Raw genomic sequence first — 44938 nt, 5'->3', positions numbered from 1 at the left:
TAATACATCAGCCGCCAGGCCATCAGCGGGTCAGGAGTGGACTGATGTTCAATCAGACAATAGATATAGCCCTGTCCCCTAGCTGTTTCAACCGAATACAGCACATCACTGTGCAGTTGACGTAAATCCCGATCCACAAAACTGCCGGATTCCAGTTTCAATGTGGCTAAATCACACAACGACTGGATCTCTTCGGGCAGATAAAGGGATAAAAATTCCCTGGCCGTTTCGGGCTGCGTTAAAAAATGCTTGAATAACGCGTCATGGTGAGGTCGTTGTTTTTCTTTCTTTACCACAATCTGTTTCTCTGTCTTATTAGTTAGTCATTACCACTCATTGCCAAGGTATAGTATTTCTACCAAGTCATAAAAAACATTGTCTCAGATTTCCTCAGGCAAATCTTTACCGAATGCATTAATAGAAGAGCCTAAAGAATCAAATATCAGAAAAGGAAAAATGAGAAAATATTATATTTACAATAATTACTTTATGAAAGCCATTAATTTAAATGAGTTTTTAATTTTCATTCGCATAATAATAATCCCTTTATCAAAACATTGATTATTTATATTTTCGTTAATCTTAAATATTCAGATCGAAAAAATTGGACTGAGTTCCATCCAGATGATCTATTGGGTATAAATGTTATTTATATCAAAGTATCAATCTATTAGGGTTGTATCCTTCGTGTCAATAAAAATTAAGTTTTATTTTCCCATCACGATTAAATAATTTAACTTAATAAACAATGTAAATAAATCAGTAAATGCTATTTTTTACAGTTCAAGATAAAAATATCGAAAATTAAGTAAAGGAATTTTTAGTGATATATTCATTGTCAGAAGCAAGAAACAAATCCTCTGCCTTTCTTCAACAGCCATTAATATTCATAATTAATCCAAATCAAGCGTTAATCATTTTTTTAGGATTACAAAAAAATTGAGCATTTCGCTGATTTTAATAACCTATTCTGAAATAACCCATAAAGTTATGAAACAGAATAATTAAGCCAGGGTAATTTCAGTATCATACTCATTGTTAAAAATAAACCACAAACATTAAGGATAAATTATGGCAGATATACTTAAATATGGCGATACAGTAAGAATATTAAATGGTTACAATAACTGGCAAGGAGGATATCTCAGTACACACGGAAGTAACGACATCCCGGGAGCAAAACATAACGTATTAACTGTAGCTCCTTCCTTTTCTGATCTAGGGGTAATATGGCGAATACAATCAGGAACGGGAAAAGCTATCGGCAGCGAAATAATTAATGATGATATTATTTTGCTTCATAATCTGGCTTTCTGCGATGGTGGTTATTTGGGATATTATGATGGCCCAAATCAACCGGTACCAAGTGGAGAAATACATCCGATAGTCACATCTGATATAAATACATATTCTCCAAAAACATTAGAGTGGATTATTTATTGCGAGACACCTTATTCTATAAAGGGAAATATCATAGAAGGAGCAATTATCAGCCTACATAATCGATGGGGAAATAAAGGTTTCCTTAATAGTTATGGTAATGCCAACAAACCAAACACGTTATATGGTGTATCTCTTTCTGGTAATAGCGCTCGTAAAGTACATAAGGTAGACCAGTGGAAAATGGAAAAAATCAATGACCCTTGTCCGCCTACCAAACCCTCAAATTGTGGTGGAGAATGCGGCACCAATGACACCGGTAAACACTGTTTCCAATTACCTAAAAATATTCAATTTGGCCTGACAGCCTACAATAATACGAACATTCAGCAAACGGTAAAAGTGTATATTAACGACCTTCTGGTAGATACATTAACCGGTAAAGGCACAAATAATCCGATGGCGACCAAAACCTACACATCAGGTACAGGAAAAGTTTGTATTGAAATTGAAGGAAATGGCAAACCTAGCAAACTACGTTATTTCGATAACACCCTCGATGGAAAACCGGGAACAGTCATTATCGGTGCTGAAAATGGTACCAATAATAATTACAATGACTGTGTAGTAATATTAAATTGGCCGCTGGTGTAAATTAAAAATACTTTGGTAAACTTCACCACAAGAAAAAACATTTACTAATCAATTAAAGCGGTATTATACCGCTTTTCTTGTACGCCATATTTAACAACGATAATAAGATTATAATTAAAATCACTTTTCTATATTACAACAATTATGGGGCCAGGAAGAAAGCCCCTTGGTATATATCACACAAGATGGTTAAATAATCAGACTCAGTATTCCATATTAGAAATCTTGAAAAAATATCGCTCGATCAAACGGTGTTCGGTAAAGAGAATTTTGTTGATCTACTGTGGTAGCCTGAGAAGACATACCAAGAATAATCCCTATCTGACCAGACGCAAGATTTCCCGTCATCAGCGTATTCATATTATATTGGCAAAGCTCTACCTTCCATTTATCTGCCACAACATTATACCACTCGACAATTAACGTACCGTTATTTGCCGCAAGCAATCCAATTCGCCAACGTGACCAAATATTTTTTGGCCATTCATAACTCAGTGGAACACCATTAACACCACCTAGCGTCGGTTGTCCTTTATAAATACCGCCCGTTTGTTTGCCAACAAAGTTTACTGCCTGAACCAAATTAGCAGCCTGTAGATTCCAAACCATAATATAAGGCGTTGCAGTGTCAATCGAAGTACCCAACGAAATATTCGATGGCATCCATTGGTTCTTACCTTTATACCCCCCAGTTAAGTGAATCGCCATATAGCCGTAACCAATATTTCGATATGTCCCGCTTGCACTCGTTTTCCTGGATAACACACTCACTGAAATGTCAGGATATGGATTACAAAACAGGTCAAGTTCACAATAACAATGTCTGGCATCAACCGGTGTGTCTGTTGCAATCCCGAGACAGTGACTGCCAATATTGCCGAATTTAGACAACGTTTGTGCCTTGAAAGCTTTTCTTCCCCCAACACTGATGATATCCCAAGCGCTAGTCCCATAGCTTGAGTCCTTAAACAACACGCCAGCTCGCTGTGTTGTCGCATCTACCCATCGACCTTCAGGATATAAATTTGGTTCCCATACCGTTATTGGAACCGCAGTGGAATTAGAGAAACTTTCAATTGAGATTGAACTTTCATGTTGTTCTAATTTCATGACTAAAATATCTCCTATAAAAAATAAAATCACATATTAATCTTGTATTTTATACCTCAGATAAGTTCATCTTTAATTCTTAAATAAAGTAATCCACATAAAATCCAACAATATTAAATCCATTAATGAGTTGTTAATATATAGCCTTGCTTATAAGCTATCATCAGGATTAATTTAAATAATATAAATTTCCCTATTCACCAGACAGATGATCAATATGGCAGAGTTAAATCGGAGTATCTTAATGTTATTTTCATCTATTTCTGTTGTAAAAAATAAATTTAAACAACATATTAAATCCCAACCACCAACAAGGATATATCAATGAATACATCAAGTTACCTTTTCCTTGGCTCAGAAAATATTCAACACCATCAGAAATCGTATGAGGCAGACATCGGTTATCCCCGGCCTATAAACAATGATTGGCCTGATCTTCCTATAGAATTTCAAAGACATATTGATGATGTGATTAATTTAAATGGTTTTTTGTATTTTTTTAAAGGCTCACAATATCTTAAATTTGATATTGCCAAAGCACAAGTGATTGACGGACCGAAACCTATTATAGAAGGATGGCCGGGATTAGCCGGAACGGAATTTGAAAACGGAATAGACGCCGCCACAGAATGGCCCTATGTAGAAAAAACGGGTATGACAGATGTCGTCTGTTTCTTTAAAGGCAGTGATTGTATTGATTATATGGTGAGTACACATACTATTAGTAAAAAAACTATCGCAGACCGATGGGGGATAACAGAACAATACTCAGAATTTAGTGAAAATTTGGATGCAGCTATTTTATGGATAAATATTGGCAGCCCTTTTCTTTTCCTGTTCAAAGATAATTCTAACATCAGGATTAATCTGAAATCGAATACCATCGATGGTCAAGCTCCCATTGGCGCTAATTGGCGTGGTGTGACCTTCAAAAGAGTTCAAGCTGCGGTGCCAATTGATATGGATTTATTAGGCAGCGAAATAGGTAATGACAGTAATACCAATACCTATTTCTTCCTTAACGCAGAAAATATTAAATATAATGATCCATTAAATAACATCGATACCGGTTATCCTCAACCCATTCGTAATAATTGGCCTAATCTGCCTATTGAGTTTCAAAGGCATATTGATGATGTGATTAATTTGAATGGTTGTTTGTATTTCTTTAAAGGCTCGCAATATCTTAAATTTGATATTGCAAGAGCACAAGTGATTGACGGGCCAAAACCCATTATAGAGGGATGGCCGGGATTAGCAGGAACGGAATTTGAAAACGGGATCGATGCCGCCACAGAGTGGATAGATGCAAAAGAAGATATCGTTTGTTTCTTTAAAGGCAAAGAGTGTATTAATTACACCGTGAGTTCACACACCATTGATAAGAAAAATATCGCAGAAAGATGGAGAATTACCGGGGAATACGCGAAATTTAGTACAAATTTAGACGCCGCTATTCTATGGCGTAACTCCGGTTATTTTATCTATCTTTTCAAAGGCAATGAATATCTCCGCTTACATCTGATGTTGAATAGTCTGTATGGTAAACCCGAACTTATTCAAATTAAATGGAAAGGCGTTACTTTCAATAAAATTCAAGCGGCCGTATCAGTTGATCCAGATGTATTAGGCAGTGATATCAATATAAAATGCGGCGGAACATGTGGGATTAATAATACCGGTAAACACTGTTTCCAATTACCTCAAAGTATTCGATTTGGCCTGACAGCCTACGTAAATAGTGACGCTCATCAACAAACAATCAATGTCTATATCGACGACCGATTAGTCGATACTTTAACTGGTAAAGGGATAAGTCACATAACGGATGTTAGGACCTACACATCAGGTACCGGCAAAGTCTGCGTCGAGATTATAGCAGATGGTAAACCTAGCAAACTCCGTTATGCCTATAACACTCTCGAAGCAAAACCGGGATCAGCCATTATCGGCGCTAACAATGGTTCCAATGACAATTATGATGATAGTGTGGTAGTGTTGAATTGGCCATTATCATGAGACAAAAATATATCGCTGTGATATCTGAAAATAGAAAATCGAGTAAACACATCAGAATAACATTCAGATTAACCATTATTAAGGATGTAAAAAATGAATTCAAAAACCTATTTCTTTCTTAACTCAGAAAACATTAGATATAACGACTCAGAAGATAAAGCAGATACCGATTACCCCCAATTCATCAGCCATGATTGGCCTGGTCTCCCTATCGAGTTTCAAAAAGATATTGACGATGTGATTAATTTAAGCGGCTCATTATATTTTTTTAAAGGATCACAATACCTTAAATTCGATATCGCCAAAGCCCTGGTGATTGACGGGCCAAAACCCATTATTGAGGGATGGCCGGGGTTGAAAGGTACTGGATTGGAAAATGGTATAGACGCCGCCACAGAATGGGTGGATACAAAACAAGATGTTGTCTGTTTCTTCAAAGGCAGAGATTGCATCGATTACACCGTCAGTTCACACACAATTAGTAAGAAAACCATCTCGGACCGATGGGGCGCCACCGGGAAATATGCAGGATTCAGTGAAGACCTCGATGCTGTTATTTTATGGAAGAATACCGCCGGCTCTATTATTTACTTTTTCAAAGATAGTTATTACATCCAATACAATACAAAATCTCATGTTATTGATGGCGAACCCTCCTTTATTCAAGCTTACTGGAAAGGAGTCACCTTCAAAAAAGTTCAAGCCTCCGTATCGGTTGATATCGATTCGTTAGGTAGTGAGTATAGAAACTGTGGCGGAATCTGTGGCAGCACGAACACCGGTAAACACTGTTTCCAGTTACCTCATAATATCAAGCTTAGCCTGTCAGCCTATGGTAATACTACCCACCAGCAAACGATAAAAGTGTATATTGACGATCAGTTAGTCGATACATTAATCAGCCAAGGAGTCAATAGTGTGTTGGGCTTTAAAAATTACTCATCAAGCACCGGCAAAGTCTGCATTGAAATTATAGGCGACGGCAAACCCTGCAAACTCCGTTACGCCTATAATACCCTTGACGAAAAACCGGGAACAGCCATTATTGGCGCCAGCAATGGGGGCAATAATAATTACGATGACAGCATAGTCGTGTTAATTTGGTCACAGACCTGAATCAAAAAACCACAAATACACTACGCTGGCAACATCAGTAGAGATGACATTTATCCATAAATTAAAGCGGTATTATGCCGCTTTTACTGATATGACACACGGTTACAAATAGAAAAAACATGACTTACCCTTTCAAGTAACATGATAACAGGCCAAACTCGGTTATCCGCCAAATAGCCTCCTATCCGATAAAAATTAATTTTTTGATCTTTTCTTTTCCTATCTCCCGTTGCTATGAATATTCAACAGTGCAGGAATTCGATCCTATTTCACGTCCACAGGGGAGCAGATAAAAGGCGAGATAACCTGTTCATGACAATAACCTAGCCCTGAAATGACACCGGAAGTTATGCAGTAATAGCATCATCGGAAGTAAAAGCATTTCAGGGTAAGCATCAGTTGTTTGAAGAGCAATAGCATATTTTCCGAGGAAATGATGGGTAATATACTTAAATATGGCGATACCGTGACAATATTAAACAGCTACAAGAACTGGAGCGGAGGGTATCTCAGTGTATTTGGCAACGGCAATAAACCCGGAACCAAATATGGCGTAGTAACCGTAGATGCTTCCTTAGCTATTTATGGCGGCGCCTGGAGAATTGAGTCAGCAATAGGAAAACCTGTCGGTAGTGAAATAATCAATAATGATATTATTTTACTTCACAACCTATATTACTGTGATGGCGGCTATTTACAATATTATGATGTAGTGGATCAAAATGAACAATTAACCGAAATACATCAAGTCTATACCTCAGATACCCGCAAAAGAGCGACATTAGAATGGATTATTTATTGTGAAACCACTCCACCAAATGAAAACATCAGAGCAGGCGATAGTATTTCTCTCTATAATCGATGGGGAAATAAAGGTTTTCTTGATACCCATAATCATGCTGGCGATACAGGCTCGTTATATCAAGTCTTCATGTCCAATAATGCTGCCCGCAAGAGCCAGACCGGTTTATGGAAAATGGCAAAGGTGAATGATCCTTGCCCTCCCCCTGATGTGTTGACCAATATCATGCCATTGTGGCGTAAGATGCGGTAACAACAGCTCGCTTTATCGCTCAAACGAAGCTGGCAAGAACAAACGAAATAAGTTTTTGTGCGTTTTAGCCAGCAAAAGACCAAAAATGCCCGATAAATGTAAGTTTTATTATTTTCAGATTGAAACTATTTACGTAGTTTATTTGCCGCTATGATTAAATTAATTTTTTATTCCTACATTAATAAAAATTGAGCTTAACATAATAAGCTTCCACGCTATAAAGTCATGCCTCCATCAATTAACAACTCTTACCAAATAGTGAAAATGATTATAAATACCTAAGATAAATCATGAACTAGCTCATTATCATAAATTATTTTTCATTTTTATTACACTTTTGCTATCAGCACCTTGGATGAAGTTTCTCATACTGGTCGTTTTATTTATCCCTGTATCACCTTAATTGAACCAGCAATAAGCAAACAAAAATAAAAGGAATGTTTATGACTTGCTACACCAAGAAAGCTAGCTCGATTTTCGAAACTAACCTTCCAAGATGTTCTAATTCTAAACCATGTAATGGTGACTGTTATGCAAAATAAAATTTCATTTTTATCAGACACATCCGAACAGTCCCTACTTGACGCTGGTTATCAAAACGTATTTGATATCGCATCAATCAGCCGTGCTGCGTTCGTTCAGTCCGTTCCCACCCTGCCCGCTAAAGAGGCTCATACCGTCTATCGTCAGGCGCGGCAACGGGCAGAAAATCTGAAATCCCTCTACCGAGCCTGGCAATTACGTCAGGAGCCGGTTATTAAAGGGATGACTAAACTTAATGCGCAATCCGACGTTTCTGTGCTTAAAGATGCTTTGGTCGAGAATATTGGCGGCGACGGGGATTTCAGCGATTTAATGAACCGTGCCAGTCAATATGCTGACGCTGCCTCTATCCAATCCCTATTTTCACCGGGCCGTTATGCTTCCGCACTCTACCGGGTTGCTAAAGATCTGCATAAATCAGATTCCAGTTTGCATATCGATAATCGCCGCGCTGATCTGAAAGATCTGATATTAAGCGAAACGACGATGAATAAAGAGGTCACTTCCCTTGATATCTTGTTGGATGTGCTACAAAAAGGCAGTAAAGATATTGCTGAACTGTCCAGCGCATTCTTCCCAATGACGTTACCTTATGACGATCATCTGTCGCAAATCGATTCCGCTTTATCGGCACAAGCCAGAACGCTGAACGGTGTGTGGAATACTTTGACAGATACCACGGCACAAGCGGTTTCAGAACAGGCCGATAATACGAATACACGCAAACTGTTCACCGCCCAAGATGCTAATAAAGATACGTTTTTTGCCGGAAACACTTTTTATTTCAAAGCAGTAGGCTTCGACGGGCAACCTATGGTTTACCTGTCGCAATACACCAGCGGAAGCGGCATTATCGGCGCACAATTGATTGCCGGTAATCCAGATCAAGCCGCTGCCGCTATTGTCGCACCGTTGAAACTCATCTGGTCAATGGCAAAACAGTGTTACTACCTGGGAGCTCCCGATGATACAAAGATGGGAGACGGTAATGTTCTGACCGGCTGTTTCTTAAGAGGCAACAGCCCGACCAACCCGGATAAAGACGGCATTTTTGCTCAAATAGCCAATAAATCAGGCAGTACTCAGCCTTTACCAGGCTTCCATCTGCCAGTCACACTGGAACGCAGCAAGAATAAGGATAAGTACTATCTGAAAACAGAGCAGGGTTATATCGCGGTAGATAGTTCCGGTCAGTCAAACTGGAAAAATGCGCTGATCATCAATGGGGCAAAAGACAAAGGGCTGTTATTAACATTTTGCAGCGATAGCTCAGGTACCCCGACAAACTCTGATGATGTGATTCCTCCCGCTATCAATGATATTCCATCGCCACCAGCCCGCGAAACGCTGTCACTGACGCCGGTCAGTTATCAATTGATGACCAATCCGGCACCGACAGAAGATGATATTACCAACCATTATGGTTTTAACGGCGCTAGCTTACGGGCTTCTCCATTGTCAACCAGCGAGTTGACCAGCAAACTGAATTCTATCGATACTTTCTGTGAGAAGACCCGGTTAAGCTTCAATCAGTTAATGGATTTGACCGCTCAGCAATCTTACAGTCAAAGCAGCATTGATGCGAAAGCAGCCAGCCGCTATGTTCGTTTTGGGGAAACCACCCCAACCCACGTCAATGTCTACGGTGCCGCTTATCTGAACAGCACACTGGCAGACGCGGCTGATGGTCAATATCTGTGGATTCAGACTGATGGCAAGAGCCTAAATTTCACTGACGATACGGTAGTCGCCTTAGCCGGTCGCGCTGAAAAGCTGGTGCGTTTATCATCCCAGACCGGGCTATCATTTGAAGAATTGGACTGGCTGATTGCCAATGCCAGCCGTAGTGTGCCGGACCACCACGACAAAATTGTGCTGGATAAGCCGGTCCTTGAAGCACTGGCAGAGTATGTCAGCCTAAAACAGCGCTATGGGCTTGATGCCAATACCTTTGCGACCTTCATTAGTGCAGTAAATCCTTATACGCCAGATCAGACACCCAGTTTCTATGAAACCGCTTTCCGCTCTGCCGACGGTAATCATGTCATTGCGCTAGGTACAGAGGTGAAATATGCAGAAAATGAGCAGGATGAGTTAGCCGCCATATGCTGCAAAGCATTGGGTGTCACCAGTGATGAACTGTTCCGTATTGGTCGCTATTGCTTCGGTAATGCAGGCAGTTTTACCTTGGATGAATATACCGCCAGTCAGTTGTATCGCTTCGGCGCCATTCCCCGTTTGTTTGGGCTGACATTTGCCCAAGCCGAAATTTTATGGCGTCTGATGGAAGGCGGAAAAGATATCTTATTGCAACAGTTAGGTCAGGCAAAATCCCTGCAACCACTGGCTATTTTACGCCGTACCGAGCAGGTGCTGGATTGGATGTCGTCCGTAAATCTAAGTCTGACTTATCTGCAAGGGATGGTAAGTACGCAATGGAGCGGTACCGCCACCGCTGAGATGTTCAATTTCTTGGAAAACGTTTGTGACAGCGTGAATAGTCAAGCTGCCACTAAAGAAACAATGGATTCGGCGTTACAGCAGAAAGTGCTGCGGGCGCTAAGTGCCGGTTTCGGCATTAAGAGCAATGTGATGGGTATCGTAACCTTCTGGCTGGAGAAAATCACAATCGGTAGTGATAATCCTTTTACACTGGCGAACTACTGGCATGATATTCAAACCCTGTTTAGCCATGACAATGCCACGTTAGAGTCCTTACAAACCGACACTTCTCTGGTAATTGCTACTCAGCAACTTAGCCAGCTAGTGTTAATTGTGAAATGGCTGAGCCTGACCGAGCAGGATCTGCAATTACTGACAACCTATCCCGAACGTTTAATCAACGGCATCACGAATGTTCCTATACCCAATCCGGAGCTATTACTCACGCTATCACGTTTTAAACAGTGGCAAACTCAGGTCACCGTTTCCCGTGATGAAGCGATGCGCTGTTTCGATCAATTAAATGCCAACGATATGACGACTGAAAATGCAGCTTCACTGATCGCCACATTGCATGAGATGGATAAAGGTACGGTAGCGCAAGTTAATACCTTGCTATTAGGTGAAAATAACTGGCCGAAAAGTTTTACCTCTCTCTGGCAACTTCTGACCTGGTTACGCGTCGGGCAAAGCCTGAATGTCGGTAGTACCACTCTGGGCAATCTGTTGGCCATGATGCAAGCAGACCCTGCCGCCGAGAGTAGCGCCTTACTGGCATCGGTAGCCCAAAACTTAAGTGCCGCAATCAGCAATCGTCAGTAACCGGATAAGAAGGAATTGATTATGTCTGAATCTTTATTTACACAAACGTTGAAAGAAGCGCGCCGTGATGCATTGGTTGCTCATTATATTGCTACTCAGGTGCCCGCAGATTTAAAAGAGAGTATCCAGACCGCCGACGATCTGTACGAATATCTGTTGCTGGATACCAAAATTAGCGATCTGGTTACCACTTCACCGCTATCCGAGGCGATTGGTAGTCTGCAATTGTTTATTCATCGTGCGATAGAGGGCTATGACGGCACGCTGGCAGACTCAGCAAAACCCTATTTTGCCGATGAACAGTTTTTATATAACTGGGATAGTTTTAACCACCGTTATAGCACTTGGGCTGGCAAGGAGCGGTTGAAATTCTATGCCGGAGATTATATTGATCCAACATTGCGATTGAATAAGACCGAGATATTTACCGCATTTGAACAAGGTATTTCTCAAGGGAAATTAAAAAGTGAATTAGTTGAATCTAAGTTACGTGATTATCTAATTAGTTATGACACTTTAGCTACCCTTGATTATATTACTGCCTGCCAAGGTAAGGATAATAAAACCATCTTCTTTATTGGCCGTACACAGAATGCACCCTATGCATTTTATTGGCGAAAATTAACTTTAGTCACTGATGGCGGTAAGTTGAAACCAGATCAATGGTCAGAGTGGCGAACAATTAATGCCGGGATTAGTGAGGCATATTCAGGGCATGTCGAGCCTTTCTGGGAAAATAACAAGCTGCACATCCGTTGGTTTACTATCTCGAAAGAAGATAAAATAGATTTTGTTTATAAAAACATCTGGGTGATGAGTAGCGATTATAGCTGGGCATCAAAGAAAAAAATCTTGGAACTTTCTTTTACTGACTACAATAGAGTTGGAGCAACAGGATCATCAAGCCCGACTGAAGTAGCTTCACAATATGGTTCTGATGCTCAGATGAATATTTCTGATGATGGGACTGTACTTATTTTTCAGAATGCCGGCGGAGCTACTCCCAGTACTGGAGTGACGTTATGTTATGACTCTGGCAACGTGATTAAGAACCTATCTAGTACAGGAAGTGCAAATTTATCGTCAAAGGATTATGCCACAACTAAATTACGCATGTGTCATGGACAAAGTTACAATGATAATAACTACTGCAATTTTACACTCTCTATTAATACAATAGAATTCACCTCCTACGGCACATTCTCATCAGATGGAAAACAATTTACACCACCTTCTGGTTCTGCCATTGATTTACACCTCCCTAATTATGTAGATCTCAACGCGCTATTAGATATTAGCCTCGATTCACTACTTAATTATGACGTTCAGGGGCAGTTTGGCGGATCTAATCCGGTTGATAATTTCAGTGGTCCCTATGGTATTTATCTATGGGAAATCTTCTTCCATATTCCGTTCCTGGTTGCGGTCCGTATGCAAACCGAACAACGTTACGAAGACGCGGACACTTGGTACAAATATATTTTCCGCAGCGCCGGTTATCGCGATGCTAATGGCCAGCTCATTATGGATGGCAGTAAACCACGTTATTGGAATGTGATGCCATTGCAACTGGATACCGCATGGGATACCACACAGCCCGCCACCACTGATCCAGATGTGATCGCTATGGCGGACCCGATGCATTACAAGCTGGCGATATTCCTGCATACCCTTGATCTATTGATTGCCCGAGGCGACAGCGCTTACCGTCAACTTGAACGCGACACTCTAGTCGAAGCCAAAATGTACTACATTCAGGCACAACAGCTACTGGGACCGCGCCCTGATATCCATACCACCAATACTTGGCCAAATCCCACCTTGAGTAAAGAAGCTGGCGCTATTGCCACACCGACATTCCTCAGTTCACCGGAGGTGATGACGTTCGCTGCCTGGCTAAGCGCAGGCGATACCGCAAATATTGGCGACGGTGATTTCTTGCCACCGTACAACGATGTACTACTCGGTTACTGGGATAAACTTGAGTTACGCCTATACAACCTGCGCCACAATCTGAGTCTGGATGGTCAACCGCTAAATCTGCCACTGTATGCCACGCCGGTAGACCCGAAAACCCTGCAACGTCAGCAAGCTGGAGGGGACAGTACAGGCAGTAGTCCGGCTGGTGGTCAAGGCAGTGTTCAGGGCTGGCGCTATCCGTTATTGGTAGAACGCGCCCGCTCTGCCGTGAGTTTGTTGACTCAGTTCGGCAACAGCTTACAAACAACGTTAGAACATCAGGATAATGAAAAAATGACGCTACTGTTGCAGACTCAACAGCAAGCCATTCTGAAACAACAACACGATATACAACAAAATAATCTAAAAGGATTACAACACAGCCTGACCGCATTACAGGCTAGCCGTGATGGCGCCACATTGCGGCAAAAACATTACAGCGACCTGATTAACGGCGGTCTATCTGCGGCAGAAATCGCCGGTCTGACACTACGCAGCACCGCCATGATTACCAATGGCGTTGCAACGGGATTGCTGATTGCCGGCGGAATCGCCAACGCGGTACCTAACGTCTTCGGGCTGGCTAACGGCGGATCAGAATGGGGAGCGCCATTAATTGGCTCCGGGCAAGCAACCCAAGTTGGCGCCGGCATCCAGGATCAGAGCGCGGGCATTTCAGAAGTGACAGCAGGCTATCAGCGTCGTCAGGAAGAATGGGCATTGCAACGGGATATTGCTGATAACGAAATAACCCAACTGGATGCCCAGATACAAAGCCTGCAAGAGCAGATCACAATGGCACAAAAGCAGATCACGCTCTCTGAAACCGAACAAGCGAATGCCCAGGCGATTTATGACCTGCAAACCACCCGTTTTACCGGGCAGGCACTGTATAACTGGATGGCCGGCCGTCTCTCCGCGCTCTATTACCAGATGTATGATTCCACTCTGCCAATCTGTCTCCAGGCAAAAGCCGCATTAGTACAGGAATTAGGCGAGAAAGAGAGCGACAGTCTTTTCCAGGTTCCGGTGTGGAATGATCTGTGGCAAGGGCTGTTAGCAGGAGAAGGTTTAAGTTCAGAGCTACAGAAACTGGATGCCATCTGGCTTGCACGTGGTGGTATCGGGCTAGAAGCCATCCGCACCGTGTCGCTGGATACCCTGTTTGGCACAGGGACGTTAAGTGAAAATATCAATAAGGTGCTTAACGGCGAGAAAGTACCTGCGTCCGGCGGCGTTACTCTGGCGCTGACAGGGGATATCTTCCAAGCAACACTGGATTTGAGTCAGCTAGGTTTGGATAACTCTTACAACTTGGGTAACGAGAAGAAACGTCGTATTAAACGTATCGCCGTCACCCTGCCAACACTTCTGGGGCCATATCAAGATCTTGAAGCCACACTGGTAATGGGTGCGGAAATCGCCGCCTTATCACACGGTGTGAATGACGGAGGCCGGTTTGTTACCGACTTTAACGACAGCCGTTTTCTGCCTTTTGAAGGTCGAGATGCAACAACCGGCACACTGGAGCTCAATATTTTCCATGCGGGTAAAGAGGGAACGCAACACGAGTTGGTCGCGAATCTGAGTGACATCATTGTGCATCTGAATTACATCATTCGAGACGCGTAAATTTCTTTTCTTTGTCGATTACAGGTCCCTATCCGGGGCCTGTTATTAAGGAGTACTTTATGCAGGATTCACCAGAAGTATCGATTACAACGCTGTCACTTCCCAAAGGTGGCGGTGCTATCAATGGCATGGGAGAAGCACTGAATACTGCCGGCCCTGATGGAATGGCCTCCCTATCTCTGCCATTACCCCTTTCGACCGGCAGAGGGACGGCTCCTGGATTATCGCTGATTTACAGCAACAGCGCGGGTAATGGGCCTTTCGGCATCGGCTGGCAATGCGGTGTTATGTCCATTAGCCGACGCACCCAACATGGCATTCCACAATACGGCAATGACGACACGTTCCTATCCCCACAAGGCGAGGTCATGAATATCGCCCTGAATGACCAAGGGCAACCTGATATCCGCCAGGACGTTAAGACGCTGCAAGACGTTACCTTGCCAATTTCCTATACCGTGACCCGCTATCAAGCCCGCCAGATCCTAGATTTCAGTAAAATCGAATACTGGCAACCTGCCTCCGGTCAAGAAGGACGCGCTTTCTGGCTGATATCGTCACCGGACGGCCAACTACACATCTTAGGGAAAACCGCGCAGGCTTGTCTGGCAAATCCGCAAAATGACCAACAAATCGCCCAGTGGTTGCTGGAAGAAACTGTGACGCCAGCCGGTGAACATGTCAGCTATCAATATCGAGCCGAAGATGAAGCCCATTGTGACGACAATGAAAAAACCGCTCATCCCAATGTTACCGCACAGCGCTATCTGGTACAGGTGAACTACGGCAACATCAAACCACAAGCCAGCCTGTTCGTACTGGATAACGCACCTCCCGCACCGGAAGAGTGGCTGTTTCATCTGGTCTTTGACCACGGTGAGCGCGATACCTCACTTCATACCGTGCCAACATGGGATGCAGGTACAGCGCAATGGTCTGTACGCCCGGATATCTTCTCTCGCTACGAATATGGCTTTGAAGTGCGTACTCGCCGCTTATGTCAACAAGTGCTGATGTTTCACCGTACCGCCCTCATGGCCGGAGAAGCCAGTACCAATGACACGCCGGAACTGGTTGGACGCTTGATACTGGAATATGACAAAAACGCCAGCGTCACCACGTTGATTACCATCCGTCAATTAAGCCATGAACCGGATGGCAGCCCAGTCACTCTGCCACCACTAGAGTTAGCCTGGCAGCGGTTTGATCTGGAGAAAAAGTCGACATGGCAACGTTTTGATGCACTAGATAATTTTAACTCGCAGCAACGTTATCAATTGGTCGATCTACGGGGAGAAGGGTTGCCGGGTATGCTGTACCAAGACCGCGGCGCTTGGTGGTATAAAGCGCCGCAACGTCAGGAAGACGGAGACAGCAATGCCGTCACTTACGGTAAAATCGCCCCACTGCCTACCCTACCCAGTTTGCAGGATAACGCCTCATTGATGGATATCAACGGAGACGGCCAGCTGGATTGGGTTGTTACCGCCTCCGGTATTCGCGGATACCATAGCCAACAACCCGATGGAAAATGGACGCACTTTACGCCAATCAATGCTTTGCCCGTGGAATATTTTCATCCAAGCATCCAATTCGCTGACCTTACCGGGGCAGGCTTATCTGATTTAGTGTTGATCGGGCCGAAAAGCGTGCGTCTATATGCCAACCAGCGAAACGGCTGGCGTAAAGGAGAAGATGTCCCCCAATCCACAGGTATCACCCTGCCTGTCACAGGGACCGATGCCCGCAAACTGGTGGCTTTCAGTGATATGCTCGGTTCCGGTCAACAACATCTGGTGGAAATCAAGGCTAATCGCGTCACCTGTTGGCCGAATCTAGGGCATGGCCGTTTCGGTCAACCACTAACTCTGTCAGGATTTAGCCAGCCCGAAAATAACTTCAATCCCGAACGGCTGTTTCTGGCGGATATCGACGGCTCCGGCACCACCGACCTTATCTATGCGCAATCCGGCTCTTTGCTCATTTATCTCAACCAAAGTGGTAATCAGTTTGATGCCCCTCTGACATTAGCGTTGCCAGAAGGCGTACAATTTGACAACACTTGCCAACTTCAAGTCGCTGATATTCAGGGATTAGGGATAGCCAGCTTGATTCTGACTGTGCCACATATCGCGCCACATCACTGGCGTTGTGACCTGTCACTGACCAAGCCGTGGTTGTTGAATGTGATGAACAATAACCGGGGCGCACATCACACGCTACATTATCGTAGTTCCGCGCAATTCTGGTTGGATGAGAAATTACAGCTCACCAAAGCAGGCAAATCTCCGGCTTGTTATCTGCCGTTTCCAATGCATTTGCTATGGTATACCGAAATTCAGGATGAAATCAGCGGCAACCGGCTCACCAGTGAAGTCAACTACAGCCACGGCGTCTGGGATGGTAAAGAGCGGGAATTCAGAGGATTTGGCTGCATTAAACAGACAGATACCACAACGTTTTCTCACGGCACCGCCCCCGAACAGGCGGCACCGTCGCTGAGTATTAGCTGGTTTGCCACCGGCATGGATGAAGTAGACAGCCAATTAGCTACGGAATATTGGCAGGCAGACACGCAAGCTTATAGCGGATTTGAAACCCGTTATACCGTCTGGGATCACACCAACCAGACAGACCAAGCATTTACCCCCAATGAGACACAACGTAACTGGCTGACGCGAGCGCTTAAAGGCCAACTGCTACGCACTGAGCTCTACGGTCTGGACGGAACGGATAAGCAAACAGTGCCTTATACCGTCAGTGAATCGCGCTATCAGGTACGCTCTATTCCCGTAGATAAAGAAACTGAATTATCTGCCTGGGTGACTGCTATTGAAAATCGCAGCTACCACTATGAACGTATCATCACTGACCCACAGTTCAGCCAGAGTATCAAGTTGCAACACGATATCTTTGGTCAATCACTGCAAAGTGTCGATATTGCCTGGCCGCGCCGCGAAAAACCAGCAGTGAATCCCTACCCGCCTACCCTGCCGGAAACACTATTTGACAGCAGCTATGATGATCAACAACAACTATTACGTCTGGTGAGACAAAAAAATAGCTGGCATCACCTGACTGACGGGGAAAACTGGCGATTAGGTTTACCGAATGCACAACGCCGTGATGTTTATACTTATGACCGGAGCAAAATTCCAACCGAAGGGATTTCCCTTGAAATCTTGCTGAAAGATGATGGCCTGCTAGCAGATGAAAAAGCGGCCGTTTATCTGGGGCAACAACAGACGTTTTACACCGCCGGTCAAGCGGAAGTCACACTAGAAAAGCCCACGTTACAGGCGCTGGTCGCGTTCCAAGAAACCGCCATGATGGACGATACCTCATTACAGGCGTATGAAGGCGTGATTGAAGAACAAGAGTTGAATACCGCGCTGACACAGGCCGGTTATCAGCAAGTCGCGCGGTTGTTTAATACCGGATCAGAAAGCCCGGTATGGGTGGCACGGCAAGGTTATACCGATTACGGTGACGCCGCACAGTTCTGGCGGCCTCAGGCTCAACGTAACTCGTTGCTGACAGGGAAAACCACACTGACCTGGGATACCCATCATTGTGTAATAATACAGACTCAGGATGCCGCTGGATTAACGACGCAAGCCCATTACGATTATCGTTTCCTTACACCGGTACAACTGACAGATATTAATGATAATCAACATATTGTGACTCTGGATGCGCTAGGTCGCGTGACCACCAGCCGGTTCTGGGGCACAGAGGCAGGACAAGCCGCAGGCTATTCCAACCAGCCCTTCACACCACCGGACTCCATAGATAAAGCGCTGGCATTAACTGGCGCGCTTCCCGTTGCCCAATGTTTAGTCTATGCCGTTGATAGCTGGATGCCGTCGTTATCTTTGTCTCAGCTTTCTCAGTCACAAGAAGAGGCAGAAGCGCTATGGGCGCAACTGCGTGCCGCTCATATGATTACCGAAGATGGGAAAGTGTGCGCGTTGAGTGGGAAACGGGGAATAGGCCATCAGAACCTAACAATTCAACTTATTTCGCTATTGACAAGTATTCCCCGTTTACCGCCACATGTACTGGGGATCACCACTGATCGCTATGATAGCGATCCGCAACAGCAGCACCAACAGACGGTGAGCTTTAGTGACGGTTTTGGCCGGTTACTCCAGAGTTCAGCCCGTCATGAGCCCGGTGATGCCTGGCAACGTAAAGAGGATGGCGGGCTGGTCGTGGATGCAAATGGCGTTCTGGTCAGTGCCCCTACAGACACCCGATGGGCCGTTTCCGGTCGCACAGAATATGACGACAAAGGCCAACCTGTGCGTACTTATCAACCCTATTTTCTGAATGATTGGCGCTACGTTAGTGATGACAGCGCACGAGATGACCTGTTTGCCGATACCCACCTTTATGATCCACTGGGACGGGAATACAAAGTCATTACCGCTAAGAAATATTTGCGAGAAAAACTGTACACCCCGTGGTTTATTGTCAGTGAGGATGAAAACGATACAGCATCAAGAACCCCATAGTTTTACCTATTTTTATCTGTTGCCCCGCTCGCGGTACATCGCGGGGCAGTATCCAATCAACGATGAAGATTCAGCATTTCCGCTAAGTTCCACCGTTCTCTTTAATAATGCAGGTCGCCTTTCAAGGAAACCTGCATATTGACAGAATTAAAGATTAAATATCAACATCAATGTTCTTTCTTAGTAAAAGCCGAAACAGGAGCAGGTGTCGGGACAGAGCTATCGCAATTATAATGCTCTCCTGTCAATCCTATTTTTTTGCAAGCCGTAGACAAAAGATCATTAGGTGTTGCCCACTCATCTTTCCAGTTATTACCGTCATAACGTTCATTCTTAAATAGATCCCACATTATAAGGCCCGTTTTACCATATTTGATCGTACCATCTAATATGCTGTTGAGAGCTGCCTTCGTGAGCGGCAAATTACCGGTTGCCGGTTTACCCACTTCAAATCCAACCGTAATAGGCGGCAAAACCAATAATTTTTGCGGTTGAACTGATGCCTGAGCATAATTACGTGCTCCTTTCAGTTTGACATGAAAGGTGACTACTTCATTGCCGGATTTAAGCCAGTTAATATATTGACCATAATAATACTTAACCTGTCCAGGAAGGTCACAAGGAATATATGTTTCACCTCCGCCAATAAATCCACAATCTTTTTCACTTAAATCATAGGTCATCACACCAATATAACTGAGTCGGTTGATCAAATCGGGATAACTCAGCGCAGTATTATAAATCAAACCATAGAGGTTTCCTCCCCACCAAGCACCACCATAAATATCACTATTTCTCGCATTAGTTCCCCAGTTAGCGGACATATTCGGGATACCTCCCGTTGCAGGACCTGCGGTACTTAGCTTAAGTGATGGTTTAACCGCATTAATTGAAGTGTAAAAAGATTTTAAAATAGCGGCGAATTTATCCACGGTTACAGGCATTGCACGGGGAATTTTTTCTGCGCCAGGGACAATCTTCATTGACGCATCATAAACATAACCGCCGAGTCCCTTGGCTATTAAAGTTGATGTAATAAGAGTTTCGCTGTTATTAGGGGGAACATTGATTGAGTCAGGGGTTAATTTCCAACTTTTTGCATTAATATCAGCGTGCCAGAATTCCTCATAATCAACATCAATTCCCTCGACTTTCAAGTCAGCCGCCAAATTGACAATATTTCTATATGCCTTATCTGCTTCTTTGCCCGTAATAGTACTGTCAAATCGAGGAATTTTGGTCAGGGGATTAGGGAAGATATCATAAACTGCACCGGGTTCATTACCACAAGCATCTTTTTTGCCGGCGGTTATATCATAAATTTTCGGATAACAACTAAAGTTCCATCCACCTACAGCAATATAAGTACTTACTCCATGAGATTTTAAATCAGCGATAACACCTTTTAATGCCACAAAATCAGCCCTGGCATTTTCAGCTTCTTTGGTGCTAATACTTTGATCAGAAGTACAGGTATAACCAAACAATCCTGAACATTTCAGGCTATTTTTTTCATAGTTAACAAAACCAGGCTGGACAAAAGATAATACCAACGTATTAAAGTTACTCTTATTCTTAGAAATATCTCTACTTAATTTTTTAAAGTTATCAAGGCTGGCATAATATTCTTGAGTATCAATCTGCGCAGCAGGCCCACTCAGATAATATGCAGATATTTTAGGATTGGCGGCAATAACATTTCCTGATATGAAAGCATACAATACAGAAATTGCTAATAAATATCGGTTTAATTTGTATTTAGACATATATCTATCTCCACTTGGTTAACATTACTTTTCCGACTATAGCCAATGAGTTATCATACACCTCATTGCCTTTTCATCATGAATGGTATAAGTTTTTCCCTAATAGAGCGTTAATATGTTCAGTCTGTTATTATAGACTGTGATGTAGTTACTAAACTGTTATATTGGCATTAATTATTTCAATGCATCAATTTCATAATAGTGTAGTTTTCACCATTGTCCACAAAAGAGATAGAAATTAGTTGTAATAATATTTCTCTCTAATCTATCTAAATAAAAAACAATATTATTATATGATAATTCCACTAGATTATATTTATGTTCATTAATTACAACAAGTGTAACGCTTTAGAGATAATTATTTCCTTCCGCAATTGAATGCCGATTACCATTATATTAGTTTCCAATTACCACCTAATATATAAACCAAGTCTTAAAAAGCATTATTTTAATGAATATATTTGGCATTAAATAAACAATGTATTTCAACAAAAATATAAATAGACTACGTTTATTTCATTTTATTAAAACATGATTATCTTTCTATAGGCTATGACCTATAAATTATAGATAGTGTGCAAGCAGACTGGCAATAATAATTAATTACAGCTTGTGCAAACCTGCTTATGAATGAACAGTTAACACAAACAACTCACAAAACCCGGAGTATACATGCCAATAGAGAACCTATCGCTTTAAATAAACACTCTCTGTTATCAGGCAAGTTATACCCAAAAACTTCAACGATTCTTCAACGAATTATAAAAATCTATAAAAAGGCATTATCTTAAATTGCTGAATTAACGATCAAGCCAGTATACTCACTGAGCGTTAAGACAAATCTGGAATAGCAAGTAGCTTACTTAGTCGCTCAAAATGTATTCCAGCAAGTGAAACTAAAGTTAAAACACAGGAAAATTATCATGACACGTTTAGGCTTATCTATAACTGTATTATCACTGTTATTCTCTGGCGCAGTATTAGCTGCACCTAGCACCCCCGTAACCCAATCTTCGGATACCAAGGCTACCCCTTCCCATGTGGAAAATACCAAAGCAGGGAAGAAATCCGACAAAACCGCACCTAAACAACACTCACACCAGAAGGCAGCAAGCAAAGAAGCTAAGAAGGCTCACTGAGTTTTCCGGCCTAAAACTTATATTATTCCGCAATTATGTCCGCAATCGTTATGACACAAGTTTGGTAACGTCATAACTGTAAATTCAGGGGGGAAAATCCCCCCCTCAACAGACTATCGTGAAAAGCTTAACAAGCCCCTTCAGTATCTTCATCACCATAATATTTAACACCAATCCTGATGATATCCCGTCCCTGAGATTTACGGTGTTTATTCGTGTCACGCAATGAATAGATACAACCACAATATTCCTGCTGATAGAATCTTTCCCGTTTACTAATTTCGATCATCCTGGCTGAACCGCCTTGCTTACGCCAGTTGTAATCCCAGTATTGAACCCCTGGATACTGACTTGCCGCTCGTTTTCCACAATCATTTATTTGCTGCATGTTTTTCCAACGGGAAATGCCCAACGAGCTTGAAATAACGCTGAAATTATTCTCATAAGCATACAAAGCAGTACGCTCAAAACGCATATCAAAGCACATGGTGCAGCGAACACCTCTTTCCGGCTCCCATTCCATGCCCTTAGCACGTTCAAACCAGTCATCGCTGTCATAATCCGCATCCACAAATGGCACATTGTGTTGCTCCGCAAAGCGAATGTTCTCTTCTTTGCGAATTAAATATTCCCGTTTTGGATGAATATTCGGATTATAGAAAAAGACAGTGTAATCAATTCCAGAGGCATGTAGCGCTTCCATCACTTCACCAGAGCAAGGAGCACAACAAGAGTGCAATAATAATCGTTCCGCATTATCCGGTAATGTTAAAACAGGGCGAACATAGTTTTCCATTTAGCAGGCTCCATATAATTATAAGAATTAATTATAGAATATAGTTATTTTTAGCTTCAAATTTTTCGAATGAAATTCATCATGACTTATTTGCCGTTGCGATCCTTACTTTTCTGATCACAGTAAATTACCTGAAATTCTGGCAGATTCTACCGTTATCTTGTCATCATCAAAGTTTGTACAAGGAAGTTCACTACCGATAAATCTGTTTTACGCTGATAGTTAGCTAAATTATAGCCAAATTCAGATACTTTTAACCAAAATAATTTAAATGGAGACCACCATGCGCCATACAATTTCTCTGCGTGACCTCTCTTTTCCGGCAATTACCGCCGGATTTGTCGCTGTTTTAGTCGGATATACCAGTTCAGCGGCAATTATCTTTCAGGCTGCGGAAGCGGCGGGCGCCACCACCCTACAGATCGGTGGCTGGCTAAGTATGCTAGGACTTGGAATGGGTATCAGCTCCCTAGGGCTATCGCTTTATTACCGCACCCCCGTCCTTACCGCATGGTCAACACCGGGTGCCGCGCTACTGGCGACAACGCTACCTGGAACATCAATCAACGAAGCCATTGGTATCTTTATCTTTGCTTCAGCACTGATCTTGCTGTGCGGTATTACCGGCCTGTTTGCTCGATTAATGAACTATATCCCACAAGCACTTTCCGCAGCCATGTTAGCCGGTATTCTATTACGCTTTGGTTTGGATGCTTTTTCTTCATTTTCGGTCAACTTCGTACTGACTGCCGGAATGTGTTTGACTTATCTTCTGGCACGCAGATATTTATCCCGCTATACCATCATCTTAACACTATTATCAGGGCTGATTATCGCCGCTTTACAGGGAGATATTCACTTTGAACAACAATCTACAGCCGCGTTTGTCACCCCTGAATTTATTACACCCAGTTTCACATTCTCTTCGTTATTGAGTGTCGGTATTCCATTTTTCATCGTCACAATGGCATCCCAAAACGCGCCCGGCATCGCCACACTAAAAGCCTCAGGATATCCGGTTTCTGTTTCGTCACTGATAAGCTGGACTGCGCTCATTTCACTGATCTTGTCACCTTTTGGTGGTTTTTCCGTCTGTATTGCCGCCATTACGGCCGCAATTTGTATGAGCCCGGAAATTCACGCTGACCCAAATCGCCGTTATATGGCCGCTGCCGTAGCAGGCGTGTTTTACCTGATAGCAGGACTGTTCGGTGGCTCAATCAGTATGTTATTCAGCGCCCTACCGGCGGCGCTTATTCATATTATTGCCGGATTAGCATTGCTTGGAACAATTTCTGGCAGCCTGCTACAAGCGTTACAAAATGAAAAGCAACGAGACGCCGCGGTAATCACATTTTTGATCACCGCTTCCGGTGTGACGTTACTTGGCGTAGGCGCTGCATTCTGGGGATTAATCGGTGGAGTAATCACCATGATCCTTTTATCTCTGCCGAGGAAAACCAAAATAGTTCATTAGATGAACAGCAAAATTATACTTTTCAGCACTTTATGATACTTATTGTCAATAAAACTTATGATAGTTTGCCGGGTCTGTTGCGCTTTGAATATTACGATGGGACGTATCTAACAACCTTAAATTTTCTTACCCGCAAAGCCGAGCTTCCTATTATGAAATTTTTTGATACGAAATTTTCTGATATTAGTAAGTTAGCCGTTATTTCATCATGCCTGGCAATCCCTTATAGCTATGCTGATGATCACCCAATTCTTTCTCTTTCTGTCAGCCAATCCGGAAGAAGCCAAACGACTGCTGATGGTAGTTTATCCAGAAAACCAAATAAGCAAGAATCACGGATACTTCCGATTTGGGGTGATGAAGCTAGAGCTAAAGGTTATGACCTACCGGAACCTTTTGGCGCCAGTTACGGTTATATGAATATGCGACAGAATATCATTGTAGACGATATTAAAATCATTATACCGAATACCCCAGAATTTGAAGACGCACTGGATATCCAGACAGGAAAAACCAGAGGAAAGAATGAATCACATATGCTCAAACTGGATACTTGGGTTCTGCCTTTTCTGAATGTTTATGGCGTTTATGGCTGGACAAAAGGCACATCGAAAACCAACATTGAAGGAATCAGATTTGCTGGTTTCTCTATTCCTGATATGAAAGATATCCCTTTCGCACTGGACTTTAAAGGTAAAACCTACGGTGGCGGTTTAACTCTGGCAGGGGGTTACGATCAGTTTTTCGGTACGCTTGATACCAACTATACCTACACTAATCTGGACATTCTGAATGGTAAAATTAGCGCTCTGGTTGTTACACCACGTGTTGGTTATGAGTTTATATTCCAGCCAATCATCCCAGGACAAGGAAATACCAAATTGCAAGTATGGACCGGTGGTATGTACCAGAGAATTACTCAGGAATTTAAAGGCAATATTAGTAATCTGGATTTACCCCCCATGTTTGACAAACTGGTCAGTGCATTCGACGATTATGATAGTATGAAATTCAAAGTAAAACAGCATATTGCATCTCGCTGGAATAATACTGTTGGTGCAAGGCTGGAAGTCACACGCAACTTCAATATGTTGACCGAAGTTGGCTTTAACAAACGTAACAGCTTCTATATCTCAGGTGAGTTCCGTTTTTAATGAATATCCGCTGTACTTTACATGGGCTGGCTCTAGTCAGCCTTTTTATTTCTGATTTCTCATATGGCGAAGCACTACTCAGCAGGGAAAAAATCGATGGCTGGCTGGAAAAATTAGGCGGCAGTAATACCTATGACAGCAGTAAGGCGATTGACTGGGGCGTTTTACCCGGCCCTTTTTATACTCCAGAGTTAGGTGCCGGTCTCGGGGTTGCTGTCGTTGGTCTCTATCGGCCAGATGATAATGATCACACCAGCCAAATCTCTTCTCTTTCCCTAAATGGATTTGCCTCTTCAACCGGTGCCTTTGGCTTCACATTTGATAACTACAATTTCTTTGCTGATGACCAATGGCGTTTTTTCCTTTCCGGTACATTGAACAACGTTCCCACTTATTACTGGGGTACGGGATATCAAGCAGGTAAGGTAGATGATCGCAAAGAAAAATATCGCTCACAGGAATTGCGCTTACAACCCAGAATTCTCTATCGAGTTGCTGATTCTACCTATTTAGGCGCTGGCTGGCATTTTTCATCATTACACGCCAAAGATCCCGATAACGGCGCTAAAAAACTTTTCGTAGCGGAAAACGATGGCCGGTCCATATTGAGTTCAGGCGTCAGTGCCTATTTCAGCTATGACACACGGGATTTTGTGCCTAATGCTCATCAAGGACAAGTGCTTGATATTACTTACACCCATTTTTCCCCGGCATTAGGCAGCGACCGTCGGTTTAACACCGTGGATATGCAATACAGCACCTATTATCAATTAGATGAGAAATCTGTACTGGCATTTGATAGTTATGGTCGTTTCACTGACGGCCAGGTGCCCTGGAATATGCTGTCAATGTTAGGTAATGGCAACCGGATGCGCGGATATTATGAAGGTAGATACCGGGACAAAAATATTATCAGCACTCAATTAGAATATCGGCGCAAATTGGACTGGCGGCACGGATTCGTCTTATGGGCCGGGGCCGGCACCTTAAGCCATCACGCAGAAGATATAGGCTCAAAAAACTGGCTACCCACAGTTGGCGCTGGCTATCGTTTTGAATTTAAACCCAAAATGAATGTCAGACTGGATTTTGGCATCGGTAAAAAAAGCAATGGATTTTATTTTCAGGTGGGAGAGGCGTTTTGAAATTGCGTTTATGGATTGCTGCTTTAACGTTAGTTGCAGGATGCCAGGGAACTTTTTCTTCAATCGCACCAGTACAACCTGACTTAAATAGTGAAACAACCGCCGAAGCCACCCGTGCATGGCCGGTTCTTGCTCCGATTCCCTCACCCGAAGGATTAAGAGCTTGCTGCGCTTTTGGCTATAATTTAAAAACTGAATTACTGACCATTCCAGTCCCTTTTTACCACATAAGTAATGTGTTAGATGCCGATAATCTTGGGGCACATAATTATAACAACAGTTTTTTTGGTACCGTTGCTTCATTAACCGGGCTCAGTAATGAAAAAGTAGGGATGATATATACCCGCCGGGGCGGATTCATTGATATTTCCCATGTACGGGATACCGCTGATAATGCGGTTTTTCTGTTCAGTCAAATCTGGCCCCGTCTTGGAGAAGAGTGGCAAATAGAACTCAGCAACGAATTAGCATCACGCCGTATCCAGTTCTATCAATTCACACCACCAGCAGCGATAGAACAACGTTATACCCTAACTGCTTATCTAGCGGTAAAATTGGCTTTTGAACTTGCTGCATGGCATGAAATCGCCCAATGGTATGGTTATCAGTCTGTACCAGGATTTTCTGAAAAAGTGTCGGCATTCTCCCCGGAAGATCTCTACTCTAATCTACTAGGCGCTCGTCTTTCCCTCTCTTTGATACTGGCAGGACAAGTGCCGTCAATGAAGCAATACCGTCTATCAATGCAAGCCATTCTGCCTCCAGCACTGCGTGAACTGGAAGCCTTATCCCCTGATGAAACGCGGAAAATGTTTGAACAGATTGATGGTATCTGGTGGGACAGCAAACGCCGTATACCCGATAAACGTTTAATCCTTCAACGCGATTTCCATACTCACAGTGATCGCACACCTAATATGGTGCCGACAGAACAGCAATTTCCACTTAGGCTCACCCTGCCGCAACAATATATTGGCTACAGATTATCTGAATTGGCCGAACTACAATTGTGGCCCAGTCGCCAAATGAAAGATCTTCCTGTACCAGAAAGTTACTGGGTTGCGCTTGATTTTCCACAATTGGCAGAAAAAGCGAAAGAACAACAAGAGAATTATTGATTCACATATTTTTGATGAAAGAATGAATATAATATTATGAGTTAAAACATATAAGCGACTTTAAATTACCATTTCTCAAATGATAATCACATTGAAATATCATCAATTATTATTTACTATTTACATAATGTTACATAATAATATAAACCCAACATTATCTATAATAAAAACAAACTATACCAACTGCACTTCAATTAAGTCATAAAGGGAAAACCCTCATCACCAAGGCGTTATTTCACCGGATAAAAAATCGTATTGAAATATTTACAAAGATAAAAAAACCAATAAATAATTGATATAGAATAATTAATATTACATGACACCTAAAAAACAAATCAAAAGGTCACAAAAAAATTAACCAACCCAAAAGACCAAAAAAGAAATAAAATCTCAAAAAGACGCAAAAATTAGAGAATAATTTCTAATTATACTCACAAACTGTGTATTTCACTTATTTTTATCGAAAAAATAGACATTCACTCTTAATTTAACTTAAATAACAAAAATCCCTTCTTAAATAGGTTTAATCGTCTATAATATATGTTTTCAAGTTATAAATATGTATAAACAATATCATCTTTATCTAAATAGATAAAATAAGAACTTACATTGGAAATTATTAAAATCATTAAACTAAAGCTCAAGTTACTAAACTATTTTCAACTATATAATATGTTGATTTTTATTTTAAATTTAAAGTATTAATCAATTTAATAGATAAAAAACAACATTGTTTTCTTAATTTATTTGATGTATCGGGGGATTCAGGGCCCCTATCTTTACCCCCTGATAAAACCAATTAAGATGTCCCTACTCCTGGAGAGGAAAAATGAATAAACTCGCGTTATCAACCACCGCCGCCCTTATTTTTGCCTCAGGTTCTGCTGTTGCAGCCGATAATGCTGCTGGCGGTACACTACATTTCTCTGGTGCAGTCACTGATGCTACTTGTACTATTAATGGTGGCGCTTCAGCCAACCTGTCAATTATATTGGAACCTATCTCAGTCACTCAAGCCGGACAAAAAGAAGGCTTAATTGATTCTGGTAAGAAAGCATTTTCACTGGAATTTTCTAACTGCCAATCCAAAGCTGTTGGTTTTGACCCAGCAACCTCTATGTTAAAAATCCAGTTCACATCATCAAATACCATTGCTAACGATGGTAAATACCTGGTCAACCAAGAGCTCAATGCAAACGGCAAGCCGAAAAACGTAGGTATCGCTATTGTTAAACACAGCGAAGAACACGCCCCTATTATGCTGAATAAGGCGTTTGATACAGGAATCAAGGGCTCTACGGCAGCACCCGAAATTGTCGATTTCTATGCGAAATATTACAAAGTAGGTACTGCTGATGCAGATCCAGGTAAAGTAGTAACGATGGTTACTTATCACGTTACTTATCTATAATTATTTACTACAATAAATAAAGCCTATTTAAATAAATAGGCTTATTTAATTTGGCAAAAATAACGTTATGAAGAAATTATTTTTAGCTATATTATTAGGGATGACGACTTTAACTGCGCATGCCAACATCGTTATTAACACAACACGTGTTATTTATCCATCCAGTAATAAAGAGGTATCGGTTCAATTATTAAATGCAGGGGATCAACCCTCCCTAGTACAATCCTGGATAGATGATGGTGATCCTAATTCAACACCTGAAACAGCTAAAGTCCCCTTTTTACTCACCCCTCCAGTCGTCAAAATTGATGGCAATAATGGGCAGCAATTAAGAATTAAGCACATCAACAGCAATCTACCGACTGATCGTGAATCGCTGTTTTATTTAAATGTTCTGGATATTCCCCCCGTTGCAGAAAATATTGGTGACAAAAACGTCATGCAGATTGCTATTCGTACCCGGATCAAATTTTTCTACCGGCCTGATAAGCTTTCTATTTTACCGAAACAGCTCCAACAACATATTGTATTAAAACGTGAGGGTGGCCAACTAAAATTGGAGAATTCATCACCCTATTTCGTGAATATCGTCGGCCTTAAATCTTCCGATACTCAACCTAACTTACTCAATGAAGGAAAAATTATAAAACCATTCTCCTCTCATTCATTCAGTACCAATGAAAAAGTAAAAGTTGGAGACAAATTAACTCTGGCTATTATTGACGATTTTGGTGCTATAAATAAATTAACTTTACTACTTCAATAGTGATATTACTGGCATAGCATAGAAATGATAAGACCAAAAGTTAGTCGGTTAGCTCTGATAATAGGTGCCTTGCTGTATACAGGTTGTTTATGCTATGCCGCAACATTTAATACTGATTTTCTCGCCGGTGAATCTGCAAAAGCAGATTTATCCCGATTTTACTCCACCTCAGAACTGCCCGCTGGCCGTTACGATATTGATATATATCTGAATAATGACTGGAAAGGAAGATTTGATATTAATATCCAGAATGATGGTAAAGATATTTACTTATTTAATGAAGATCTTTCTAGATTAGGTATAAAAATTGATAAAAACCAATTATCAGAATCAAATTTATCCAAAGATGAAATTCTTCTTACTAAAATAATATATGAAGGAACCGCTAATCTCGATGTTCCTAAACTCAGTCTACATCTTGTGGTCCCGCAGGCGTATGTCAAAAACGAGCTAAAAGGCTATATTGATCCTGCATTCTGGGACAGAGGTATCCCCGGCGCTATGCTGTCCTATAATGCCAACTATTACCATACTCAAAATAGGAATAAACAAAACCGCGACCATGAAAATGAAGATAATGTTTACGTGTCGCTTAATAGCGGTTTAAATCTATTTGGCTGGCAATTACGTGATCAATCCTCTTATCACTACACACGTTCAAATGGTGATAAATGGAGTAATAATACCCGTTATCTGCAACGGGGAATTTCATCAATTAATTCAGAACTTCGCATTGGCGATAGCTATACATCCAGCGATTTATTCGACTCTTTCCGTTTTCGAGGTATCAATCTGAAAACAGATATGCGCATGTACCCCGATGCCTGGCAAGGATTTTCCCCTATCGTCAGAGGAGTTGCGCAGACTAACGCTCTGGTAAAAATCACCCAAAATAATGTTGTTATTTATCAAGGTAATGTACCACCGGGGGCGTTTGCCATTGATACTATTTTACCAACAGGTTCAGGAGGTGATTTGCTAGTTGAAGTGACGGAAGCAGACGGGCGTACTAATAGCTTTACTGTCCCCTTTTCATCCGTTCCTAATATGATGAAAGAAGGTCTTGGCAAATATGATATCAGTGCCGGTAAAACACATATTGCTAACAGTCGTTATAAACCAAACTTTTTCCAAGCCAGCTATCAATATGGTTTTAATAATGTCCTGACCGGTTATACAGGCACCATTATCAGTAAAGATTATTACTCGCTATTGTTAGGTAGTGGCTTTAATCTACCCATTGGCGCTGTCTCAATTGACGTTTCACAATCCAGCGCCAAATTTGATAATAGCCCAACCATGAAAGGTCAAAGCTACAAATTGGCTTATAGCCGCTATATTCCACAAACAAAAACAAATTTTTCGCTGGCCGCTTATCGCTATTCAACTAAAAATTATCTCACCTTAATCGATGCAATTGATCTACATGACTGGATAAGCAACGGCTATAACCAACAATACTATTCCCATCAAAAAAATACCTTTAATATCAATTTAAATCAGAATCTTGGTAGTGGTGCTGGTTCACTTTTTCTCTCGGGAACATTCCGTGATTACTGGGGAACCCAGAATAAAAGCAGGGAGTATCAAATGGGGTATTCCAACAGTCTGGGTAAAGTCAATTATTCCCTGACAGCAAGCCGTGTCCGATACAATATCAATGAAACAGAGAGTAAAGAGGAACAGCGTTACTATCTAATGCTATCTATTCCTTTTGAGTTGTTTGGTTACCCCGCTTATTTGACCAACAATATCTCAGTCAATGAAAGCCACTATGACAACAGTAACGTAGGATTAAGCGGCAGCGCAGGCCCAAGCAACCGTTTGAATTACCACTTCAACATTTCAGATCAGAAAAGCGGTTCGACAACAACCAGTGCAAATTTGACCTATAAAACATCCGTTTCCACATTGAGTAGTTCTTATAGCCAATCCACGGAATACCGCCAAATGGGGCTTGGCGCAATCGGCAGTTTAGTTGCTTATCAAGGCGGCATTCTGGCTGCTAATCAGGTTGGGGAAACTTTCGCCATCATTGACGCGCCGGGCACGGCAAACGCTTCTGTGAATGGAGATAAAAGCATGGTGACAAACAACAGCGGTAAGTTGCTGATACCTTATCTTTCTCCTTACCGTAAAAACGCCATCATGCTAGATACCAGTGAAGTATCAGAAGATGCCGCTGAACTTATCGGTAACATCCGAGATGTTGCGCCATATTCCGGTGCGATTACCCACATCGGATTTAAAACAGACCAGCGGAAAACGTTTGTTTTCTATGCCGCCCAGGCTGATGGTAAACCTTTACCTTTCGGGACTGAAATTGTCGATTCAGAAGGTAACAGCTTAGGATACGTTGGTCAGGGCAGCATGGTTTTCCTGCGAGCAGAAAAATTACCACAACAAATTTATATCCGCATCGGTCAGCTAGGCGAAAAGAGTTGCACAATAAACGATCCACAGCCTGAAATGGGCTCAACCGCCAATATTTGCCGTTAAGGGAGAAGAATAATGAAACTTAAGCCATTGTATCTGGCGGCCATAATCAGTCTAAGCAGCAACATAGCCTATGCAGACTGCCAACCTAAATATGCAATAACAGCACCGGCAATCACGGTAGATATGACAGATAATCTCACCCTGAACAGTAATGCAACCTGGATACTCAACACCCAATATTCTGGCTATTTTACATGTACAAGAAATTCATTATGGAAACAAAACTCTGTTGCTAACGGTTCGCCTTTTACCAAAAACAAAGTTGTCTTAGGATTCAATGGCGGCAAAGATTATGCCGAAGTGACTGTCACGAATCTTTCTCCTAGCAATAGTATTAATCTGGGAAACAGTAATGACACATATCCTGCTGGCAAATTGCAAGCCCAATTTACACTTAATGTGAAACTACTGGGCGGCAGACCCGGTGGTAGTAATATTCATGTCTTTTCCGGCAATTCTGCAACATTAAAAACTGCTGTAATTGCGATGGATACCACCAACTTAGGAATTCTTGATGCCATTCTCCGTTTCGCTACCGATTTCCTGACCTTTATTCTTACCTGGGAGTGGCCGACGCATTCTGAAGATATCTATTACCAGCCCGTTACGATGATTTTTAATCACAGAGATACAACTTGTCACTTCTTAAATGCTGGGTTAACAGTGAATCTACCAAAAGTCAACCGCATTAGATTGCTTAACGGAACAGATAAAGGCGAAACCCCTTTTACCCTGAACTTTGAATGCAAATATCTCCAAAACGGTAAAACTTCACGCTCAGTTAAAGCTTACCTAAGCAGTAATAATCTTCTGCCAAATGACAATCAAACCTTAATTGATAGCAAAGCCGGTGCCGCTAAAGGTGTTGGTATCCGTGTCTCTCAGACAAGTGATTCATCGCCGATAACTTTCAGCGCCTCGCCATCCTCATCCCGTGGCGCGACACTGCTATTCAGCAAAAACTCCGGCAATATCATCGATAAAAACTTTTCCATCGACCTTAATGCTTACTACCACGTTTATGATCCGCAAAACATCATAGCAGGGGACCTGAAAGCAACCTCTGTGCTGAACTTTGAATACAATTAATCAAGAGGAAAATTACCCAAGAGGCAAAGGAGATGTCTCTTATTTCCCCTATTCGAATTAAAAATTTATGTTTCAATAAGTAATAATTTGTAATAAAGTGTTTCTGAAGAAAAATTCATTTACATTTATAATCTCCCCTGAGTTTACGTAACATAATGATAACCCTAACATTATGTAATCACGCATACTCAACTAATTTCTTAATAAAATAGTGTAACTCTACGAAAAATAGAAAAAACACATTTACACTTATTAATAAAATTTAAAAAACAATATCAATAACAATATATTCAAGCCTTATTAAAGAATAAACAGAAACAACAACCAGTCTGAAATAAAAATATATCTCAATAAAAAACAAGACAAAGAAAATCATAAAAACAGAAAAATACAATATATAAAAATACCCAACAATATTGATTGACAATAAAAATAATAAATTAAAAATCAACAACATAGAATAAGTTAAAAATAAAAACCTTATATGTTAATATAATTTCACGCAATACAAAAATGTAATAAACAATTTAACCCAACATAATAAAAATATGAATTCCACTCCCCAAAACCACCTTTAATATAAAAATATAAAGATAAATATTTATAATTATCAACAAATAAATTATTAAAAATTTTTTATCCTTATATACACCTTCATTATTATATTTTCACAATATCACCTGAAGTAAATATTTGTAACACATTGTTACTTCTTTTAACTTAACATTTAGAACCATATCGAATATCCTGCATCGCACCAATGACAATGGATACATTAGAAAATTAGCTCAAGCCTGACAAAGACGACTTAATTTTAACTCACAGAGGAAAAAGACCATATCGGTAACTGGTCACCTTTTTATGAAAATGATAATTATTCTTATAACGGCAATATTAATATCAATCAGTTTACTACTCGCCGCAGTATTCTTACGATTGGCTGTACTATAATTAACAGTACTATATAAAACCAGATTCAATCACTTTCGATATTATACTAACTAGTTTACAAATCATTTTTCTTTTGAAAAAGCAACTTACAGACACAAAACTAACTCGAAAATCATGATTATATCTGATGGATAACTCACCCAGAACAGGTAGTATTTTGTACACGAATAGCACATAACCATATATAAATTAATAAAAAACCACAGAACAAATTAGCAAAATAATAATTTTTATTACAGAAAATATATTTATGAATCGCTAATAACTCTGGCTATGCTGGATTTATTTTGCTAACATCAGCTTGTTTTTTATTCAGAGCAAACGAGGAAAAGCAATGCCCTCTCAAACGATGAGGACAACTGCCATCTTCGCTTTCTTTATCTCACTATTGTTTTCCGCTTTTAGTCATGCCTCAACCAGCACCGCTAAAAGCATAGAGTATTCTCACAATGACATGCAAAGCAGTTTGCCAGATTTGCGAAAATACCCTTCGGGCACCCTACGTAAGAAAGCGTTTTTAAATGTTGTTGTCCCTGTGATTGATCAACACAATCAACAAATTATGCAGGAACGGAAATGGCTATTGGAGCACCAAAATGCCAAGCATTGGTCCATACAGGATATCAAGCGCCTGCAACAAATTTGTAAAAACTACGACGTGAGCTGTAGCAGCTCGCCTAAAAAAGTTAACTGGAGCAAGCTACTAAGTCGTGTTGATATTATCCCAACCCATTTTGTTGCCACTCAGGCCGCAACAGAATCTGGCTGGGGAACATCTAAGCTTGCACAACAGAATAACAACTTGTTCGGTATGCGTTGCGGTAACAACTGTAAGAAAACCCAAGGTAAAATAAAAGGTTATTTCTCCTACTCGACCATCAATGATTCTGTCGAAGCCTATATGAAAAATATGAATACTCATAACGCTTATGAATCATTGCGTGTTTCACGCGCCAAGCAGAGAAGCCTTCAAGAATCACTAAATACCAGCAAATTGATTGATAATCTTGAAGGGTATTCACAATTGGGTTCGACTTACAACAGTTATCTGCATAAAGTATTTAACAGCAATAAAGGGCTTATTACTCAGGCGCAGAAGTTAGCCAAAAACGACCATGACTAAGGGCCTAAATAAGTCATTAGCATGAATATCTTCTGTTTGAATATCTTGTGCTAAGTACCAATATCATCCGTTACCATAGCCCACTATGGAACGGATGATTTTCTTATGTCCATCGGTTTGTTCTTTTCATTGATAGAATGTTTAGATCAAATACTATAATATCACCCAATATTAACCTATATTAAGATAAAATGATTGACCAGAGTTTAATATGAATTTCTTTTCTTTTGAGTTTCTTGGTTCCTTTGTTGCTTTCTTTCTCTTGTATTGGATGCTACAAAAAAATGCGAAAGCACAAAACTATCTATTGATAATCGCAAGTTATCTGTTTGTCTTTTCCTTTAATACTCTTTTCACCGGCATCCTATTTAGCTATACGCTATTTATTTATCTTTTAACAAACATAGCCAGCAAATTTCTATCCAATCGCATCACATTTACTATCCTAACGATAGGTATTCTGGGATGTTTTACGCTATTCAAATATTATTCTTTCTTTCAGGAAAGTCTCCAACAAGCGTTTGCCGAATTTGGCTTGTCCATAGATTTACCTGTACTGACACTACTCGTCCCTTTGGGTTTATCTTTCTATGCATTTCATTCCGTCAGCTATGTCGTTGCTGTCGCAAGAAAAGAGATGCCCAAAGCATCATTTCCTGATGTCGCCTTATACCTATGCTTTTTTCCAAGTATTGTTGCCGGACCAATCAACCGAGCTAAAAATTTCCTGCCTCAAATCCAGATTTCATCAAGAATAATCATTGAACCATCAAGAGCTATATTACTGATTGCATTGGCGATAACCAAGCTATTCTTGTTCAGCTCTTATTTATCTGAAAATTATGTCAATCCAATTTTTGATGATCCTACTAGCTACAATGCGGGGCAAATACTGGTTGGTATCTATGCCTATGCATGGCATATCTATTTTAATTTTTCTGGTTATACCAACCTTGTTACTGGATTAGCGCTACTCCTTGGTTTCAGGGTACCTGAAAACTTCAATGCCCCTTATCTGGCAGAAAACTTGCAAGCCTTCTGGCGCCGTTGGCATATCAGTTTGTCTGAATTTATCCGTGATTATGTCTATATTCCTTTTGGTGGTAATAAGAAAGGATTTATACGTAAGAATCTTAATTTGTTTGTCGCTATGGTAATCTCTGGATTATGGCATGGAGCCGGAATTAACTTCATTATCTGGGGAGCTATTCATGGATTGGGATTAATAATCCTCAATGTCAAATACCAGTTATTTCCCTCAATAGACAGAAAAAATCAAAATATTTCCCGAAACCCAATCAGCTCATTTTTATCAAGAATCATCACTTTCCACTTTGTCTGTCTGGCATGGGTTTTCTTCCGCTGTCCTACTCTAGATGATGCACTAATATTGTTAAATCAATTGATATCATCAGATTTATTTCACTCGATAATAGCCGACAGTGGGTTGTTACTGATGTTCTGGGGACTCTTTATTATTTATCCGTGGCTGATTAATCTAAAAATAATGGTTGAGAAAATACATTCTCAAATTTCATGGATATGCTACCCAATACCATTAGCGATTATTCTGACTTTGGTATTTATGCTTTCACCACAAGGAATACCAGGATTCATTTATGCCAATTTCTGAATTCAAATCTAATTTAAAAACGGCCGGACAAGTTACTTTTATCGTAATATTAACTAGCCTACTGTTAATCTGGTTAAATCATCGTTCACTGGATAGATTCTGGCAACAGGAATATCACCGGCAAAGTCCTTGGGCAACTTTACAAGGTTATCCACTCTGGGATTTCGGTGATAACCTGGAACAAGGCGTACTCGCTGCGGGAGAGGCTTTCATATTACATACTACCGGCAATAATAGTGGCAATCATCAGCAAACTTCCCGGGAAGCTGATATCACACTGCCTGCGGATTTTCAGATTGGACTCAAGCTCCTAAGTGGTTATCCCTCTCCTGTTACAAATCTGCCTGCAACTTTTCCTGAGTTATTACAGAAATCTTCCCATACTCATCCTGTTAATTCACCAATACCTCATGATTTAAGGAATAATGTTTCCCCCAGTGCGGTTATCGGTAAAACCAACGTGACACTGACCGCCAAAGATAAAGTACTGTTTGCCGGAGATTCAATGATGCAGGGTATCGCTCCCCATCTGAAACGTCGACTCTACCGAAATTACAGTATTTCAAGTATTAATCTCAGCAAACAAAGTACTGGACTCGCTTACCCCAATTTTTTTAACTGGCCGGAAACTATCAACAAAACACTGGAAGCCAACCGCGATATCAAGTTAGTTGTTATTTTTTTGGGGCCAAATGATCCCTGGGATATGCCACCAAAACATGGAAACATCTACCTGACATTCGCCAGTCCCGATTGGGAAAACCTCTATCGCCAACGTATCGACATGATACTTACCGAAGCACGTAGCCACGGCGCTGATATTATCTGGGTTGGTCCTCCCAATATGCGACAGAAAAAACTCTCCAACAGCATGGAATATCTGAGATCCTTGTATCGATCAGAAGTCACGAAAGCTGGGGAAATCTACGTTTCTATTAATGATATTTTTAAATACCATGCAAATGATTATTCCGATTATATTGGCGATAATAGTAACAAAATTAAACTCAGAAGTGGTGATGGCATACACTTTAGCTTAAAAGGCCAGCAAGCTATCTCAGACAACATATTTTCATTGATTAAATTTATTCAGGAACCAGCCAAACAAAATGGAACCAAGCAAAATGAAAATAGCTAAACAACTCCGTCGGCGATACCAATCTGCTGGCATTAGTCTGGTCATCACACTCTCTTTAAGTTTGATATCGTGCCATAAACAAATACCAACACAACAACCGGCAAAAGAGAATCAACAGCTAATAGACTTCGGTGAACCAAATTTAGCCTTACTGGCGAATAAACTGCATAACAGTCACCATAATCAACTGCATTTTGTTCAGATAGGCGATTCCCATACCGCTGCTGATTTTTTTACCGGCAAGCTTCGCTCTTTATTGCAACAACGTTTTGGCGATGCAGGGATTGGTTTTGTTAGCCCAATTAATGTACCTGGCCAACGTAACGCTATGGTCAGTATGACCGGTAATACACAGCAATGGAAACTCACTACCAGCCGCAAAGATAATCGGCCTGATTTTCCTCTTGGCGGTGCAATTGCAGAACCCAATAGCCAAATAAGTCAATTAATTCTAAAGCTGTTTGCACCATCCCATGATCGCTATCAACTCAAGACGTTATACCAAGCATCGGGGGATGCTCAGATTCTGGTTCAATCTGCAACCAAACGAATCGTGAAATTATCGGCAACCCACGGTCACTGGCAATTTTCTACTGGAGAATCTGTTACATTCCCAGTTAATATTATGGCGATACAAAATAATCAGTTAAAATTAGGCGGCTGGTTTATCAAACGCGCACAACCAGGTATTATGTTATCTGCCTTGGGTATTAATGGTGCAACTATTAATATGATGGATAAGTGGCAGCCACAATGGATTGATACATTAGTTCAAATGCGTCCTGATATGGTGATCCTCGCTTATGGCACAAATGAGGCTTTTAATCATTCCCTTGATTTATCAAGCTATCGCCAGCAACTGGAAACGAAGATAAAGCAGATTCGTAATCAGCTACCACAAGCAGTTATCCTTATTATTGGGCCAGGTGATTCTTTGAAAAACAATCAACTTACAAGTTGTACAACACAACAACCAACAATGTTGGATAATATCATCCATATTCAACAAAAAGTCGCTCAAGATCAGCACACACTATTCTGGAACTGGCGTGAATATATGGGTGGAAAATGCTCAATTAAGAGCTGGGCGCAACAAGATCTTGCTCGTCCTGATTATGTTCACCTTTCGGCCGCGGGTTATGAGCGCAGTGCTGAAGCTTTATATCAACAATTAATAAATATTCTCGATCAATAAGAAACAATAAAGCTTGATTGGGAATAGTACTAAATACTTATCTTGTTTTTAGTGCAGAAAAATTAAACTTATAATCTTAGGCTTACAATATGTATGAGCTCACAAGAAACCCATTTAATAAAGACAAATTATCTTTTTTGTTGTATTTAATACGTTGAAAAATAAGTTTATACATGTGTAAAACATAGCGTCAAAAAGAGTATTTAAAATATGATTTTTCCAAAAAAGTATCCTCTCAGTGCTATAAAAAGACTCATCTCCGGCTGGAAAGAGTGTAGTTTCGAACGTTACCAACAAGCGTATTCTCTTTATGGTGGTGGAATATCGACTCATCCAGATATTGTACGCTTCTTAAATGAAAAATTTGGCAATAGTTTTATCTTTTACGTCAAAGAAAATCCACAAATAGAAAACGTTATCGAAGGAGCATACTTTACATGTAAAGATCATCATCTGGCAGCAAGTCACCAAAAGGACTACTATTTTTTCAGTTACGATGAAATTCTCTTCCCTATTGCCAAACATCTAAAAACTATCATCCCTGGGAAATCAAAAACCATATCGCCTCTGCACAAAGAAAACTTTGTCAATCTTTATTATGGCCGATTAAACAAACGAACAATATGCCTTGCTAAAGAAGATTTTTCTTATAAAACAAGAAGAAATCGGAGTAATGAAATTAATAGATTTAAACGTGCAGGAGGAGAAATACATCAAATCGATGATTTTACCTGCCAGGAATTTGTTGACATTTACACCACACTGTATGAGAAACGGTGGGAAAAAACACACAGTGAAGAAGAAAAAGGGAAATTAACCGAATTATACACCGAACTCAAACAGCATCTGTACGGATGTGTACTAACTATCAATGGAACCCCAGCAGCCTACGATTTAGTTATAAAATCAGACAGCCCTCAATGGGTTTCATTCGATGCAGTAAACGGCGGATACGATCCTGAATATGCTAATCTCAGCCTTGGAAGCATTGTCATGTGGTTAAATATTCAAAATGCTTCGGCGCTCTGTCAGCAGAATCAAAAAACGATGCGTTATTCTATTGGCAAGCCCACTTTTGCCTATAAAGATCGCTGGTGCCACCGTCACCCGCTAGCAAGAACACTCTTTTAATGTCACCAATATTTCCCGATAGTTAATTTATCTTACCGCCTTCTAAAGAAGGCGGTGTTAATCTAATATAATCCCTGAGTTCATTAAATTACAACACAGCAAAGAAAATCATCCCCACAACAGCACCTGTTGTTCCAAGAATAGTTTCCATAATTGACCAAGTTTTCAGTGTTTGAGATTCTGTTGCACCAGTAAATTTACCAAATAACCAAAAGCCTGAATCATTAACATGGCTCAGTACCAAAGAACCACCCGCAATACAGATTGAAAGAGCTGCAAGCTGGGCGCCAGAATATTCCAGAAGATCAACAACTGGCAAAATCAGACCAACAGTTGTCAAACAAGCAACGGTTGCAGAACCTTGAATAATACGTACTGTTCCAGCAAGGATGAAACACGCTAATGCAATAGGCAAGCCCGCACCAATCAATGCATTTCCCAAAGCAGGACCAACACCAGAATCCACTAATACTTGTTTAAATACACCACCAGCCCCAGTCACCAATAAAATAATTCCAGCCGGTTGAATAGCCGAAGAGCAAATATCCATCACTTTTTCTTTACTCATCCCACGGCGAATTGCCAAACCATAAATAGCAATCAAACAAGCAACTAAAATCGCAGAAAATGGATGACCGATAAATGCAAGCCACTGATACAACTCAGAACCCTGTTCAACAAAATTCTCACCAATAGCCTTTAATCCAACCAAAGCCAAAGGGAATAGAACCAGTGACAAACTCAAACCAAAAGATGGCATCTTACCTTGACCAAGACTTGGCTCACTTATATCGTTGGGTAAATCCAGAGTGACATACTTACTGATAAAACTACCGAAGATTGGCCCCGCTAGTAACATCCCAGGAATCGCGGCACTGATACCAATCAAGATCATCCAACCAAAGTCAGCATTCATTTGTGAAGCCAACAACATCGGTACTGGACCAGGTAACAAAAACGCTGCGGCGGCTGCAACACCGGCAAACAAAGGAATAGCCAGCTTGACTACATTACCGCCAGTACGACGTGCTACTGCAAATGCCACACCAATCAATAAAACAATCGCTACATCAAAGAACAACGGCAAAGCACAAACCAGGCCAGCAATCCCCAGTGAATAATGAGCATTCTTTTCACCAAAACTATTTAGTAATTTAACCGCAATTTGATCCAGTGCGCCTGTTTCATGCAGAACTTTACCAAACATTGCCCCTAGTGCGACAACAATAGCTAAGAAACCTAACGTTCCTCCCATTCCTTCTTGCATTGTTTCAGCAATTTTATCCAGTGGCATACCAGAAAAAACACCCGCTCCCATAGAAACCAGTATTAACGCAACAAAAGCGTGTATTCTGGCTTTCATCACCAGAAACAATAGTAAGAGAACAGAACCCACCGCTGTCAGCACTAAGGTTAAAGTATTCATTATTTTTCCCCTGAAATGACACTATTAATTATTCTTATCGAGTGATTTATCACTTCATCAAGAGATGATCTAATGTCAACCAGATAAACATCCTGTTCATCACTCTCTGGCTCTTCTAATGCCTCAAACTGAGATACCAACATTTGAGGTTTAAAAAAATGATCTTTACGTGCCTTCAATCGACTTTCAATTAAATCAAAGTCGCCTTTCATATAAAGAAATGACAGATTCTTATTATTATCACGCAGTATATCCCGGTAATGTTTTTTTAAAGCAGAACAAACAATTAAGGAGACCGGGTTTGTGCGTTGCATAGCAAAAATTGCATGGTTCAATGATTTCAACCAAGGCTCACGATCTTCATCATTCAGTGCATAGCCTTTAGCCATCTTACTAATGTTAGATCTTGGGTGTAAAAAATCACCATCTAAAAAAGCAGAATCCAATTTACAGGCTACAGCACTGGCAACAGCAGATTTACCACTACCGGATACCCCCATAAGCACAAAAGCATGATTCGAATGCTGGGTATCACCCATATAAACTCCTTGACGTAGATATTTTATCTACAAAATGTTACCGGTAACTGTTATCGGTAACATTATCAGAAGTAGAGATGAAATTCGCAACAACACGAAATATTCAGGAAATATAAATGTGACACTCATCACAAATTATTTCAAAAAAATGCAAATCCACCAGACCGATTAGATACTCTCCCCCGGAGATAACTGAAAACCTATATCAATCATTTTTTGCGGTAAATGTTCGCCTTTCAACCGAGCCATTAATAATTCGGCAGCCCTCCGCCCCATTAAGTCACGAGACGTCAATACACTGGCAAGTTTTGGTGTCATCGCTTGACCAACATCATGACCATGAAAGCCAGCTATCGCAATATCATGCGGTACAGCTATCCCTTGACGTTGGCACTCGAAAATCGCGCCGATAGCGAGATCATCGTTAGTACAAAATAGACCATCAACATCAGGATATTTTGTTCGTGCTTCATTCAGTAACTGCCCCCCTAACGTGTAAGAAGAGCTGTCTGGAGTCATTATCTTACCTGGTTTTAACCCCGCACTTTCCATTGCAGCTTCATAACCCTCCAGACGAATAATTGTCCTTTCATCTTGTCTCGCACCAAGATAAATCACCCGCTGACAACCACGCTCAATCATTGCCATTGTCATTTGCCGAGCAGCTTCAAAGTTGTCAATACCGACCGCCGTATCAAAACAAGGAGAAACACAATCCATCAGCTCAACGACAGGGATACCAGCCGTTTCCAACATTTTTAAAGTTCGTGGAGTGTGAGTGCGTTCTGAAAGAATCAAACCATCAATATTATAGGAAAGTAAAGAAATCAAACGCTCTTCTTCCTTTTCTGAGCGATATCCATAGTGAGCCAACATAGTTTGATAACCATAATTGTCCGTCACATATTCGATACCACGGATAACCTCCGCAAAAACTTGGTTAGTCAAAGAAGGCAATAAAATACCAATAGCATGACTAGTAGAATTAGAAAGAATATCCGGCACTTTATTTGGGATATAACCTAACTCATCTAAAGCATCCGCTATTTTTTCTCGCAATTGCTCAGAAACTTGATCAGGATTACGTAAGAAACGACTTACCGTCATTTTAGTTACACCAACACGATCAGCAACATCTTGTAAAATAGGGCGTTTTTTCTTCATATTTCAATGCAATATAGAATTAGTCAAGTTTAGGATAATAAACGCAGTGTTATGACATATTTATACACTATAAGGATACATTTTTTTAAACTTAGTCTGATAGTGAAACCGTAATCCCCATTTATTCAATACATCGTAAAATCTCATCCTTTAGAGCGGAAATATAAGAAATGTTTTTTTATTAATCAGGAGGATTTATTACCGAATGATTGAAAGGCAATGAACCACCACAATCAGCAAGAACCAAATCTCTACAGTGACTAAGAACTTGAAAATTGCCAAACCTATCAAAATCAGATAGCAGAGACATTAAGTCAGCTTAGGAGAAATGTCCAGACGAAATTAAGGTTTAATCATTCGATACTGACTCAAGGTTAATATGAACTACGTTGTTAACTTAAGTACAAGCAGGCATGCAATTAAGAGAAAACTCTCGTCAGCTCATACCAATTAAGAAAAGGCTACGTCATAAAGTACTCAAAACCGATATCAAAAATAACCTGTTAATCAGCATGCCGATAAAATTTATCCTACTGATCCACTTTGAAACCTTCCTCTCGACTAGATTTTAAAATCTATTGAAAACATTTCATTAAAAGTGACGAACAAGCCCCATTTTCTATAATTTGGTTCGTTTAGCAATAATATTTACGACACGAACTCATGGAAGTCCTAACCTCATTATTGCACTACAGTTTATTCAAGCAGAGTTTTTACGGTGTATGAGACAAAATCCCAAAGAAATTTCAACGATTATAGGAAGAAGAGCAACTTATATCATCTAATAAGAAGTGTGGAAAAAACTTTGCCCAAGGCAAATTCTATTCAGAGGAAAACAGCGATATGCCGCTAAATACAAAACTGCCAGCCGCAGATAGCTAATGTACTGGAGATAAAGGGATGATTAACAAAAGCAAATTTCGACAAGCATCGTAACGTTCATGGAGCCAAAGCGACTGTCGTATGTCTTAACAACGCAAAAACCCCCAGCTTACGCTGAGGGTTTCCACTGTATTTAAAGCCTGGCAGT

General features: G+C 40.9%; 28 protein-coding genes. 21 read left to right on the top strand and 7 right to left on the bottom strand.

The features are described from left to right. Positions 1–296 (bottom strand): Rpn family recombination-promoting nuclease/putative transposase (locus BA1DRAFT_RS14410; RefSeq protein WP_036780428.1); only part of this gene is annotated, 296 nt, incomplete at its 3' end. A gap of 775 nt (positions 297–1071) precedes the next feature. Between BA1DRAFT_RS14410 and BA1DRAFT_RS14405 the strand changes: the two genes are divergently transcribed. After that, the gene (locus tag BA1DRAFT_RS14405; protein ID WP_036780427.1) at positions 1072–2034 is read left to right on the top strand and encodes a fucose-binding lectin II; all 963 of its coding nucleotides are present in this window, start codon (positions 1072–1074) and stop codon (positions 2032–2034) included. Positions 2035–2250: 216 nt separating this feature from the next. On the opposite strand, the gene BA1DRAFT_RS14400 is transcribed toward BA1DRAFT_RS14405, so the two are convergent. Continuing rightward, entirely contained in the window at positions 2251–3144 is an 894-nt protein-coding gene (locus BA1DRAFT_RS14400) for a hypothetical protein (protein ID WP_036780426.1), read from the bottom strand. Positions 3145–3468: 324 nt separating this feature from the next. On the opposite strand from BA1DRAFT_RS14400, the gene ppxA reads away from it, so the two are divergent. The 6 genes from ppxA (at position 3469) to tcaC (ending at position 19248) form a co-directional block, all read left to right on the top strand. After that, positions 3469–5163, top strand: a complete 1695-nt coding sequence (gene ppxA / locus BA1DRAFT_RS24390) for a photopexin PpxA (protein WP_268747237.1) — start codon at positions 3469–3471, stop codon at positions 5161–5163. 93 nt (positions 5164–5256) lie between these two features. Then, on the top strand, positions 5257–6279 hold the full coding sequence (gene ppxB, locus BA1DRAFT_RS14385) for a photopexin PpxB (RefSeq protein WP_036780425.1): 1023 nt from the start codon (positions 5257–5259) through the stop codon (positions 6277–6279). A gap of 433 nt (positions 6280–6712) precedes the next feature. Then, on the top strand, positions 6713–7333 hold the full coding sequence (locus BA1DRAFT_RS14380) for a hypothetical protein (protein ID WP_235201116.1): 621 nt from the start codon (positions 6713–6715) through the stop codon (positions 7331–7333). Between the two features lie 519 nt (positions 7334–7852). Then, a complete protein-coding gene (tcaA, locus tag BA1DRAFT_RS14375) occupies positions 7853–11140 on the top strand; it encodes an insecticidal toxin complex protein TcaA (RefSeq protein WP_036780423.1) in 3288 nt (1095 codons plus the stop codon). Between the two features lie 21 nt (positions 11141–11161). Beyond that, the gene (tcaB, locus tag BA1DRAFT_RS14370; RefSeq protein ID WP_036780422.1) at positions 11162–14731 is read left to right on the top strand and encodes an insecticidal toxin complex protein TcaB; all 3570 of its coding nucleotides are present in this window, start codon (positions 11162–11164) and stop codon (positions 14729–14731) included. Between the two features lie 59 nt (positions 14732–14790). Next, complete coding sequence (gene tcaC / locus BA1DRAFT_RS14365) at positions 14791–19248, top strand: insecticidal toxin complex protein TcaC (RefSeq protein ID WP_036780420.1); 4458 nt, start codon at positions 14791–14793, stop codon at positions 19246–19248. Positions 19249–19415: 167 nt separating this feature from the next. On the opposite strand, the gene BA1DRAFT_RS14360 is transcribed toward tcaC, so the two are convergent. After that, positions 19416–21014, bottom strand: coding sequence for a hypothetical protein (locus BA1DRAFT_RS14360; protein WP_036780417.1), 1599 nt, complete (start codon positions 21012–21014; stop codon positions 19416–19418). Between the two features lie 923 nt (positions 21015–21937). On the opposite strand from BA1DRAFT_RS14360, the gene BA1DRAFT_RS14355 reads away from it, so the two are divergent. Beyond that, entirely contained in the window at positions 21938–22153 is a 216-nt protein-coding gene (locus tag BA1DRAFT_RS14355; protein ID WP_036780415.1) for a hypothetical protein, read from the top strand. A 127-nt stretch (positions 22154–22280) separates the two neighbouring features. Here the strand turns inward: BA1DRAFT_RS14355 and BA1DRAFT_RS14350 are convergent, their stop codons facing one another. Continuing rightward, a complete protein-coding gene (locus tag BA1DRAFT_RS14350; protein ID WP_036780414.1) occupies positions 22281–22949 on the bottom strand; it encodes an epoxyqueuosine reductase QueH in 669 nt (222 codons plus the stop codon). 283 nt (positions 22950–23232) lie between these two features. On the opposite strand from BA1DRAFT_RS14350, the gene BA1DRAFT_RS14345 reads away from it, so the two are divergent. The 13 genes from BA1DRAFT_RS14345 to BA1DRAFT_RS14280 all read left to right on the top strand — a co-directional run bounded on the left by BA1DRAFT_RS14345 (position 23233) and on the right by BA1DRAFT_RS14280 (position 40779). Continuing rightward, complete coding sequence (locus BA1DRAFT_RS14345; protein WP_036780412.1) at positions 23233–24426, top strand: benzoate/H(+) symporter BenE family transporter; 1194 nt, start codon at positions 23233–23235, stop codon at positions 24424–24426. Between the two features lie 152 nt (positions 24427–24578). Then, positions 24579–25580: a hypothetical protein gene (locus tag BA1DRAFT_RS14340; protein ID WP_036780429.1), complete on the top strand. Its 1002-nt coding sequence runs from the start codon at positions 24579–24581 to the stop codon at positions 25578–25580. After that, the gene (locus BA1DRAFT_RS14335; RefSeq protein ID WP_036780411.1) at positions 25580–26725 is read left to right on the top strand and encodes a BamA/TamA family outer membrane protein; all 1146 of its coding nucleotides are present in this window, start codon (positions 25580–25582) and stop codon (positions 26723–26725) included. The genes BA1DRAFT_RS14340 and BA1DRAFT_RS14335 overlap by 1 nt, the downstream gene beginning before the upstream one ends. Beyond that, on the top strand, positions 26722–27843 hold the full coding sequence (locus BA1DRAFT_RS14330) for a DUF4056 domain-containing protein (RefSeq protein WP_036780409.1): 1122 nt from the start codon (positions 26722–26724) through the stop codon (positions 27841–27843). Before BA1DRAFT_RS14335 ends, BA1DRAFT_RS14330 begins: the two co-directional genes overlap by 4 nt. An 829-nt stretch (positions 27844–28672) precedes the next feature. Further along, positions 28673–29254, top strand: coding sequence for a fimbrial protein (locus tag BA1DRAFT_RS14325; protein WP_036780407.1), 582 nt, complete (start codon positions 28673–28675; stop codon positions 29252–29254). Between the two features lie 67 nt (positions 29255–29321). After that, positions 29322–30020 carry a fimbrial biogenesis chaperone gene (locus BA1DRAFT_RS14320; RefSeq protein ID WP_036780405.1) on the top strand — a complete coding sequence of 233 codons (699 nt, stop codon included), beginning with the start codon at positions 29322–29324 and terminating at the stop codon, positions 30018–30020. 24 nt (positions 30021–30044) lie between these two features. After that, a complete protein-coding gene (locus BA1DRAFT_RS14315; RefSeq protein ID WP_036780399.1) occupies positions 30045–32519 on the top strand; it encodes a fimbria/pilus outer membrane usher protein in 2475 nt (824 codons plus the stop codon). Between the two features lie 12 nt (positions 32520–32531). After that, the gene (locus tag BA1DRAFT_RS14310; RefSeq protein WP_036780396.1) at positions 32532–33608 is read left to right on the top strand and encodes a fimbrial protein; all 1077 of its coding nucleotides are present in this window, start codon (positions 32532–32534) and stop codon (positions 33606–33608) included. Positions 33609–34893: 1285 nt separating this feature from the next. Continuing rightward, positions 34894–35682, top strand: a complete 789-nt coding sequence (locus tag BA1DRAFT_RS14300; protein WP_036780391.1) for a protein bax — start codon at positions 34894–34896, stop codon at positions 35680–35682. Positions 35683–35893: 211 nt separating this feature from the next. Then, a complete protein-coding gene (locus tag BA1DRAFT_RS14295; RefSeq protein ID WP_036780389.1) occupies positions 35894–37315 on the top strand; it encodes an MBOAT family O-acyltransferase in 1422 nt (473 codons plus the stop codon). Then, the gene (locus BA1DRAFT_RS14290) at positions 37302–38453 is read left to right on the top strand and encodes an SGNH/GDSL hydrolase family protein (RefSeq protein ID WP_036780386.1); all 1152 of its coding nucleotides are present in this window, start codon (positions 37302–37304) and stop codon (positions 38451–38453) included. The genes BA1DRAFT_RS14295 and BA1DRAFT_RS14290 overlap by 14 nt, the downstream gene beginning before the upstream one ends. Continuing rightward, positions 38440–39648, top strand: a complete 1209-nt coding sequence (locus BA1DRAFT_RS14285; protein ID WP_036780385.1) for an SGNH/GDSL hydrolase family protein — start codon at positions 38440–38442, stop codon at positions 39646–39648. The genes BA1DRAFT_RS14290 and BA1DRAFT_RS14285 overlap by 14 nt, the downstream gene beginning before the upstream one ends. Before the next feature lie 210 nt (positions 39649–39858). After that, the gene (locus tag BA1DRAFT_RS14280) at positions 39859–40779 is read left to right on the top strand and encodes a GNAT family N-acetyltransferase (RefSeq protein WP_036780383.1); all 921 of its coding nucleotides are present in this window, start codon (positions 39859–39861) and stop codon (positions 40777–40779) included. Between the two features lie 88 nt (positions 40780–40867). Here BA1DRAFT_RS14280 and gntU read toward each other — a convergent pair whose 3' ends face one another. The 3 genes from gntU to gntR form a co-directional block, all read right to left on the bottom strand. Continuing rightward, entirely contained in the window at positions 40868–42205 is a 1338-nt protein-coding gene (gene gntU, locus BA1DRAFT_RS14275; protein WP_036780382.1) for a gluconate transporter, read from the bottom strand. After that, the gene (gene gntK / locus BA1DRAFT_RS14270; RefSeq protein ID WP_036780380.1) at positions 42205–42744 is read right to left on the bottom strand and encodes a gluconokinase; all 540 of its coding nucleotides are present in this window, start codon (positions 42742–42744) and stop codon (positions 42205–42207) included. The genes gntU and gntK overlap by 1 nt, the downstream gene beginning before the upstream one ends. A gap of 168 nt (positions 42745–42912) precedes the next feature. Then, a complete protein-coding gene (gene gntR, locus BA1DRAFT_RS14265; RefSeq protein WP_036780378.1) occupies positions 42913–43908 on the bottom strand; it encodes a gluconate operon transcriptional repressor GntR in 996 nt (331 codons plus the stop codon). Positions 43909–44938 lie beyond the last annotated feature (1030 nt).

The sequence above is a fragment of the Photorhabdus aegyptia genome (assembly GCF_000612035.1).
Classification (GTDB): domain Bacteria; phylum Pseudomonadota; class Gammaproteobacteria; order Enterobacterales; family Enterobacteriaceae; genus Photorhabdus; species Photorhabdus akhurstii.
This window is presented reverse-complemented; position numbering and strand designations above follow the sequence as displayed.

Coding starts and splice junctions, on each gene's coding strand:
- ppxB (WP_036780425.1), top strand. CDS start 5,257: ATGAATTCAAAAACCTATTTCTTTCTTAACTCAGAAAACATTAGATAT.
- BA1DRAFT_RS14300 (WP_036780391.1), top strand. CDS start 34,894: ATGCCCTCTCAAACGATGAGGACAACTGCCATCTTCGCTTTCTTTATC.
- BA1DRAFT_RS14320 (WP_036780405.1), top strand. CDS start 29,322: ATGAAGAAATTATTTTTAGCTATATTATTAGGGATGACGACTTTAACT.
- BA1DRAFT_RS14335 (WP_036780411.1), top strand. CDS start 25,580: ATGAATATCCGCTGTACTTTACATGGGCTGGCTCTAGTCAGCCTTTTT.
- BA1DRAFT_RS14285 (WP_036780385.1), top strand. CDS start 38,440: ATGAAAATAGCTAAACAACTCCGTCGGCGATACCAATCTGCTGGCATT.
- BA1DRAFT_RS14380 (WP_235201116.1), top strand. CDS start 6,713: ATGATGGGTAATATACTTAAATATGGCGATACCGTGACAATATTAAAC.
- gntU (WP_036780382.1), bottom strand. CDS start 42,205: ATGAATACTTTAACCTTAGTGCTGACAGCGGTGGGTTCTGTTCTCTTA.
- BA1DRAFT_RS14360 (WP_036780417.1), bottom strand. CDS start 21,014: ATGTCTAAATACAAATTAAACCGATATTTATTAGCAATTTCTGTATTG.
- BA1DRAFT_RS14315 (WP_036780399.1), top strand. CDS start 30,045: ATGATAAGACCAAAAGTTAGTCGGTTAGCTCTGATAATAGGTGCCTTG.
- BA1DRAFT_RS14350 (WP_036780414.1), bottom strand. CDS start 22,949: ATGGAAAACTATGTTCGCCCTGTTTTAACATTACCGGATAATGCGGAA.
- BA1DRAFT_RS14340 (WP_036780429.1), top strand. CDS start 24,579: ATGAAATTTTTTGATACGAAATTTTCTGATATTAGTAAGTTAGCCGTT.
- BA1DRAFT_RS14325 (WP_036780407.1), top strand. CDS start 28,673: ATGAATAAACTCGCGTTATCAACCACCGCCGCCCTTATTTTTGCCTCA.
- BA1DRAFT_RS14290 (WP_036780386.1), top strand. CDS start 37,302: ATGCCAATTTCTGAATTCAAATCTAATTTAAAAACGGCCGGACAAGTT.
- BA1DRAFT_RS14405 (WP_036780427.1), top strand. CDS start 1,072: ATGGCAGATATACTTAAATATGGCGATACAGTAAGAATATTAAATGGT.
- gntR (WP_036780378.1), bottom strand. CDS start 43,908: ATGAAGAAAAAACGCCCTATTTTACAAGATGTTGCTGATCGTGTTGGT.
- BA1DRAFT_RS14400 (WP_036780426.1), bottom strand. CDS start 3,144: ATGAAATTAGAACAACATGAAAGTTCAATCTCAATTGAAAGTTTCTCT.
- BA1DRAFT_RS14355 (WP_036780415.1), top strand. CDS start 21,938: ATGACACGTTTAGGCTTATCTATAACTGTATTATCACTGTTATTCTCT.
- ppxA (WP_268747237.1), top strand. CDS start 3,469: ATGAATACATCAAGTTACCTTTTCCTTGGCTCAGAAAATATTCAACAC.
- gntK (WP_036780380.1), bottom strand. CDS start 42,744: ATGGGTGATACCCAGCATTCGAATCATGCTTTTGTGCTTATGGGGGTA.
- tcaC (WP_036780420.1), top strand. CDS start 14,791: ATGCAGGATTCACCAGAAGTATCGATTACAACGCTGTCACTTCCCAAA.
- BA1DRAFT_RS14345 (WP_036780412.1), top strand. CDS start 23,233: ATGCGCCATACAATTTCTCTGCGTGACCTCTCTTTTCCGGCAATTACC.
- BA1DRAFT_RS14295 (WP_036780389.1), top strand. CDS start 35,894: ATGAATTTCTTTTCTTTTGAGTTTCTTGGTTCCTTTGTTGCTTTCTTT.
- tcaA (WP_036780423.1), top strand. CDS start 7,853: ATGGTGACTGTTATGCAAAATAAAATTTCATTTTTATCAGACACATCC.
- BA1DRAFT_RS14310 (WP_036780396.1), top strand. CDS start 32,532: ATGAAACTTAAGCCATTGTATCTGGCGGCCATAATCAGTCTAAGCAGC.
- BA1DRAFT_RS14280 (WP_036780383.1), top strand. CDS start 39,859: ATGATTTTTCCAAAAAAGTATCCTCTCAGTGCTATAAAAAGACTCATC.
- tcaB (WP_036780422.1), top strand. CDS start 11,162: ATGTCTGAATCTTTATTTACACAAACGTTGAAAGAAGCGCGCCGTGAT.